General features: G+C 75.4%; 50 protein-coding genes, 1 other RNA gene and 1 pseudogene. 23 read left to right on the top strand and 29 right to left on the bottom strand.

The genetic code is table 11. The annotated features are described in order from the left end of the window. Nucleotides 1-37: 37 nt before the first annotated feature. Nucleotides 38-745: a membrane protein YczE gene (gene yczE / locus GYH36_RS05925; RefSeq protein WP_246209226.1), complete on the bottom strand. Its 708-nt coding sequence runs from the start codon at nt 743-745 to the stop codon at nt 38-40. Between the two features lie 62 nt (nt 746-807). Here yczE and yczR point away from each other — a divergent pair, with 62 nt between their 5' ends. Then, the gene (gene yczR / locus GYH36_RS05920; RefSeq protein ID WP_162289377.1) at nt 808-2,319 is read left to right on the top strand and encodes a MocR-like transcription factor YczR; all 1,512 of its coding nucleotides are present in this window, start codon (nt 808-810) and stop codon (nt 2,317-2,319) included. A gap of 6 nt (nt 2,320-2,325) precedes the next feature. On the opposite strand, the gene GYH36_RS05915 is transcribed toward yczR, so the two are convergent. From GYH36_RS05915 to GYH36_RS05900, 4 genes are read right to left on the bottom strand one after another with little or no spacing between them, the layout of a single operon-like run. Beyond that, nucleotides 2,326-2,535, bottom strand: coding sequence for a hypothetical protein (locus GYH36_RS05915; protein ID WP_034605180.1), 210 nt, complete (start codon nt 2,533-2,535; stop codon nt 2,326-2,328). Next, nucleotides 2,532-3,644: a quinone-dependent dihydroorotate dehydrogenase gene (locus GYH36_RS05910; protein WP_024841765.1), complete on the bottom strand. Its 1,113-nt coding sequence runs from the start codon at nt 3,642-3,644 to the stop codon at nt 2,532-2,534. The genes GYH36_RS05915 and GYH36_RS05910 overlap by 4 nt, the downstream gene beginning before the upstream one ends. Beyond that, nucleotides 3,641-4,159 (bottom strand): hypothetical protein, encoded by a 519-nt coding sequence (locus tag GYH36_RS05905; RefSeq protein WP_162289376.1) that lies wholly within the window; start codon nt 4,157-4,159, stop codon nt 3,641-3,643. The genes GYH36_RS05910 and GYH36_RS05905 overlap by 4 nt, the downstream gene beginning before the upstream one ends. Nucleotides 4,160-4,175: 16 nt before the next feature. Further along, entirely contained in the window at nt 4,176-4,532 is a 357-nt protein-coding gene (locus GYH36_RS05900) for a hypothetical protein (protein ID WP_024841763.1), read from the bottom strand. A gap of 99 nt (nt 4,533-4,631) precedes the next feature. Between GYH36_RS05900 and GYH36_RS05895 the strand changes: the two genes are divergently transcribed. Continuing rightward, nucleotides 4,632-6,137: a leucyl aminopeptidase gene (locus GYH36_RS05895; protein ID WP_162289375.1), complete on the top strand. Its 1,506-nt coding sequence runs from the start codon at nt 4,632-4,634 to the stop codon at nt 6,135-6,137. Nucleotides 6,138-6,222: 85 nt separating this feature from the next. Here the strand turns inward: GYH36_RS05895 and GYH36_RS05890 are convergent, their stop codons facing one another. Further along, entirely contained in the window at nt 6,223-6,576 is a 354-nt protein-coding gene (locus GYH36_RS05890; protein WP_034605179.1) for a hypothetical protein, read from the bottom strand. A 216-nt stretch (nt 6,577-6,792) separates the two neighbouring features. Here GYH36_RS05890 and lpdA point away from each other — a divergent pair, with 216 nt between their 5' ends. The 3 genes from lpdA (at nt 6,793) to GYH36_RS05875 (ending at nt 11,062) form a co-directional block, all read left to right on the top strand. After that, entirely contained in the window at nt 6,793-8,175 is a 1,383-nt protein-coding gene (gene lpdA, locus GYH36_RS05885) for a dihydrolipoyl dehydrogenase (RefSeq protein ID WP_024841760.1), read from the top strand. Nucleotides 8,176-8,205: 30 nt separating this feature from the next. Next, nucleotides 8,206-10,035: a 2-oxoglutarate dehydrogenase, E2 component, dihydrolipoamide succinyltransferase gene (sucB, locus tag GYH36_RS05880; RefSeq protein ID WP_162289374.1), complete on the top strand. Its 1,830-nt coding sequence runs from the start codon at nt 8,206-8,208 to the stop codon at nt 10,033-10,035. A 133-nt stretch (nt 10,036-10,168) separates the two neighbouring features. Beyond that, nucleotides 10,169-11,062: a TIGR01777 family oxidoreductase gene (locus tag GYH36_RS05875; RefSeq protein WP_155099989.1), complete on the top strand. Its 894-nt coding sequence runs from the start codon at nt 10,169-10,171 to the stop codon at nt 11,060-11,062. Between the two features lie 39 nt (nt 11,063-11,101). On the opposite strand, the gene GYH36_RS05870 is transcribed toward GYH36_RS05875, so the two are convergent. Both GYH36_RS05870 and GYH36_RS05865 read right to left on the bottom strand, forming a co-directional pair. After that, nucleotides 11,102-12,562, bottom strand: a complete 1,461-nt coding sequence (locus tag GYH36_RS05870; protein WP_162289373.1) for a hypothetical protein — start codon at nt 12,560-12,562, stop codon at nt 11,102-11,104. 94 nt (nt 12,563-12,656) lie between these two features. After that, nucleotides 12,657-13,697 carry a Gfo/Idh/MocA family protein gene (locus GYH36_RS05865; protein WP_155099419.1) on the bottom strand — a complete coding sequence of 347 codons (1,041 nt, stop codon included), beginning with the start codon at nt 13,695-13,697 and terminating at the stop codon, nt 12,657-12,659. A 162-nt stretch (nt 13,698-13,859) separates the two neighbouring features. On the opposite strand from GYH36_RS05865, the gene GYH36_RS05860 reads away from it, so the two are divergent. Beyond that, nucleotides 13,860-14,573, top strand: a complete 714-nt coding sequence (locus GYH36_RS05860; RefSeq protein ID WP_024841755.1) for an HNH endonuclease family protein — start codon at nt 13,860-13,862, stop codon at nt 14,571-14,573. Here the strand turns inward: GYH36_RS05860 and GYH36_RS05855 are convergent. Next, nucleotides 14,486-16,780, bottom strand: a complete 2,295-nt coding sequence (locus GYH36_RS05855) for an MMPL family transporter (protein WP_246209225.1) — start codon at nt 16,778-16,780, stop codon at nt 14,486-14,488. The genes GYH36_RS05860 and GYH36_RS05855 overlap by 88 nt on opposite strands. Before the next feature lie 104 nt (nt 16,781-16,884). Here GYH36_RS05855 and GYH36_RS05850 point away from each other — a divergent pair, with 104 nt between their 5' ends. The 5 genes from GYH36_RS05850 to GYH36_RS05830 all read left to right on the top strand — a co-directional run bounded on the left by GYH36_RS05850 (nt 16,885) and on the right by GYH36_RS05830 (nt 21,355). Next, complete coding sequence (locus GYH36_RS05850; protein WP_024841753.1) at nt 16,885-17,388, top strand: MarR family winged helix-turn-helix transcriptional regulator; 504 nt, start codon at nt 16,885-16,887, stop codon at nt 17,386-17,388. Between the two features lie 9 nt (nt 17,389-17,397). Next, the gene (gene lipB, locus GYH36_RS05845; RefSeq protein WP_024841752.1) at nt 17,398-18,084 is read left to right on the top strand and encodes a lipoyl(octanoyl) transferase LipB; all 687 of its coding nucleotides are present in this window, start codon (nt 17,398-17,400) and stop codon (nt 18,082-18,084) included. Between the two features lie 82 nt (nt 18,085-18,166). Beyond that, nucleotides 18,167-19,489 carry an MFS transporter gene (locus tag GYH36_RS05840; RefSeq protein WP_162289371.1) on the top strand — a complete coding sequence of 441 codons (1,323 nt, stop codon included), beginning with the start codon at nt 18,167-18,169 and terminating at the stop codon, nt 19,487-19,489. Between the two features lie 104 nt (nt 19,490-19,593). Beyond that, nucleotides 19,594-20,604: a lipoyl synthase gene (gene lipA / locus GYH36_RS05835; protein WP_162289370.1), complete on the top strand. Its 1,011-nt coding sequence runs from the start codon at nt 19,594-19,596 to the stop codon at nt 20,602-20,604. Nucleotides 20,605-20,614: 10 nt separating this feature from the next. Further along, nucleotides 20,615-21,355, top strand: a complete 741-nt coding sequence (locus GYH36_RS05830; RefSeq protein ID WP_162289369.1) for a DUF4191 domain-containing protein — start codon at nt 20,615-20,617, stop codon at nt 21,353-21,355. Between the two features lie 87 nt (nt 21,356-21,442). Here the strand turns inward: GYH36_RS05830 and GYH36_RS05825 are convergent, their stop codons facing one another. Next, a complete protein-coding gene (locus GYH36_RS05825) occupies nt 21,443-21,919 on the bottom strand; it encodes an RDD family protein (RefSeq protein WP_162289368.1) in 477 nt (158 codons plus the stop codon). A gap of 261 nt (nt 21,920-22,180) precedes the next feature. Between GYH36_RS05825 and glnA the strand changes: the two genes are divergently transcribed. Beyond that, a complete protein-coding gene (gene glnA / locus GYH36_RS05820; protein ID WP_024841747.1) occupies nt 22,181-23,605 on the top strand; it encodes a type I glutamate--ammonia ligase in 1,425 nt (474 codons plus the stop codon). A gap of 93 nt (nt 23,606-23,698) precedes the next feature. Here glnA and GYH36_RS05815 read toward each other — a convergent pair whose 3' ends face one another. The 5 genes from GYH36_RS05815 to GYH36_RS05795 all read right to left on the bottom strand — a co-directional run bounded on the left by GYH36_RS05815 (nt 23,699) and on the right by GYH36_RS05795 (nt 32,070). Beyond that, a complete protein-coding gene (locus GYH36_RS05815) occupies nt 23,699-25,387 on the bottom strand; it encodes a flavin-containing monooxygenase (protein WP_162289367.1) in 1,689 nt (562 codons plus the stop codon). A gap of 103 nt (nt 25,388-25,490) precedes the next feature. Continuing rightward, nucleotides 25,491-27,086, bottom strand: a complete 1,596-nt coding sequence (locus GYH36_RS05810; protein ID WP_155099425.1) for an SLC13 family permease — start codon at nt 27,084-27,086, stop codon at nt 25,491-25,493. Between the two features lie 101 nt (nt 27,087-27,187). Beyond that, nucleotides 27,188-27,571 (bottom strand): hypothetical protein, encoded by a 384-nt coding sequence (locus tag GYH36_RS05805; RefSeq protein ID WP_024841744.1) that lies wholly within the window; start codon nt 27,569-27,571, stop codon nt 27,188-27,190. A 3-nt stretch (nt 27,572-27,574) separates the two neighbouring features. Beyond that, nucleotides 27,575-30,736: a bifunctional [glutamine synthetase] adenylyltransferase/[glutamine synthetase]-adenylyl-L-tyrosine phosphorylase gene (locus GYH36_RS05800; RefSeq protein ID WP_162289366.1), complete on the bottom strand. Its 3,162-nt coding sequence runs from the start codon at nt 30,734-30,736 to the stop codon at nt 27,575-27,577. Further along, nucleotides 30,733-32,070, bottom strand: a complete 1,338-nt coding sequence (locus GYH36_RS05795; RefSeq protein ID WP_024841742.1) for a glutamine synthetase family protein — start codon at nt 32,068-32,070, stop codon at nt 30,733-30,735. The genes GYH36_RS05800 and GYH36_RS05795 overlap by 4 nt, the downstream gene beginning before the upstream one ends. 116 nt (nt 32,071-32,186) lie before the next feature. Here GYH36_RS05795 and GYH36_RS05790 point away from each other — a divergent pair, with 116 nt between their 5' ends. Beyond that, on the top strand, nt 32,187-33,890 hold the full coding sequence (locus GYH36_RS05790; RefSeq protein ID WP_024841741.1) for an NAD+ synthase: 1,704 nt from the start codon (nt 32,187-32,189) through the stop codon (nt 33,888-33,890). Between the two features lie 53 nt (nt 33,891-33,943). Beyond that, complete coding sequence (gene panB / locus GYH36_RS05785) at nt 33,944-34,792, top strand: 3-methyl-2-oxobutanoate hydroxymethyltransferase (RefSeq protein WP_162289365.1); 849 nt, start codon at nt 33,944-33,946, stop codon at nt 34,790-34,792. Between the two features lie 16 nt (nt 34,793-34,808). Here the strand turns inward: panB and GYH36_RS05780 are convergent, their stop codons facing one another. Both GYH36_RS05780 and GYH36_RS05775 read right to left on the bottom strand, forming a co-directional pair. Then, complete coding sequence (locus GYH36_RS05780; protein WP_162289364.1) at nt 34,809-35,714, bottom strand: N-acetylmuramoyl-L-alanine amidase; 906 nt, start codon at nt 35,712-35,714, stop codon at nt 34,809-34,811. After that, nucleotides 35,711-35,932: a hypothetical protein gene (locus GYH36_RS05775; RefSeq protein WP_024841738.1), complete on the bottom strand. Its 222-nt coding sequence runs from the start codon at nt 35,930-35,932 to the stop codon at nt 35,711-35,713. The genes GYH36_RS05780 and GYH36_RS05775 overlap by 4 nt, the downstream gene beginning before the upstream one ends. Before the next feature lie 68 nt (nt 35,933-36,000). On the opposite strand from GYH36_RS05775, the gene map reads away from it, so the two are divergent. Together map and ppgK are read left to right on the top strand one after the other, a co-directional pair. Continuing rightward, on the top strand, nt 36,001-36,912 hold the full coding sequence (gene map, locus GYH36_RS05770; protein ID WP_024841737.1) for a type I methionyl aminopeptidase: 912 nt from the start codon (nt 36,001-36,003) through the stop codon (nt 36,910-36,912). Continuing rightward, nucleotides 36,909-37,697 (top strand): polyphosphate--glucose phosphotransferase, encoded by a 789-nt coding sequence (gene ppgK / locus GYH36_RS05765; protein WP_162289363.1) that lies wholly within the window; start codon nt 36,909-36,911, stop codon nt 37,695-37,697. The genes map and ppgK overlap by 4 nt, the downstream gene beginning before the upstream one ends. Nucleotides 37,698-37,710: 13 nt before the next feature. Here the strand turns inward: ppgK and GYH36_RS05760 are convergent, their stop codons facing one another. From GYH36_RS05760 to GYH36_RS05740, 5 genes are all read right to left on the bottom strand, one after another. After that, a complete protein-coding gene (locus GYH36_RS05760; protein ID WP_024841735.1) occupies nt 37,711-38,070 on the bottom strand; it encodes an STAS domain-containing protein in 360 nt (119 codons plus the stop codon). 335 nt (nt 38,071-38,405) lie between these two features. Then, nucleotides 38,406-41,027: a phosphoenolpyruvate carboxylase gene (locus GYH36_RS05755; RefSeq protein ID WP_115943702.1), complete on the bottom strand. Its 2,622-nt coding sequence runs from the start codon at nt 41,025-41,027 to the stop codon at nt 38,406-38,408. 201 nt (nt 41,028-41,228) lie between these two features. Beyond that, nucleotides 41,229-42,047 (bottom strand): bifunctional hydroxymethylpyrimidine kinase/phosphomethylpyrimidine kinase, encoded by an 819-nt coding sequence (gene thiD, locus GYH36_RS05750; protein ID WP_024841733.1) that lies wholly within the window; start codon nt 42,045-42,047, stop codon nt 41,229-41,231. A 63-nt stretch (nt 42,048-42,110) separates the two neighbouring features. Beyond that, an RNA gene (gene rnpB / locus GYH36_RS05745) (RNase P RNA component class A) lies at nt 42,111-42,522 on the bottom strand. Nucleotides 42,523-42,573: 51 nt separating this feature from the next. Further along, nucleotides 42,574-42,957, bottom strand: a complete 384-nt coding sequence (locus tag GYH36_RS05740) for a tautomerase family protein (protein ID WP_162289362.1) — start codon at nt 42,955-42,957, stop codon at nt 42,574-42,576. A gap of 87 nt (nt 42,958-43,044) precedes the next feature. Between GYH36_RS05740 and GYH36_RS05735 the strand changes: the two genes are divergently transcribed. Beyond that, nucleotides 43,045-43,887: a YaaA family protein gene (locus GYH36_RS05735; protein WP_162289361.1), complete on the top strand. Its 843-nt coding sequence runs from the start codon at nt 43,045-43,047 to the stop codon at nt 43,885-43,887. Between the two features lie 73 nt (nt 43,888-43,960). Then, on the top strand, nt 43,961-44,308 hold the full coding sequence (locus GYH36_RS05730; RefSeq protein WP_024841730.1) for a TfoX/Sxy family protein: 348 nt from the start codon (nt 43,961-43,963) through the stop codon (nt 44,306-44,308). Nucleotides 44,309-44,431: 123 nt separating this feature from the next. On the opposite strand, the gene GYH36_RS05725 is transcribed toward GYH36_RS05730, so the two are convergent. From GYH36_RS05725 to GYH36_RS05715, 3 genes are all read right to left on the bottom strand, one after another. Further along, nucleotides 44,432-45,658 (bottom strand): bifunctional RNase H/acid phosphatase, encoded by a 1,227-nt coding sequence (locus GYH36_RS05725; protein WP_162289360.1) that lies wholly within the window; start codon nt 45,656-45,658, stop codon nt 44,432-44,434. Continuing rightward, nucleotides 45,655-46,398, bottom strand: a complete 744-nt coding sequence (locus GYH36_RS05720; protein ID WP_162289359.1) for a zinc ribbon domain-containing protein — start codon at nt 46,396-46,398, stop codon at nt 45,655-45,657. The genes GYH36_RS05725 and GYH36_RS05720 overlap by 4 nt, the downstream gene beginning before the upstream one ends. Nucleotides 46,399-46,482: 84 nt before the next feature. Continuing rightward, nucleotides 46,483-47,472: a Nif3-like dinuclear metal center hexameric protein gene (locus GYH36_RS05715; RefSeq protein ID WP_162289358.1), complete on the bottom strand. Its 990-nt coding sequence runs from the start codon at nt 47,470-47,472 to the stop codon at nt 46,483-46,485. Nucleotides 47,473-47,558: 86 nt separating this feature from the next. Here GYH36_RS05715 and GYH36_RS05710 point away from each other — a divergent pair, with 86 nt between their 5' ends. The 4 genes from GYH36_RS05710 to GYH36_RS05695 all read left to right on the top strand — a co-directional run bounded on the left by GYH36_RS05710 (nt 47,559) and on the right by GYH36_RS05695 (nt 51,111). Then, nucleotides 47,559-48,008, top strand: a complete 450-nt coding sequence (locus tag GYH36_RS05710; protein ID WP_231492890.1) for an ArsR/SmtB family transcription factor — start codon at nt 47,559-47,561, stop codon at nt 48,006-48,008. Continuing rightward, nucleotides 48,005-49,720 carry a SulP family inorganic anion transporter gene (locus GYH36_RS05705; RefSeq protein WP_162289357.1) on the top strand — a complete coding sequence of 572 codons (1,716 nt, stop codon included), beginning with the start codon at nt 48,005-48,007 and terminating at the stop codon, nt 49,718-49,720. The genes GYH36_RS05710 and GYH36_RS05705 overlap by 4 nt, the downstream gene beginning before the upstream one ends. A 64-nt stretch (nt 49,721-49,784) precedes the next feature. After that, on the top strand, nt 49,785-50,672 hold the full coding sequence (locus GYH36_RS05700) for an AraC family transcriptional regulator (RefSeq protein WP_115942744.1): 888 nt from the start codon (nt 49,785-49,787) through the stop codon (nt 50,670-50,672). Further along, the gene (locus GYH36_RS05695) at nt 50,638-51,111 is read left to right on the top strand and encodes a VOC family protein (protein ID WP_115942745.1); all 474 of its coding nucleotides are present in this window, start codon (nt 50,638-50,640) and stop codon (nt 51,109-51,111) included. The genes GYH36_RS05700 and GYH36_RS05695 overlap by 35 nt, the downstream gene beginning before the upstream one ends. Nucleotides 51,112-51,121: 10 nt before the next feature. On the opposite strand, the gene GYH36_RS19585 is transcribed toward GYH36_RS05695, so the two are convergent. Both GYH36_RS19585 and GYH36_RS19580 read right to left on the bottom strand, forming a co-directional pair. Beyond that, the gene (locus GYH36_RS19585; protein WP_312028521.1) at nt 51,122-52,780 is read right to left on the bottom strand and encodes a bifunctional 3'-5' exonuclease/DNA polymerase; all 1,659 of its coding nucleotides are present in this window, start codon (nt 52,778-52,780) and stop codon (nt 51,122-51,124) included. Between the two features lie 378 nt (nt 52,781-53,158). Next, nucleotides 53,159-54,202 (bottom strand): annotated as a pseudogene (locus tag GYH36_RS19580) (MFS transporter); the annotation flags it as partial. A 291-nt stretch (nt 54,203-54,493) separates the two neighbouring features. On the opposite strand from GYH36_RS19580, the gene GYH36_RS05685 reads away from it, so the two are divergent. Then, nucleotides 54,494-55,219 carry an alpha/beta fold hydrolase gene (locus tag GYH36_RS05685; protein ID WP_162289355.1) on the top strand — a complete coding sequence of 242 codons (726 nt, stop codon included), beginning with the start codon at nt 54,494-54,496 and terminating at the stop codon, nt 55,217-55,219. A gap of 39 nt (nt 55,220-55,258) precedes the next feature. Here GYH36_RS05685 and GYH36_RS05680 read toward each other — a convergent pair whose 3' ends face one another. Both GYH36_RS05680 and GYH36_RS05675 read right to left on the bottom strand, forming a co-directional pair. Beyond that, a complete protein-coding gene (locus GYH36_RS05680; protein ID WP_115942749.1) occupies nt 55,259-55,696 on the bottom strand; it encodes a GbsR/MarR family transcriptional regulator in 438 nt (145 codons plus the stop codon). Next, on the bottom strand, nt 55,693-56,523 hold the full coding sequence (locus GYH36_RS05675) for an alpha/beta fold hydrolase (protein ID WP_115942750.1): 831 nt from the start codon (nt 56,521-56,523) through the stop codon (nt 55,693-55,695). Before GYH36_RS05675 ends, GYH36_RS05680 begins: the two co-directional genes overlap by 4 nt. Between the last annotated feature and the right edge of the window lie 232 nt (nt 56,524-56,755).

The raw sequence follows: 56,755 nt of genomic DNA, 5'->3' as shown, positions 1-56,755 counted from the left end.
ACGGCTCCGGCGGTGCGCCGGGGCCGTCGTCGTCTCCTCACCGGCCGGGTGCGGGCATGCCTCCCTCGCTCGGCCGGGGGCCTGCGGCCGCAGCCACCGGCGCGTCCGGCGGTGCGGCGTCCGCGGCGCTCGCGCGGGCGCGCGGCGCGGCGACGAGCCCGCGCGGTGCGAACCAGCGCGCGGTGAGCTGGACGACCGGTCCGACGCCGAACGCGTAGGCGACCGTGGCCCAGCCGGGGGTCCCGCCGAGCGCCCAGCCCACGGCCACGACGACGACCTCGATCAGCGTGCGCACGAGCCGCACCGACCACCCGGTGCGGGCCACGAGCCCCGTCATGAGGCCGTCGCGCGGGCCGGGCCCGAGGCGCACGCCGAGGTACGCAGCCGTCGCGACGCCGTTGAGCACGATCCCGCCGAGCGCGAGCGCGACGCTCGCCGCGACGCCCGGGTCCGGCACGGCGCGCTCGACGAGCGCGATCGCGGGGTCGATCGTCAGGGTGATGACCACGACGTTGGCGACGGTCCCGACGCCGAGGCGCTGGCGCAGCGGGATCCACGCGAGGAGCGCGAGCACGCTGAGCGAGCCGACGACGACCCCGAACGGCAGGCCGGTGCGGCGCACGACGCCCTGGTGCAGGACGTCCCACGGCATGCCGCCCTGGCCCGCGTGGAGCAGCATCGCCATCGACAGCGCGTACGCGAGGAGGCCGAGGAGGAGCTGGGTCACGCGGCGGACGGGAGTCATGCGTGCCATCCTGGCGACCAAGTGGCATCGACATCCATAGCCAATCACGAGAGAGTGGCCCCATGAGCCTCGCCCCCTCCGGGACGGTCGACGTCCACCGGCACCTCTCCCCCGCCGCCGCGGCCCGGCTGCTCGGCCGCTGGCACGCCGGCGGTCGCGCGTACGTCGCGCTCGCCGACGCGCTGCGCGCCGCCGTGCTCGCCGGCACGCTCGCACCGCACACGCGCCTGCCGTCCGAGCGTGACCTCGCGGCCGCGCTCGGTGTCTCGCGCACGACGACGGCCGCGGCCTACGGGCGCCTGCGCGAGCTCGGCTTCGCCCGGTCGCGCACCGGCTCGGGCACCGTCGTCGTGCTCCCCCGCCCCTCCCGACCCCGGGCGGCGCACCGGGCCCCCGGCGGCGACGCGCCTCCCGCGCCCGCGCCGCACGCCGCACCGATCGACCTCGCGGACCTCTCCCAGGCGACCTCCGCCGCCCCCAGCGGCCTGCACGCCGCGTACTCGCGCGCGCTCGAGCGCCTCCCCGAGCACCTCGCCGGCGGCGGGTACGAGCCGTACGGCGTCGCGGCCCTGCGCGAGGCGCTCGCCGACCACCAAACGCGGCGCGGCACACCCACGACGCCCGACGAGATCCTCGTGACGACGGGCGCGCAGCACGCCATCACGACGCTCGCGACGACGCTCCTCGGGGCGGGCGACCGCGCCGTCGTGCAGTCCCCGACGTACTACCACGCCATGGAGGCGCTGCGGCGCGCCGGGGCACGGCTCGTGCCCGTGCCCGTCGGCCGCCGCGACCGCGACGCGCGCACGGGCCGCGACCAGGACGCCCCGGGATTCGACGTCGACCTCTACGGCTCGACGCTCCGCCAGGTCTCGCCGCGCCTCGTCTACCTCGTCCCGGACTTCCACAACCCCACGGCGTACACGCTCTCGGCCGCGGAGCGGGCCGGCGTGCGCGACGCCGCGCAGCGCCACCGCGTGACCGTCGTCGGCGACGAGACCCTCACGGACCTCGACCTCGACGGCGACCCGGACGCCGCCGGGCCCGTCGCCGAGCCGCTCGCGGGCGACGGCACCTCGCCGTACGTCGTCACGGTCGGCTCGGCGTCCAAGTCGTTCTGGGGAGGGCTGCGCGTCGGCTGGGTCCGCGCCCACCCCGACCTCGTCGCGCGCCTCGCCCGCACGAGGCAGTCGGCGGACATCGCGACCGCCGTCCTCGAGCAGCTCACCGTCGTCGAGCTGCTCGACGACGCGCCGTCCGTGCTCGCGGAGCGGCGCCGGATGCTGCGGGCGCAGCGCGACCTGCTGTGCGGGCTGCTCGGTGCCGCGCTGCCCGACTGGCGCGTCCACGTGCCGGAGGGCGGGCTGTCGCTGTGGGTCGACGTCGGCGCCCCCGTCGCGCAGGCGTTCGCCGCGGCGGCGGCCGCCGAGGGCGTCCTCGTCAACGCCGGGCCGACGTTCACGCCCGACGGGAGCGCGGCCGACCGGCTGCGCCTGACGTTCTCGCGGCCGCCCGACGAGCTCGAGCACGCGGTGCCACGGCTCGTCGCGGCGTGGGCGCGCGTGACGGGCTGACGGGCGTCAGGGGACGCGCAGCTCCACCGTCGCGGTCGCCTGGGTGCCGTCGTGCAGGAGTCGCGCGGCCGCCGCGCCCTCGGCGGCGAGCGACCGCCACGTCTCGCCGAGCCACTGCTCGGCGTCGTACTGCGTGGTGAAGACCGGGCTCACGGGCGTCGCGAGCGCGCGGCCCTCGGCGTCGTCGAGCTCCCAGACCCACTGCGGCCGGATCATCGTGCCTCCCTCGCCTCGGCGCCCCGCACGTGCTCGCCCGGCTCGGGGTGACGCACGAGCGAGCGGTTGATGCGCGCGGCCCAGAACGGCCCCTGGTAGAGGAAGCCGGTGTACCCCTGGACGAGGTCGGCCCCCGCGTGCAGGTAGTCGCGGGCGTCGTGCGCGGTCGTGACGCCCCCGACGCCGATGATCGCCCGGTCCGCGCCGAGGCGCTCGCGCAGGCGCGCCACGACGGAGAGCCCCCGGGCACGGACGGGCGGGCCGGACAGCCCGCCCGGCCCCCGGTCGTGACCGATCGTCGTGTTCACCGCGACGACCCCGTCGAGGTCGAGCTCGTCGACAAGGTCGGCGACGGCGTCGACGTCCTCGTCGGCGAGGTCGGGCGCGATCTTGACGAGCAGCGGGACGCGCACGACGCCCGCACGCGCGGTCGCGGCGTCCGCCGCCTCGCGCACGGCGACGAGGATCGGGCGCAGGGACTCGACCTCCTGGAGGTCGCGCAGGCCGGGCGTGTTGGGCGAGGAGACGTTGACCACGAGGTAGTCGGCGTACGGCGCGAGGAGTCCCGCGCTCGTCGCGTAGTCCGCGGCCGCCTCCTCCGCGGGCGTGACCTTCGTCTTGCCGATGTTCGCGCCCACCAGCACCGCGCGGCCCGACCGGGTCGACCGCAGCGCCGCGAGCCGGCGCGCCGCCGCCTGCGCGCCCTCGTTGTTGAAGCCCATGCGGTTGCGCACGCCGCTCACGTCGAGCTCGCGCCACAGGCGCGGCTTCTCGTTGCCGGGCTGCGCGTGCGCGGTGACCGTCCCGATCTCGACGAACGCGAACCCGAGGGCCGTGAGCCCGCGCACGGCGCGCGCGTCCTTGTCGAAGCCGCCCGCGAGCCCGAACGGCGCGGGGAAGACCTTGCCGAGCACCTCGACGCTGCCGCGACCGCCCGCCCGGCGGCCCAGGTAGGGCGCGAGCGCGCCCTGCACGACGTCGCGCAGCACGGGCACGCGGCCGAGGGCGCCGATGAGGTCGAACGCGACGTGGTGCGCGCGCTCGGGGTCCATCCGCCGGAAGACGGCGTCGAAGAGCAGGCCGTAGAGGAACGGGCGGCTGCGAGTCATGCGGCGTCCTCCGGGGCGTCGGCGGGGCGGGTCGTGACGGGGGTGCCCGCGCCGGGGCGCGGCCGGGTGCGCCAGAGCCACCAGACGCCCACGAACGGCAGCACGAGCGGGACGTAGCCGTAGCCCTGGCCGAACCCGGACCACACGGTCGCGCGCGGGAACGCCTCGGGGTCGGCGAGCGAGAACGCCCCGACGGTGAGGACGCCGACGAGCTCGACGCCCACCGCGGCCCACGCGACCGCGCGCCCGACGCGGCCGTCCCGGGCGAGCGCGACCGTCGCGACGACGTACACCACGGCCGCGAGACCGGACAGCGCGTACGCGAGCGGCGCCTCGTCCCAGTCGCGCAGGATCTGCACCGCGGCGCGCGCCGTGGCGGCGAGCGCGAAGACGCCGTACACCGCGACGAGGAACCGGCCGAAGCCGGCGTTGGTGCGGCGCGTCCGGCCCGGCCCGCCGCCCGGCGCGGGTGACGCGGACGGACCGGTGCCGTCCGGGGCGGCGGGTGCGCTCATGGCGAGGACCTCCAGGTCAGGCGTTCCAGATCTGCCACATGCGCACCTCGAGGAACGCGACCGTGAGCGCCGCGACGACGAGCACGACCGAGCTCCAGCGCGAGCGCTCGGCGAACGCCCACAGCGCGGCGACGGGCAGGATGACGAGCGTGGTCACGAGGTAGCCCCACAGGAGCACCGGGTCGCTCGGGGCGGTGCCGGTCGCGCCGAGGACGCCCAGCACGACGGCCTGCACGAGGACCAGCGCCTCGATCACGGCGGCGCCCCACAGCTGGCGCAGGATCACCGCACGGTCGCGGACGACGAACACGAGCGCCCAGCCCGCGAGCACGGCGCACGCCGCGACCACGAGCAGCACGAGGGGAAGGACCACGCGCCGAGCGTACCGGGGGCGGACGGCCGCCGAGGAATCGGTCCACCCGTCCCGACCCCTCGGGCGAGGGGCCGTGCGCGCAGGGATAGCATCGCGGGTGTGGCTGAACTGACCGTCTCCAGCAAGAGTCCCGCCGGTGCCAAGGTCGACGCTCTCGTCGTCGGCACCCACACGACGTCCGACGGCGTCGCGATCGTCGGGGGCGACCTGCCCCGACCGGTGGTCGCGGCCCTCGAGGACGTCGCCCCCGCGCTCGGCGTCACGGGCGCCGCCGACGAGGTGCGCAAGGTCCCCGCCGGTCCCGACCTCAAGGCCGGCGTGCTCGTCCTCGTGGGTCTCGGCGCCCGCCGCGCGGACGGCACCTTCAGCACCGAGGCGCTGCGCCGTGCCGCCGGGGCGGCCCTGCGCGCGCTCGCGGGGACGACGTCGGTCGCCGTCGCGCTCCCGGTCGACGACGAGGCCGAGCTCGGCGCGGTCGCCGAGGGCGCGCTGCTCGGCGCCTACGCGTTCTCCCGCTACCGCACGGGAGAGGCCGCGGCGTCCGACGCGAGCCGCCCGCCCGCGACCGTCGAGATCCTCGCGGCCGGCGCGCGAAGCTCCGCGGCCAAGGCGGCCGTCGAGCGCGCGAAGGTCGTCGCCGAGGCCGTCAACGCGACGCGCGACCTCGTCAACGCCGCGCCGAACGACCTCTACCCCGCCGCGTTCGCCGACGTCGCCAAGCAGGCCGTCAAGGACGCGGGCGCCAAGGGCCTCAAGGTCACGGTGCTCGACGACAAGGCGCTCGTCGCGGGCGGCTACGGCGGGCTCGTCGGCGTGGGCCAGGGCTCCGCGCGCGGGCCGCGGCTCGTCAAGGTGGCCTACGCGCCGTCGCGCCCGGCCGCGAAGGTCGCGCTCGTCGGCAAGGGCATCACGTTCGACTCGGGCGGCATCTCCATCAAGCCCGCCAAGGGCATGGAGGCGATGAAGTCCGACATGGCCGGCGCCGCCGCGGTGCTCCAGACGGTCGTGGCCGCCGCACGCCTCGGCCTGCCGGTCGCGGTCACGGGGTGGCTCTGCCTCGCCGAGAACATGCCGTCGGGCAGCGCGCAGCGCCCGTCCGACGTCATCACGATCCGCGGCGGCAAGACCGTCGAGGTGCTCAACACCGACGCCGAGGGCCGCCTCGTGATGGCCGACGGCCTCGTCGCCGCGGTCGAGGAGAAGCCCGACGTCGTGCTCGACGTCGCGACGCTCACCGGCGCCCAGATGATCGCGCTCGGCAACCGCGTCTCCGCGGTCATGGGCGCCGACGACGTGCGCGCGGAGGTCGTCGCGGCGGCCGAGGCCGCGGGCGAGCAGTTCTGGCCGATGCCGCTGCCCGAGGAGCTCGGCGCGTCGCTGAAGTCGAAGGTCGCGGACCTCGCCAACATCGGGGACCGGTTCGGCGGGATGCTCGTCGCCGGCCTGTTCCTCCAGGAGTTCGTCGGCGAGACGCCCTGGGCGCACCTGGACATCGCGGGCCCCGCGTTCAACGAGGGCTCGGCCCACGGGTACACCCCGGTCGGCGGGACGGGCGTCGCCGTGCGCACGCTCCTCGGACTCGTCGAGGGCCGCGCGCAGCGCTGACCCCGCGGCGAGCGGGTGGTCCTGGTGCGTCCGGTCGCCCGGACGGACCGGGACCGCCTGCTCGGCCCCGTCGAGGTGGCGGTGCTCAGCGCCGGCGCTGGCGCGAGTTCCAGTCCCGCATCCGCTGCGGGTAGCCCGTGAAGCGCACGTTGTAGACCGGCACGCCGAGCGAGCCGGCGACGTCGAACGCCGTCCGCTCGTCCGGGACGCGCCGGCGCGTCCACTCGCCCGTCGTCGCGATGAGCAGGAGCGTCGCGCCCGTGTCCGGCGTCGGCGGCTCGACGTACGCCTCGACCCCGACGCGCGTGCGCACGAAGTCCTGGAGGTGGGCGAGCGTCGCGCGGCGCGCATCGGACGACGCGGGCGCGACGCCCGTCGCGGTCGAGGTCGTCGCGGGGCGTCGGGAGAACAGGCTGGACAGCCTGGGCAGCCGGGGCACAGCGGCAGGGTACAGCGTGACCCTGGTCATACGGTGGGCGTCGCTGTCTCCATCGTCACAGCCGCGACGCCCGGGTTTCGATTGGGGTGGCCGTGGTCGAGGTGCCAAGATGGCACCCGGAGAACGTTCACGCACCGTGGGTCAGCGGATCCCCGTCCGGCCCGTCGACGTGCCGTGACGTCCGCCCCCGATCTCCCCTCGCTGAAGGAGTCGCACGTGGCCGAACCCGGCACACCATTCGACGTCGTCGTCCTGGGCGGAGGCAGCGCCGGCTACGCCACGGCGCTGCGTGCCGCCCAGCTCGGCCTCGACGTCGCGCTCGTCGAGTCGGGCAAGCTCGGCGGCACCTGCCTGCACAACGGGTGCATCCCCACCAAGGCCCTCCTGCACGCGGCCGAGCTGGCCGACGGCGCCCGCGAGGGCGCGCGGTTCGGCGTCCGCAGCACGTTCGAGGGCATCGACATGGCGGGCGTCAACTCCTACAAGGACGGCGTCGTCGCGGGCCTGTACAAGGGGCTGCAGGGCCTCGTCTCGTCGCGCGGCATCACGTTCGTGCAGGGGCACGGCCGCCTCGTGTCGCAGGACACCGTCGAGGTCGACGGGACCCGCTACACCGGCCGCCACGTCGTGCTCGCCACGGGCTCGTACTCGCGCTCGCTGCCCGGCCTCGAGATCGGCGGCCGCGTCATCACCTCCGACCAGGCGCTGCAGCTCGACCGCGTGCCGAAGTCCGTCGTGGTGCTCGGCGGCGGCGTGATCGGCGTCGAGTTCGCGAGCGTGTGGCGGTCGTTCGGCGCCGACGTGCAGATCGTCGAGGCGCTGCCCCACCTCGTGCCCAACGAGGACGAGGCGCTGTCGAAGGCGCTCGAGAGGGCGTTCCGCAAGCGCGGCATCGCGTTCTCGCTCGGCGACCGGTTCGCCGGCGTCAAGGAGACCGACTCCGGAGTGACCGTCACGCTCGAGTCCGGCACGACGTTCGACGCCGAGCTGCTGCTCGTGGCCGTCGGGCGCGGCCCGCGCACGGCCGACCTCGGGTACGAGGAGCAGGGCATCACGCTCGACCGCGGGTTCGTCGTCGTCGACGAGCGCCTGCACACGGGGGTCGGCAACGTCTGGGCCGCGGGCGACATCGTCCCCGGCCTCCAGCTCGCCCACCGCGGCTTCGCGCAGGGCATCTTCCTCGCGGAGCAGATCGCGGGTCTCGACCCGACGCCGGTCGTGGAGTCGTCGATCCCCCGCGTCACCTACAGCGAGCCCGAGATCGCGTCCGTGGGCGTGACCGAGGCCGCGGCGGCCGAGACGTGGGGCGCCGACCAGGTCGAGACCCTCGAGTACAACCTCGCCGGCAACGGCAAGAGCAAGATCCTCGCGACGAGCGGCTTCGTGAAGCTCGTGCGCCGCAAGGACGGGCCCGTCGTCGGCGTGCACATGGTCGGCGCACGCGTCGGCGAGCTCGTCGGCGAAGGACAGCTCATCGTGGGCTGGGAGGCGTACCCGGAGGACGTCGCCGCCCTGGTCCACGCCCACCCCACCCAGAACGAGGCACTCGGAGAGGCGCACCTGGCACTGGCCGGCAAGCCTCTGCACGCCCACAACTGACCCCAACGATCGAAGGAGACCAGGCAGGTCATGTCTGAGAACGTGCAGATGCCGGCCCTCGGCGAGTCCGTCACCGAAGGCACCGTCACCCGTTGGCTCAAGTCGGTCGGCGACACCGTCGCCGTCGACGAGCCGCTGCTCGAGGTCTCGACCGACAAGGTCGACACCGAGATCCCGTCGCCCGTCGCGGGCGTGCTCGAGCAGATCCTCGTCCAGGAGGACGAGACCGTGGAGGTCGGCGCCGACCTCGCCGTGATCGGCGACGGCTCCGGGGGTGGCGGCTCCGCGCCGGCGCCCGCCGAGGCCGAGGCTCCGGCCCCGCAGGCCGAGCCCGAGCCCGCGCAGCCCGCCGCCCAGGAGGAGCCGGCCGCCGAGCAGCCCGCCCCGGCCGAGCAGCCCGCGCCCTCGGGCGAGTCGTCCGGCGGCGAGGAGATCAAGCTCCCGGCGCTCGGCGAGTCCGTCACCGAGGGCACCGTGACGCGGTGGCTCAAGTCCGTCGGCGACACGGTCGAGGTCGACGAGCCGCTGCTCGAGGTCTCGACCGACAAGGTCGACACCGAGGTCCCGTCGCCCGTCGCGGGCACCGTCCAGCAGATCCTCGTCCAGGAGGACGAGACGGTCGAGGTCGGCACCGTGCTCGCGGTCGTCGGCTCGGGTGCCGCCCCGGCGGCGCAGCCCGCACCGGAGGCCCCGAAGCAGGAGGCCCCGAAGCAGGAGGCGCCGAAGCAGGAGGCGCCCCAGCAGGAGGCGCCCCAGCAGGAGGCCCCGAAGCAGGAGGAGCCGGCCCCGACCGAGGCGCGCACCCCGGCGAGCGAGGCGGCCGTCCCCGCGCAGGCCGCGCAGGAGGAGACCCCCGCGCCGGCCACGAGCGCCCCCGCCGCGGCGCCGTCCGCCCCCGGCGCGACGCCCGCCCCGGCGACGAAGTCCGGCGGCACCTACCTCACGCCGCTCGTGCGCAAGCTCGCCGCGGACAAGGGCGTCGACCTGTCGACCGTCACGGGCACCGGCGTCGGCGGGCGCATCCGCAAGGAGGACGTGCTCGAGGCCGCCCGCAAGGCGGAGGAGGCCAAGGCCGCCCCGGCCGCCGCAGCCCCCGCCGCCGGCGGTGCCCCGAAGAAGGCGACCGTCCCCGCGGTCTCGCCGCTGCGCGGCACGACCGAGAAGACGAGCCGCCTGCGCAAGCTCGTCGCCAGCCGCATGGTCGAGGCGCTGAGCACCCAGGCCCAGCTCACCACGGCCGTCGAGGTGGACGTCACGCGCGTCGCCGCGCTGCGCAACCGTGCCAAGGCCGACTTCAAGGCGCGCGAGGGCGCGAACCTCACGTTCCTGCCGTTCTTCACGCTCGCCGCGGTCGAGGCGCTCAAGGCCTACCCGAAGATCAACGCGACGTTCGCCGAGGACGAGATCACCTACCACGGCCAGGAGAACGTCGGCATCGCGGTCGACACCGAGCGCGGCCTCGTCGTGCCGGTCATCAAGGACGCGGGCGACCTCAACCTCGCCGGCATCGCGCGCAAGATCGCGGACCTCGGTGCGCGCACGCGCGCCAACAAGGTCGGCCCCGACGAGCTCGCGGGCGCGACGTTCACGATCACCAACACGGGCTCGGGCGGCGCGGTCTTCGACACGCCGATCGTCCCGGTCGGCCAGGTCGCGATCCTCGGCACGGGCACGATCACGAAGCGGCCGGTCGTCGTCACGGACGCGGACGGGAACGACACGATCGGCATCCGCTCGACGTGCTTCATCTTCCTGTCCTACGACCACCGCCTGGTCGACGGTGCGGACGCCGCGCGCTTCCTCACCGCGATCAAGAACCGCATCGAGGAGGGCGCGTTCGAGGCCGAGGTCGGTCTCTGACGCCCGTCGCTCCCTGACGCGTCCCGAGAGGCCCCGACCGTCGCGGTCGGGGCCTCTCGTGCGTCCTGCCCGGGCTGCGCGTGGCCGGCGTCCGCGGCTGTCGGCACGGGCCGCGGACCCGTAGCGTGAGCCCATGGACATCGTCGTGGCGGGCTCGCACGGGCTCATCGGCTCCGAGCTGCTCGAACGCCTGCGCGAGGACGGGCACCACGTGCGACGCCTCGTGCGGCGCGCCCCGCAGACCTCGGACGAGCACGAGTGGGACCCGGACGCGGGAGCCCTGGACCCCGCGGCGCTCGACGGGGCGGACGCCGTGGTCAACCTCGCGGGCGCGGGGATCGGCGACCACCGCTGGACCGCCGCGTACAAGCGCACGCTCCTCACCTCCCGGACGCGCACGACGGGACTCCTCGCGCGGACGCTCGCGAGCCTCGACGCGCCGCCACCCGTGTGGGTCCAGGGCTCGGCGATCGGCTACTACGGCGACCGCGGCGCGCAGGTGCTCACGGAGACGTCGGCGTCCGGCGACGGCTTCCTCGCCCGGCTGGTCCGCGAGTGGGAGGCGGCGACGGCGCCCGCGGAGCAGGCCGGCGTGCGCGTCGTCCACGCCCGCACCGGGATCGTCCTGTCCCCCGAGGGCGGCGCGCTCGGACGGCTCCTGCCGCTGCTGCGGCTCGGCGTCGGTGGCCGGCTCGGGCCCGGCACGCAGTACTGGAGCTGGATCACGCTGCGCGACCAGGTCGACGCCCTGCGGCACCTGCTCACGGCACCCGTGCACGGCGCGGTGAATCTCTGCTCCCCCCACCCCGCGACGAACGCCGAGGTGACGCGCGCGCTCGCCCGCGCGCTGCACCGCCCGGCGGTCGTCGCGGTTCCCTCGGTGGCGCTGCGCGTCGTGCTGGGCGAGCTCGCGTCCGACATCCTCGGCTCCCAGCGCGCCTTGCCGACGGTCCTCGAGGCGAGCGGCTTCACGTGGTCCGAGCCACACGTCGCCGACGCCGCACGCTGGGTCGCCGAGGGCCTCTGACACCGTGGGCCGCTCGGGCCCGAGCCCGCTCGTCGCGGCTCAGCGCACCTCGACGACCCGCCACCCGTCGTCGGTCCAGCGCAGCACGAGCACGACCGTGGTGCGCGGGGTCGCGGGGACCTGGATCTCGCCGTCCGGCGTGCGCTGCCGGTGCGCCCCGACCGCGTAGTCGACCTCGACCGTCGCGTCCGCCGGGCCGCCGTCCGCGTCGGCCGCGGGTGACGACCACGACCCGACGGGACGCGCGTCGAAGACCTCCGCGCGCGCGTCGAGCACGTCGACCCCGGCCAGCTCGGCGAGCAGCGCCTCGTCCTGCTCGTGCGCGGGCGATCCGGCGACGACGATCGACGCGAGGTCCCCGGTCCCGTCCGCGAGCAGGGCCAGCCGGCGCTCCGTGAGCACCCGGGCAGCGCCGAGAGGGTCCGCGGGGTCGCGCGTCGCCCCGTCGTGCGACAGTCCCGCCACGGCGGTGGGCGTCTCCGCGTCCGCGGCGCCCGGGGTCGCGCGCCCCGGGCCGAGGACCGCGAGGACGGCCACGAGGACCGCCGCCCCGACGACGATCGCGACGCTCGTCCCCACGGCCCGCGCGGTCGACGGCCGCGGCGCCGTGGCGCGACGACCGGGGGCCGGCGCCGTGGCGGCCACTCGCCGCCCGGTGCGCATCCGTCGTCCCGGCCTCGCCGGTCTCGCCACCCGCCGCGCCCGGCGCGTCGCGGGGGCGGCGGCGTCGGCCCGACGCGCACCCGGGTCGCGGCGCGCGCCCAGGGCGCCCGCCACGAGGCGAGCGGCCTCGGGCATCGTCACGGGTCGCGGCTCGACGGCGTCGTAGCAGCGCGCCGCGAACGTCCCGGCGGCGGGCCGGGCCTCGGGGTCCTCGCGCAGCGCGGCCGCGAGCTCGGCGTGCAGGGCGGCGAGGTCGCGCGCCTCGGCCGGGTCCTCCGGCCCGGCGTAGGACGGGTGGCTCGACGCGGGCGGCGGCACGAGACCGAGCACGAGACGCGCGAGGTCGCGCACGTCGTCGGCGCTCGTGCCGGTCGCGGGCGCCAGCGGTGGCCGCAGGACGGCACGACCGGCCGGGGTCACGCGCACGCACGCGGCGTCGAGGCCGCCGTGCACGCGCGCGTCGCGGTGCAGCGCGGCGAGCCCCTGCGCGACGGGCACGAGGACGGTGACGGCCTCGGCCGCACGGAACGGCTCGCGCGCGCCCGCGAGCTCGTCGAGCGGCAGTCCGTCGACGTGGTCGACGAGCACCACGAGCGACGACTCCCCGGCCTGGAGCACGCCCCGCACGCCCGCGAGGTGCTCGTGGTCCTGCGACAGCGCGTCCAGGTGCTCGACGAGCGCGGCGCGCGCACCGGGCTCGGCCGGGACCTCGACGCGTGCGACCTCGCACACCGCACCCGTCGCGTCGGTCGCCACGACGCCCCCGGGCGCTCCGGGCTCGCGGCGCGGCGTCCACCCGGACGCCACGAGCACCGGGACGACGTCGGCGGGCTCCACGGGTGGTCGGGGACGGCGGGGGTGCGGCGACGGCATGCCCCCATCTCACCGTGCGCCGGGGGCGTGCGAGCCGTCGTCCACAGGACGGATCGGGTCAGACGTCGAGCAGGCGACCCTCGCGCGCGCTGCGGCGGGCGGCGTCGAGCACCTCGGCGGTCCGGACGGCGTCGTGCGGGTCCACGGGGACCGGGCCCCCGTCGAGGAGCCACGCCGCGACCGCGCGGTAGAAGTCCGCGTGGCCGCCCGGAGCCTGCGGCACGGGCTCGCGCTCGCGCCCGTGGGTCAGCCAGCCGAGCGTGCCCGCGGGGGCGACGTCGTCGAACACCTCGAACGGCGAGGCGTCGTTCTCGAACGTCGTGACGACGTACGCGCCGGCCGTCCCGAGCACGCGCGTCCGAGGGCCGGGCGCGCCGACGACGGAGCCGGCCCACAGCCGGCTCACGACCGTGTGCCCGTCGGCGTCCGGGGCGTGGTGGAGCACGAGGAAGACGTCGTCCTCGGTCGGGGTCGTGTGCGAGCGCAGCTCCGCGCCGACCCGCGTGACGCGCCCGAAGAGCTGGGTCGCCGAGTCCACGAGGTGCGGCCCCAGGTCGAGGAGGAGGCCGCCGCCGACGGGGTCGTTCTCCTTCCAGCGCTGCTGCGGCACCGGGCGCCAGCGCTCCCAGCGCCGCTCGAACGTGTGCACGCGACCGAGGTCGCCGCGCTCCAGCACGGCCTCCAGCGTGAGCTGCTCGGGGTCCCAGCGGCGGTTCTGGAACACCGTGAGCGGCGTGCCCGCCTCCTCGGCCGCCGCGACGACCGCGCGGGCCTCCGCCGCGCCGAGCGCGAGCGGCTTGTCCACGACGACGGGCACGCCCGCGCGCGCGAGCGTGGTCGTGTGGTCGGCGTGCAGGGCGGACGGGCTCGCGACCACGACGACGTCGTACGCGTCGCGGTCGGCGACGAGGCCCGCGAGGTCGTCGTGGAGACCCGCGCCGGGCCAGTCCTCGACGGCGGCCTCGCGGCGCTCGGGCGAGCGGACCACGACGGCCGTGACCTCGTGCCCGGCCTCGCGCACGAGGCGCGCGTGGATCCCGCGCCCCGCTCCCCCGTACCCGACGATCCCGACCCTGAGCGTGCGTGCGGCGCTGTCCATGGCGACCAATCTAGCCGCGCGTCGCGCCGGCGCCGGGAGGCTCCGCGACGTGGTCGGAGCACTCTCTCGGACCTGGCAGAATGTCGGCGTTGGTCCGGTATGGATCGCTGCGTACCGTCTCGCACGGGTCGGGCCGAGAATCGGTTTCGGGAAGGTCGTCCCTTGAGCACCACGAGCCGCCGAGTCCCTCGTCGGAGTGTCCTGCGCTACGTCCTCATCGCGCTCGCGTTCGCGATCGTCGTCGCGAACGTCGTCAACCAGCAGTCGGTCGCCGCGGACGACGCGCCCGACCCCTCCCCCGGCAGCGCGCTCGAGGCGCTCTCCCGGCTGGAGGTCAAGGGCCCGGGCCCCGACACCGGCTACGAGCGCGCGCTGTTCGGGCCCGCGTGGGCGGACGTCGACGGCAACGGGTGCGACACGCGCAACGACATCCTCACGCGCGACCTCACCGACATCACGTACTCGACGCGCGGCGACGTGTGCGAGGTGCGCACCGGGACCTTCCAGGACCCGTACACCGGCGAGACGATCGACTTCCGCCGGGGCAACGCGACGAGCATGGCCGTCCAGATCGACCACGTCGTCCCGCTGCTCGACGCATGGCGCAAGGGCGCCCGGACCTGGGACGACGAGACGCGTCGGCAGTTCGCGAACGACCCGCTCAACCTGCTCGCGTCCGACGGCCCGGCCAACCAGTCCAAGGGGGCGCGGGACGCGTCGGCGTGGCTCCCCCCGAACCACGCCTTCCGCTGCCCGTACGTCGCGCGCCAGATCGCGGTGAAGACCGCCTACGAGCTCGCGGTCACCCCGTCGGAGTCGGAGGCGATGGCGCGGGTGCTCGAGGACTGCCCGGCCGAGCCGCTCCCCGCGGGCTGATCGGGGGCTCCCGGCCCGCGGTCGAGCCGACCGAGCGCGCTCGGCCACCACGCGCGCCGCCCGACGTCGTGCACGAGGGCGGGCACGAGCAGCGACCGCACGACGAGCGTGTCGACGAGGACGCCGAACGCCACGATGAAGGCGAGCTGCGCGAGGAACAGCAGCGGGATGATGCCCAGCGCGGCGAACGTCGCGGCCAGCACGACGCCCGCCGACGTGATGACGGACCCCGTGACCGCAAGACCCCGCAGCACGCCCCGGCGCGTCCCGACCCGCAGGCTCTCCTCCCGCACGCGCGTCATGAGGAAGATCGAGTAGTCGACCCCGAGCGCGACGAGGAAGCAGAAGGCGTAGAGCGGCACGGCCGGGTCGGCGCCCGGGAAGTCGAGCACGTGGTTGAACACGAGCGCGGCGACGCCCAGCGCGGCCCCGAACGACAGCACGTTCGCGAGCATGAGCAGCACCGGCGCGAGCACGGACCGCAGGAGCAGGACGAGGATCAGCAGGATCACGACGAGCACGACGGGCACGATCACCCGCAGGTCGCGCTGCCCGGCGAGCTGCGTGTCGAGCCGCTCGGCGGCCGCGCCGCCGACCAGCGCGTCGGGCGACACGTCGTGCACGGCGTCGCGGAGCGCGGAGACGGTCTCCACCGCCTCCTGGCTGTCCGACGGCGCGTCGGTCGTGACGTCGACCCGCACCTGCCCGTCGACGACGAGCGGGTCGCCCTGGGCGGGCGCTCCGGGCGCGACCGCGGGCTGGTCGATGACGGGCGTCGCGGCCGCGACGCCGTCGGTGCCCTCGGCGGCCGCCACGACCGCGTCGAGGTCCGCCTCGGGCGCGATCACGGTGGCGGGCTGCGCGGACACGCCCTCGAAGTGAGCGGTGAGCGCCTCCTCGCCCGCGACGGAGTCGACGTCCGCGAGGAAGACCTCCGAGTCGCCCGTCCCGTCGGCGTCGAGCGTCGGGACGAACGCGGCGCACGCGGCGAGCACGACGGCCGTCGCGATCCACACGCGACGGTCGTGCCGGCCGACGAAGCTCGCGACGCGCGACCACACGCCGTGACCCTCGATGCTCACGCTGTTCTCGCTCTCGGGCGTCGCGGCGGTGGCCGCGTCGTCGTGCGCGGCGTGGTCGCCGTCGTACCGGGGCATGCGCGGCCAGAACAGTGCGCGGGACCGCTGCCCGGCGACGAGCAGGAGCGCGGGCAGGAGCGTGAGCGCCGCGACGAACGCGGCGCCGATGCCGATCGCCGCGACGGGCCCGAGGCTGCGGTTGGACGACAGGTCGGACAGGAGCAGGCAGAGCAGGCCCGCGATGACCGTGCCCGCGCTCGCGGCGACCGGCTCGACCGAGGCCCGCACGGCGCGGCGCAGCGCCGTGGTCGTCGACCGGACGAGGCGCAGCTCCTCGCGGTAGCGCGCCACCACGAGCAACGAGTAGTCGACCGCGGCCCCGACGACGAGGATCGACAGGATGCCCTGGGACTGCCCGTTGAGCGTCAGCACGTCCGCCGCGGCGAGCTCGTAGACGACGAGGCCGGCGAGGGTGAGCGCGAGCACGGCCGTGAGGATGACGATGAACGGCAGGATCGGCGAGCGGTAGACGACCGCCAGGATGACGAGCACCGCGCCGAGCGCGACGAGCAGGAGCACGGTGTCGATCCCGCCGAACGCGGTGACGAGGTCGGCCACGAACCCGGCGGGCCCGGTGACCCGGACGTCGAGCGCGGTGTCCGCGAGACCACCTTCGGACGACCCCTCGGCGGCGAGGTCGCGCAGCGCGCCGACGGCGAGCTCGCTCACGCTGTCCTCGTCGGCGCCGATCCGGTCGGACGCGACGGACGCGTCGAGCGACACGACGACGAGCGCCGCCTCCCCGTCCTCCGACGGCACGAGCACGGGGTCGGCGACGGAGACGTCGCCCACGGTCGCGGGCTCGTCGCCCGACGTGCCCTCGAGCGGGGCGCCGGGGAGGGCCTGCGCATAGGCGTCGAGCGCGGCGAGGTCGTCGGGCGTGAGCGCGCCACCGTCCTGGGAGGTCGCGACGACGAGCGCCGGCAGGGTCTCGGAGTCCGTGAACTCCTGCGCGACCTCCGCGGCCCGCGTGGACTCGGCGCTCGCGGGCAGGAACGCCGCGGCGTCGTTGGTCTGGACGCTGCTCAGCCGGCCCTGCGCCTGGCCGCCCAGGGCGCCGATGGCCATCCAGAGACCGATGACTGCGACAATGACCAGTCCGCGGAGGAACCCGCTCGTCCTATTGCTCAGCATGCTGAGGAATGGTGCCATGGTGCTGGGAGGTTTGCACGTTGGAGTACTCACCGAGCGACAGCACCGGGCCGTACGCCGGCCCGGACGTCGGCGACCCCGCGCCCTCGGACCCCCGGGAGTGGGCGACCGGTCGCCTGCTGTTCGCCGTCGCGCGCCGGATCGAGCGGGAGTGGAACGCCCACCTCGGCCGGTGGGACCTCAACCACGCCGGGTTCCCCGTGCTCATGCACCTGCTCGGCGGGCCGCAGTCGCAGCGCGCCCTCGCCGACGAGTCGGGTGTGACCGAGCAGACGATGAGCCGGATCGTGGCGCGGCTCGAGCGCGCCGGGTACGTGACGCGCACCGACGACCCGACCGACCGCCGTCGTCGCCTCGTCGCGATCACGACGGACGGGCGCGAGGCAGGGCTCGCCGCGGCGCGCCGTCGTCCCGCCGAGGAGCTCGCGACGCGCGGTCTCGGCGACGAGCAGGTCGCCGCGCTGCGCGAGGCGCTGCTCACACTTCTCGAGACCCTGCCCCGCTCCCCCCACGACGAGGACTAGCCTGTCCGGATGGACCTGCTCGCGCTGCCGGGGATCACGGACTACCACGCGGCCTGGGAGCTGCAGCGGACGGTGCACGACGACGTCGTCTCGGCCGCTCGGCCCGACACCCTGATCCTCGTCGAGCACCCCGACGTCTACACCGCGGGGCGCCGGACCAACCGCTCCGAGCGGCCCGACGACGGCACGCCCGTCGTCGACGTCGACCGCGGCGGGAAGATCACGTGGCACGGGCCCGGCCAGCAGGTCGTCTACCCGATCGTCCGGCTCGTCGAGCCCGTCGACGTCGTCGCGTACGTGCGCGCGCTCGAGGAGGCCGTCATGGCCGTCTGCGCGCGCCTCGGGCTCGCGACGATGCGCGTCGAGGGGCGCAGCGGCGTGTGGGTCGCCGCGGACGAGACGCGCCGCGAGCGCAAGGTCTGCGCGATCGGCGTGCGCGTCGCGCGCGGCGTGACGATGCACGGGCTCGCGCTCAACTGCGACCCGGACCTGTCGCGCTTCGACCGGATCGTCCCGTGCGGCATCGAGGACGCCGACGTGACGTCCCTCACGGCCGAGCTCGGGCGCGACGTCACGCTCGCCGAGGTCGCCCCGCTGCTCGTGGCGGCCCTGGAGGACGCGCTCGCTCCGCTGCTCGCCGCGAGCGCCGCCCCGGCGCCCGCCCCCGACGCCCCGCAGGACGCGCTCGCGGGCTAGGCTGGTCGCACCAGGGAACGTTCGCGCGCCGGAGTACGGGTGGGTCGGCGCGCGGTAGGACGTACCCCGAGGACCGCACCGCATGACCACCACCCCCGCGCGCCCCGCGTCGCGCGACGGCGCCGCCGCGCCGTCCCCCCTTCCGCCGCCGCCCGCGGCCCCTCTCCCCGCAGCCCCGGCCCGCGCCGGCTACGCGCGCCTGCCGCAGCTCGCGGGGCGCGCGTTCCTCCCGGTCGCCTTCCTCGCCCGGCTCCCGTTCTCGATGCTCACGATCGGGACGCTGCTGCTCGTGACGTCGACCACGTCGTCCGTCGCGCTGGGCGGGCTCGCGTCGGCCGCGACGGCGCTCGGGACCGCGGTCGGGGGCCCGGCCCAGGGCGTCCTCGCCGACCGCGTCGGCCAGCGTCGCGTCCTGCTCGTGTGCGTGCCCCTCGCGACGCTCGCCGTGCTCGGCCTCGTGCTCGCGGCCTCGGCTCCCGGCGCGAGCGCCCCGCAGGTCGGCCCGCTCGCGCGCGTCCGCTGGCTGCGGCTCGCCCACGCCGAGCCGCGGACCGTGGGCGCCGCGATGAGCTACGAGAGCACGGCGGACGAGGTGAGCTTCGTGCTCGGCCCCGCGCTCGTCGGCGTGCTCGCGTCCGCGGGCTCGCCCCAGGCCGCGGTCCTCGCGGCCGCCGGCGGCATCGCTGTCTTCGGCACGGCGTTCGCGCTCCACCCCACGGCGCGTGCCGCCGCACCGCACGCGCCAGACGCCGAGCCGGCACCCGGGACGACGGACGCACCGGTGGGCGCGACGCCCGCGCCCGCGACGCCCCGGGTGGGCACGGCGGCGCTCGTGCGGCGCGAGGGCGTCGCGCTCGTCGGCATGCTCGCGATGGGTCTGCTCTTCGGCGGGACGCAGGCCGCGCTCACCGCGCTGACCCGCGACGCGGGCGTGCCCGGCAGCGCCGGCCTCGTGTACGCCGTGATGGGCGTCGGCTCGGCCGTGACGGCGCTCGCCGTCGTCGCGCTCCCCCGCCGCTGGGGCCTGCGCGGCCGCTGGGTCACGTTCGCCGCCGGGCTGCTCGCCGGGACGCTCGCCCTCGTGCTCGCGGCCGCCGGCGGCTCGCTCGCCGCGGTCGTCGTCGCCGTCGCCGCGACGGGCCTGTTCGTCGGGCCGGTCATGGTCACGGTGTTCACGGTCGCCGGCGAGCGCGCGCCCGCCGGGCGGACCGCGGCGGCGATGACGCTCGTCGCGAGCGCGAACGTCGTCGGCGTCGCGACGGGCGCGTCGGGCGGCGGCGCCCTCGCGGACGGGGTCGCGACGACCGCCGCGTTCGCCCTGCCCGTCGTCGCGGCGGCCCTGCTCGTCGTCACCGGGGTGTCGTTGACGTCACGTCCACAGGTCGACCGCGACCGCGTAGTCTGACCGGAGTCCGGCGTCGTACCCGGGCGCGCGCACCCACCGTGCGCCGCCCACCCGCCTGCTCGGCGACGTCGGCTCTCACTCGCCACGACGACCGGGAGACACCCGTGACGATCGCACCAGAAGGACGGCGCATGCTGCGGGTCGAGGCCCGCAACGCCGCGACGCCGATCGAGAAGAAGCCCGAGTGGATCAAGACTCGCGCGACCATGGGCCCGGAGTACTCCGAGCTCAAGGGACTCGTGAAGCGCGAGGGTCTGCACACGGTCTGCGAGGAGGCGGGCTGTCCCAACATCTTCGAGTGCTGGGAGGACCGCGAGGCGACGTTCCTCATCGGTGGCGACCAGTGCACGCGGCGGTGCGACTTCTGCCAGATCGACACGGGCAAGCCGGCCGACTTCGACGCCGACGAGCCGCGCCGCGTCGCGGAGTCCGTCCAGGCGATGGGCCTGCGCTACTCCACCGTCACGGGCGTCGCGCGCGACGACCTGCCCGACGGCGGCGCCTGGCTCTACGCGGAGACGGTCCGCCAGATCCACGCGCTCAACCCGGGCACGGGCGTCGAGCTGCTCATCCCGGACTTCAACGCCATCCCCGAGCTCCTCGACGAGGTGAACGACTCGCGCCCGGAGGTGCTCGCGCACAACCTCGAGACCGTGCCGCGCATCTTCAAGCAGATCCGCCCCGGCTTCCGGTACGAGCGCTCGCTGTCGGTGCTCACGCGGGCTCGCGAGGCCGGCCTCGTCACGAAGTCGAACATCATCCTCGGCATGGGCGAGACGATGGACGAGGCGAAGGAGGCGCTGCAGGACCTGCACGACGCCGGCTGCGACCTCGTGACCATCACCCAGTACCTGCGTCCGTCGCTGCGCCACCACCCGGTCGACCGGTGGGTCAAGCCCGAGGAGTTCGTCGAGCTCTCCGACGCGGCCGAGGAGATCGGCTTCCTGGGCGTCATGTCGGGTCCCCTCGTGCGCTCGTCGTACCGCGCGGGCCGGCTGTGGGGCCAGGCGATGACGCGTCGCGGCATGCAGATCCCCGAGGCGCTCGCGCACCTCGCGGAGCCGACGACGTCGCGCCAGGAGGCCGCGAGCCTGCTGGCCCGCGCGCCCCACTAGACTGATCGGCATGGCCCGCAAGAACTCGGACAGCACCGGCGCGCCCGCCGGCGAGCAGGTCGCGAAGCAGAAGAAGCCCAAGAAGCAGCGCTGGTACCACCAGGTGTGGGCCGCGTACCAGATGACGCGCAAGCAGGACCCCGCGGTCACGTGGGTCATGCTCGCGGTGTTCGTCGGGATCCTCGTGGTCGCCCTCGGGATCGGGCTGTGGTGGGGACAGTGGGTCTACACGCTCATCGTCGGCCTGCCGTTCGCGGCGCTCGGCGCGATGTTCGTCCTGACCCGTCGCGCCGAGCGTGCGGCGTACCAGCAGATCGAGGGCCAGCCGGGCGCGTCACGCGCCGCGCTCGGGACGATCCGTCGCGGCTGGACCTTCGACGAGGAGCCCGTCGCGATCGACCCGCGCACGCAGGACCTCGTGTTCCGTGGGGTCGGCCGCGCGGGCGTCGTGCTCGTCAGCGAGGGCCCCGCGCACCGCGCCAGGCGCCAGCTCGAGGCGGAGCGCAAGCGCGTCGCGCGCGTGCTGCCCAACGTGCCCATCACGCTCATCCAGGTGGGCGACGACGAGGGCCAGGTCGCGCTGCCCAAGCTGCCGCGCACGGTGCAGAAGCTCAAGCCGACGCTCACCAAGCCGGAGACGGCCGAGGTGTCCAAGCGTCTGCGGGCGCTCGGCGTCTCGCGCCTGCCGATCCCCAAGGGCATCGACCCGACGCGCGCCCGCCCCGACCGCAAGGGCCTCAAGGGTCGCTGACCCGCACCGCACGCACGACGACGCCCGGCCGGGCGAGGTCTTCCCTCACCGGCCGGGCGTCGTCGTCTGCGGGCGACGCCGCCACGGTCAGGTGCGGACGAGGACCGTCCCGGCGGCGCGGTCGTGCAGGCCGCGGCCGTCGGAGTCCCACACGACGGCCGGGATGACGAGGCACAGGAGCACCGTGCGCAGCACGCCGCGGCCGATGCCGACCATGCGCGCGGGCTCGGCGAGCCGCCGCACCCGCATGCCCATGAGCCGGTGGCCGACGGTGAAGCCGAGCGTGCTCACGAGCAGGACGTTCTCGATCGCGAAGACCAGCGGCTGCGCCCACACGGGCAGCGCGGAGATCCCCTCGAAGAAGCCCGGCACGGCCGGACGGAAGAAGAGGAAGGCGACGAGGGTGGCGAGCACCCAGTCCACGAGCAGCGCGACGACGCGCCGCCCGAGCGTCGCGAGCGACCCCGGGCCCTCGGGCGGGAGGCCGAGCCTCGCGCCGCGTCCGCCCTGCTGACCGCCCGGGGCGCCCTCGAGCCACGAACCCATGTCCTCGCGTGAAACCACGGGACAAGGGTACGTGTCGCGGGGTGGACGACCCCGACGGCCCCGGTCCGGGCAGCGGTATCGTGCCGAACGGCACACCGCCAGCCGACGGCTGCCGCACGCCCTCGCGTAGCACGACCGTCACACGGGGACGCGGGACGTAACACGACCGAAACAATGGGTACACGGCGGGGAAACCGCCTCGGCCTAGGTTCGTGGGCGCCACGACAGCGGCAGGTTCGCCGCGCAGCCCGACGGCACCACCCGATCAAGGAGCAACGGATGTTCAACAACGCGGAGGAGGCAATCGCCTTCACGCGGAACGAGGGCGTCGAGTTCGTCGACGTCCGGTTCTGCGACCTGCCCGGCATCATGCAGCACTTCAACATCCCCGTCTCGCAGTTCGACGAGTCGGCGTTCGAGGACGGCCTGATGTTCGACGGCTCGTCGATCCGCGGCTTCCAGGCGATCCACGAGTCCGACATGAAGCTCGTGCCGGACGTCAAGACCGCGTTCGTGGACCCGTTCCGCAAGCGCAAGACGCTCGTCGTGAACTTCTCCATCGTCGACCCGTTCACGGGTGAGCCGTACTCGCGCGACCCCCGCAACATCGCGGCGAAGGCCGAGGCGTACCTGCGCTCGACGGGCATCGCGGACACCGCGTTCTTCGCGCCCGAGGCCGAGTTCTACGTCTTCGACGAGGCCCGCTTCGCGACGAACCAGCACTCGAGCTTCTACCACCTCGACTCGGTCGAGGCGGCGTGGAACACCGGTCGCGAGGAGGAGGGTGGCAACCTCGCGTACAAGACGCGCTACAAGGGCGGCTACTTCCCCGTCTCCCCGTCGGACCGCTTCGCGGACCTGCGCGACGACATGGTCGCGTCCCTCGAGACGGTGGGCCTGTCCGTCGAGCGCGCGCACCACGAGGTGGGCACCGCCGGCCAGCAGGAGATCAACTACCGCTTCAACACGCTGCTCCACGCGGCCGACGACCTGATGAAGTTCAAGTACGTCATCCGCAACGTGGGCTTCGAGGCCGGCAAGTCGGTCACGTTCATGCCGAAGCCGATCTTCGGCGACAACGGCTCGGGCATGCACTCGCACCAGTCCCTCTGGAAGGACGGCGAGCCGCTGTTCTTCGACGAGAAGGGCTACGGCGGTCTCTCGGACATCGCCCGCTGGTACATCGGCGGTCTGCTCAAGCACGCGCCGGCGCTGCTCGCCTTCACCAACCCGTCGGTGAACTCGTACCACCGCCTCGTGCCGGGCTACGAGGCCCCGGTCAACCTCGTCTACTCCGCGCGCAACCGCTCCGCGTGCATCCGCATCCCCGTCACGGGCTCGTCGCCCAAGGCGAAGCGCGTGGAGTTCCGCGTGCCGGACCCGTCGAGCAACCCGTACCTCGCGTTCGCCGCGATGCTGCTCGCCGGCATCGACGGCATCAAGAACCGCATCGAGCCGCCGGAGCCGATCGACAAGGACCTCTACGAGCTGCCGCCGGAGGAGCACGCGCAGATCGCGCAGGTCCCCGCCTCGCTCGGTGAGGCGCTGGACGCGCTCGAGGCCGACCACGAGTTCCTCACGCAGGGCGACGTGTTCACGCCGGACCTCATCCAGACGTGGATCGACTACAAGCGCACCAACGAGATCGACCCGATCCGCCTGCGCCCGCACCCGCACGAGTTCGAGCTCTACTACGACATCTGACCGGTCGGCCCCAGGGCCCTGCCGAGGATGACCGGGAACGGCGTCCGACCGCACGCACCGCGTGCCGGTCGGGCGCCGTTCGTCGTGCTGCGGTCAGACCGCCGGGCGCACGGCCTCGGGTGCGGCGTCCGCGGCCGGCACGTGGGCCGACGGCAGCCCCGACCCCGGGCGGAGCCCGGCGTAGTGCTCGACCTCGGCGCGCGCGCACTCGTCCTGGTAGACGTGCCCGCCGCCGAGGTACACCGCCATCTCCTGGCGCTTGCCCGGGACGTTGCCGCCGAGGAACCACGCGCCGGCCTTGCGGCCCTCCTCGTACATGACGGTGGCCCGGGCGGCGCGGTCGACCTCGGCGCGCCACCACTCCTCCGCCTCGCGCGTCGCCTCCAGCTGGGCGACGTCGTTCTCGCGCGCGTACGCGATCGCGCGCTGCAGCCACTGCGCCCCGCGCTGCACCGGGACCGTGAGGTTGGACAGCGGCGTCTGGGGGCCGAGCGACATGAAGAAGTTGGGGAACCCGTGGACGGAGATGCCGAGATAGGTCCGCAGGCCGTCGCGCTCCCACCGCTCGCGCAGCGTGACGCCGTCGCGCCCGACGATGTCGAACGCCGTGAGCGCACCCGTCATGGCATCGAACCCGGTGGCGAGGACGAGCATGTCGAGCTCGTGCTCGTCGTCCCCGACGACGACGCCGCGGGGCGTGACACGCGTGATCGGCGTCCTGAGCACGTCGACGAGCTCGACGTTCTCGCGGTTGAACGCGGCGTAGTACCCGTGGCCGGTGGGCGGCCGCTTGCCCATGAAGGTGTACGTGGTGGGGCTGAGGAGCTCGGCGGTCCGGGGGTCGTCGACGATCTCGCGGATCTTGCCGCGCAGGAACTCGGAGGCGAGGGCGCTCGCCTCGGGGCTCGAGACGAGGTCGGTGAAGCACTCGTTGGCGAACCGGAAGCCGCCCGCCTCCCAGCGCGACTCGAACACGCGGAGGCGCTCGTCGTCGTCGACCTCGAGCGCCGACCGCGTCGGGATCTCCATGGGCACCCCGAACGGGTGGCGGCACGCGCGCTCGAAGACCTCGTCGTAGCGCGCGCGCAGCGCCGCGAGCTCGTCCTGCGTGACGGGCGGGCTCGTCGTCTCCAGGACGTAGTTGGGGGTGCGCTGGAAGACGGTGACGTGCGCGGCCTCGGCGGCGAGCTCGGGCAGCATCTGGATGCCGGACGCCCCGACCCCGACGAGGCCGACCCGCTTGCCCGCGAGCGACACGCCCTCGTGGGGCCACCGCGCGGAGTGGTACGTCGGCCCGGCGAACGTCTCGAGCCCGGGGATGCGAGGGATCACGGGCCGCGACAGCAGCCCGGTCGCGGACACGAGGTACGTCGCGTGCAGCCGTGATCCGTCGTCGAGGGTGACGGTCCACCGGTTCGTCGCGCCGTCGTGGTCGGCGCGCTCGACGCGGGTGCCGAGACGGATGTCGCGGCGCAGGTCGAGCCGGTCGGCGACGAACTCGAGGTACGCGCGGATCTCCCCGCCGCGCGGGTACCGCTCGCTCCAGTCCCACTCCTCGCGCACCTCGCGGGAGAACGAGAACGCGTAGGCGAGGTACTCGGAGTCGGTCCGCACACCGGGGTACCGGTTGGCCCACCACGTGCCACCGATCCCGGCGGCGGCGTCGACCACGAGCACGCGCAGCCCGATCTCGCGCAGGTGGTGCAGCATCGCGAGCCCTGAGTACCCGGCCCCGATCACGACCGCGTCGTACGTCTCGCCGTCGCCTGTGGTGGTGGTCATGCGGGACTCCCCGTGTCGGTCCGTCAGGACGCCGCGGGCGTCCGCCCGGCGACGCGACATACCGTGCCACGGGCGGGCGCGTCGTGCGCGCCGGACGGCGCGCTCAGAACGGCCAGACGACCGGCACGTACAGGACCGCGGCGACGAGGAACAGCAGGGCGAGGGGCAGGCCGAGCCGCCAGTAGTCGCCGAACCGGTACCCCCCGGGCTGCAGCACCATGAGGTTGACGGGCGTGGCGATCGGCGTGAGGAACGCGGCCGCGCCCGCGACGGTGAGCGCCATCATGAACGGCTGCGGGCTGGTTCCGAGGCTCTGCGCGAACGACAGCGCGACCGGCGCCATGACGAGGACGGTCGCGACGTTCGAGATGAACTGGCCGAGCACGATCGTCAGGACGCACACCACGAGGAGCGCGAGCCGCGGCGACCCGTCGCCGACGACCGCGAGCACCGCGTCCGCGATCTCCTCCGCCGCCCCGGACGACACGAACGCCCCGGAGAGCGGGATGAGGGCCGCGATGAGCACCACGGTGTCCCACGAGATCGCGCGGAACGCCTGCGGGACGGTGACGACGCGCGCGAGGACGAGGGCCCCGGCCGCGAGCAGGCCCGCGATCACCGGCGGGACGACGCCCGTCGCGAGCAGGACGATCGTCACGACGAGCACCGCGAGGCAGCGCCGCCAGCCGCGCCCGAGCGGCACACCGCGCTGAAGGCTGCGCGACGAGTCGACGGCGATGACGTCGGGCGACTGCGTGTACCGGTGGAGCGCGTCCCACGGGCCGCGCACCAGCACGGCGTCGCCGGGCTGGAGCGTCATCGCGCCCGACGGCTCGTCCGAGCTCGGGTCGGTCGACCGGCCGTCGCCGCGGCGGAGCGCGACGACGACGAGGTTCTCGTCGCGCGTGGTCATCCCGGGGCTGACGATGCGCCCGCTGAGGGTCGAGCGCGGCGCGATGACCACCTCGACGACCCCGACGCCCCCGGTGAACAGGCGCCGGGGGTCGAGGTCCGCACCGTAGTTCTCGCGCCACGTGCGCACCCGCTCGCGCGGGTCCGCCGCGGGCTCGGCGAGGCGCTCCGGCACGCGCTCGGGCAGCAGCCGGTCCCCCAGCGTCACGACGAGCACCGCGGTGACGAGGACAAGCGGCAGCCCGACGAGCGCGAACTCGAAGTACCCGAACTCGCGACCGCCCGCCTCGGCGGCCGCCTCCGAGACGATGATGTTCACGGGCGTGCCCGTGAGGGTGAGCAGCGACCCGGCCCCGGCGGCGAACGCGAGCGGGACGAGCATGCGCGACGGCACGATGCCGGCGCGCGCCGCCGCGACGACGGCGACGGGCAGGAGCGCCGCCACGGCCCCGTTGATGCTGATCACGGCCGCGAGCAGAGCGGTGACCCCGACCATGAGCGCGAGGAGCCCGGCCCGTCCGAGCGACGCGCGCCGTTCGAGCCACTGCCCGATCCACGCCGTCACCCCTGTGGAGTCGAGGGCCTCGCTGAGCACGAACAGCGTCGCGATGAACAGCACGATCGGGTCGCTGAACCCTGCGAGCGCCTCGTCGAGCGGGAGCACGCCCGTGGCCCACAGCGCCACGGGCACGAACAGCGCGACGACGACGAGCGGCAGACGGTTGGTCATGAAGCCGACGACCGCCAGCGCCAGGACGACGAACGTCGCGACCGTCGGATCGATCATGCGCACTCCCGGACGTCTCGGCCGTCGCCACCCCGCGACGTCACGATGCCACATCCCGCGCGCGGCCGGCGCGCCCCCAACGGCCGTGGCCCCCTGCGCGGTCAGGCACGCTCGCCCCGCGCGACGAACGCCGCCCCCACGAGCAGCAGGACGAGCGCCGCGACCACGAGGCCGAGGAGCGCGAGCGCGCGGGTCCCGCGCACGGGACCCGCGTCCACGAGGCGCGCGCACGCGGCGCACGCGAGCGCCGCCAGCGCCCACGCCGCCGTGCCCCCGAGGGGCTCGGGTCGGCGCCAGACGACCGCCAGCACGACGGCGAACACCGCGAGCGCCGCCGCGACCCACGCCGCCCCGCGCAGCCGCCACGCGAAGAACGACCCGCCGCGCGCGGCACGGCCCGCGGACGGCGCGGCGGGGGTGCGGAGCGCACGCGGCTCGTGCCGCGCGTGGAGCCCGGGGCCGGGTGGCTCGCGGCGGCGGGCCACCGGTCAGTCCTCGCCGTAGAAGAGGCGCTCCATGACGGCGCGCGCCCGCCGGGCCGTGCGCAGGTAGTGGTCCTCGAGCTCGGCGCCCGTGTCGACGTCCGGGAGGTCGAGCACGCGCGCGAGGCCGGTGAGCGCGAACCGGTCGTGCGGCAGCACGTCGACCGTCGTGCCGGTCGTGCGCCCCGACCACAGCACGAGCGCGCTGCGCAGCCGCGAGGCGAGGAGCCACGCCTCGCCGAGGACCGCGGCGTCGTCCTCGGCGACGAGGTCGGCGGCCACGGCCGCGTCGAGCGCCTCGACCGTCGACGTGGTGCGCAGCGCCTCGACCTCGTGGGCGTGCTGGAGCTGGAGCAGCTGGACGGTCCACTCGACGTCGGACACTCCCCCGCGCCCCAGCTTGAGGTGCCGCGACGCCTCGACGCCGCGCGGCAGCCGCTCGGACTCGACGCGCGCCTTGATGCGGCGGACCTCGCGGAGCTGCGCGAGGTCGAGCCCGCCCGCGGGGTACCGGCGCCGGTCCACGACGGCGGCGAACCGCTCGCCGAGCCCGGCGAGGTCACCCGCGACGGGGCGGGCGCGCAGGAGCGCCTGGGCCTCCCACACGCTCGACCACCGCTCGTAGTACTCGGCGTACGAGGCGAGCGAGCGCGCGAGCGGGCCGTTGCGCCCCTCGGGGCGCAGGTCGGCGTCGACGGGCAGCGCGGGCTCGGGCCCGACGGCGGACAGGAGCTGGCGCAGCCGGGTCGCCACCGCGAGCGCGTACGCCTGCGCGTCGCGCTCCGCGGCGCCGGGCACCGGGTCGTGCACGAACATCACGTCGGCGTCCGAGCCGTAGCCCATCTCGCGTCCCCCGAGCCGGCCCATCGCGACGACGAGCATGCGCGCGGGCGCGGAGCCGACGTCCTGCGCGTCGTGGCCGAGCTCGTCGCGCGCGACGAACTCCGCGATCCGCAGCGCGCCCGCGAGGACGACGTCGGCGGCGTCGGAGATGCTGCGCGCGGCCTGCACCGCGTCGACGACGCCGAGCAGCTCGGCCGCCCCGGTGCGCGCGAGCTCGCGGCGCCGGACGGCGCGCAGGCTCACGGTAGCGGGGTCGACCTGGTCCGCGCGCGTGAGGATCGCGTCGGTCTCGGCGGCGAGGCGCGCGATGCCGCGCGGGGCGAGGTCGGCGTCGGACGCGAGCCAGCGCACGGACTCCGGCGAGCGCGCGAGCGCGTCGGCCATGTACCGCGAGTTCGACAGCAGGTGCGCGAGGCGCTGGGCGGCGGACCCGGAGTCGCGCAGGAGCTTGAGGTACCAGTGCGTCGTGCCCAGCGTCTCCGACAGCGTCCGGAACGCGAGCAGGCCCGCGTCGGGGTCGGCGCCCTCCGCGAACCAGCCGAGCATGACGGGCAGGAGCTGGCGCTGGATCGCCGCGCGCCGGCTGACGCCCTCGGTGAGCGCCGTGACGTGCCGCATGGCGCCCGCCGGGTCGCGGTAGCCGATCGCGGCGAAGCGCGCCTTCGCGGCCTCGGGTGCGAGGCTCACCTCGTCCGGGGAGAGCTGCGCGACCGCGGGCAGGAGCGGCCGGTAGAAAATCCCCTCGTGCAGGCCGCGCACCTCCCGGCGCGTCGCGCGCCAGCGCTCGCTCAGCCCGGACGCGCCCTCGGCGCGCATCCCGAGCGAGCGCGCGAGGCGCCGCAGCTCGTCCTCGGCGGTCGGGACGAGGTGGGTGCGGCGGAGCCGGAAGAGCTGGATGCGGTGCTCGAGCGAGCGCAGGAACCGGTAGCAGACCCCGAGCCGGGCCGCGTGCTCGCGACCCACGTACCCGCCGGCGGCGAGCTCGCCGAGCGCGGTGAGCGTGCTGCGGCTGCGGATCGACTCGTCGGCGCGACCGTGCACGAGCTGGAGGAGCTGGACCGTGAACTCGACGTCGCGCAGGCCGCCCTTGCCCAGCTTGAGCTGGCGGTCCGCCTCCGCAGCGGGCACGTGGTCCTCGACGCGGCGGCGCATCGCCTGCGAGTCCTCGACGAAGTTCTCCCGGCCCGCCGCGGACCACACGAACGGCGCGATCGCGTCCTCGTACGCACGCCCCAGGTCTCGGTCCCCCGCGACCGTGCGCGCCTTGAGCAGCGCCTGGAACTCCCACGTCTTGGCCCAGCGCTCGTAGTACGCGACGTGGCTCGCGAGCGTGCGCACGAGCGGGCCCTGCTTGCCCTCGGGCCGCAGCGCCGCGTCGACCTGCCACAGCGCGGGCTCCCCGGACGTGCCGGAGCACACGCGCGCGAGGCTCGTCGCGAGCCGTGCGCCGACCGTCGTCGCGTGCTCCTCGTCCTGGCCGTCCGCCGGCTCGACGACGTAGATCACGTCGACGTCCGAGACGTAGTTGAGCTCGCGCGCCCCGCACTTGCCCATGCCGATGACGGCGAGGCGCACCCCTGCGCCGTGGTCGTCGAGCTCAGCGCGCGCCACCGCGAGCGCGCCCTCGAGCGCGGCGGCCGCGAGGTCGGCGAGCGCCGCCCCGACGGCCGGCATCCGCGTGAGGGGGTCGGGCACGGTGAGGTCGGTCGCCGCGATCCGCAGGATCCGCTCGCGGTAGGCGCGGCGGAGCGCGTCGACGCGCTCGGGGCCGGGCGCGTCCGCGACGGGCACGGCCGCGTCGGGGTCCGCGCCCACGGCGCGCAGCAGCTCGGCGCGCACGTCGCGCGCGTCCACCCCGGTCCCGGGGGTGGGGTCGGCGACGACCCGCAGCAGCTCCGGGCGCCGGACCACGTCGTCGCCGAGCGCCACGGAGGCGCCGAGCACGGCGAGCAGGCGCTCGCGCGCGGGTCCGGGGCGCAGGCACGTGCGCGCGAGGTCGGCGAGCGGGCCGCGCGCCTCGACCTCGGGGCGCAGCGCGCCCGCGAGACGCACCACCTGCAGGAGCGCGAGGTCGGGGTCCGCGGCGGACCCGAACGCGGTGAGCAGCTCGTCGTCGACGGCCTGTCCCGCGTCCGCGGCACCCCCGCCGTCCGCGCCCTGCGCGTCCGGCCGCGCGCCACCGTCGAGCAGCAGCGCGAGGTCCGCGTCGGCGAGCAGGCTCGCGGAGCGGGAGATGTCGGCGAAGCCGACGCGCGCGAGGCGACCCGTGAGCGTCGGCCGGCGGGACCCGCCGGACCGACCTGACGTCGTCGTGGACCCGCTCACAGGACCTGGAGGAACCGCTTCAGCTCGAACGGCGTCACCTGGGCGCGGTAGCCGTCCCACTCCTGCCGCTTGTTGCGCAGCACGAAGTCGAAGACGTGCTCGCCGAGCGTCTCGGCGACGAGCTCGGACCTCTCCATGACGGAGATCGCCTCGTCGAGCGACTGCGGGAGCGGCTTGATGCCGAGCGCGCGACGCTCCGCGTCGGTGAGCTCCCACACGTCGTCCTCGGTCTCCTCGGGCAGCTCGTAGCCCTCCTCGATGCCCTTGAGCCCCGCGGCCAGCATGACCGCGAACGCGAGGTACGGGTTGGCGGCCGAGTCGAGCGCGCGGTACTCGACGCGGCTCGAGTTGCCCTTGCCCGGCTTGTACATGGGTACGCGCACGAGCGCGGAGCGGTTGTTGTGGCCCCAGCACACGTAGCTCGGCGCCTCCGCGCCGCCCCACAGGCGCTTGTACGAGTTGACGTACTGGTTCGTGATCGCGGTGATCTCCGCCGCGTGCACCAGCAGGCCCGCGATGAACTGGCGCGCCGTCTTCGACAGCTCGAACTGGGCGCCGGGCTCGTGGAACGCGTTGCGGTCGCCCTCGAACAGCGACAGGTGCGTGTGCATGCCCGAGCCGGGGTGGTCCGCCATCGGCTTCGGCATGAACGACGCGAACACGCCCTGCTCGAGCGCCACCTCCTTGACGACCGTGCGGAACGTCATGAGGTTGTCGGCCGTGGTGAGCGCGTCGGCGTAGCGCAGGTCGATCTCGTTCTGGCCCGGACCGGCCTCGTGGTGGGAGAACTCCACCGAGATGCCCATCGACTCGAGCATCGTGATCGCGGCGCGACGGAAGTCGTGCGTGCTGCCGCGCGCGAGGTGGTCGAAGTACCCGCCCTGGTCGACCGGGACGAGCGGCGACTCGGCGTCGGCCGGCTGGTTGAACAGGTAGAACTCGACCTCGGGGTGCGTGTAGAACGTGAACCCCTTGTCGCTCGCCTTCGCGAGGGCGCGCTTGAGCACGTTGCGGCTGTCCGCGAGCGACGGCTCGCCGTCCGGCGTGAGGATGTCGCAGAACATCCGCGCGGTGCCGTGGCGCTCGCCGCGCCACGGGAGCACCTGGAACGTCGTCGGGTCGGGCCGCGCGATCATGTCGGCCTCGTACACGCGCGTGAGGCCCTCGATCGAGCTGCCGTCGAACCCGATGCCCTCGGCGAACGCCGACTCGAGCTCCGCCGGCGCGACCGCGACCGACTTGAGCATGCCGAGCACGTCGGTGAACCAGAGCCGGATGAAGCGGATGTCGCGCTCCTCGACCGTGCGGAGCACGAACTCCTGCTGCCTGTCCATGCGGTACATCCTGCCTGATCCGTGTGACGAACGGGTGACACGGTCGTGTGGCGGACGTCGCGCGCCGCGACGCCCCCGCGCACGAGCCGCGCGCGCCGCTCGTCTAGGGTGGACGCATGGCTGATCTGCGCGTCGCGCTGGCACAGGTCGACACGTGCGTGGGGGACCTCGACGGCAACGCCGCGCTCGTCCTCGAGCGCACCCGCGAGGCGGCGACGGCGGGCGCGCAGCTCGTCGCGTTCCCCGAGATGACCCTCACCGGGTACCCGATCGAGGACCTCGCCCTGCGCGCGTCGTTCCGTCGCGCCGCGTGGGACGCCGCCGCGGACATCGCGGCGCGCCTGGGCGCCGAGGGGCTGGGCGGGATCACGGTCGTGCTGGGCACGGTCGGGACGTCGGGCGCCCCGCGCGGCGCGGGCGCCGCCGAGCGCGAGGCGTCGGGCTCGCCCGCGGACCTCCCGACGAACCGCGCGGTCGTGCTGCGCGACGGCGTGGTGCAGGCCGCGTACGACAAGCACCACCTGCCGAACTACGGCGTGTTCGACGAGTTCCGCATCTTCGCGCCCGGCGAGACCACCACGGTCGTCGAGGTCGAGGGCCGACGCGTGGGCGTCGCGATCTGCGAGGACATCTGGCAGGAGGGCGGCCCGGTCGCCGAGATGGCGACGCTCGACGAGGCGGGGAACGGGCTCGACCTGCTGCTCGTGCTCAACGGCTCCCCGTACGAGGAGGGCAAGGGCCACGTCCGCACCGACCTCGCCGCGCGGCGCGCGCGCGAGGTGAGCGCGCCCGTCGCGTACGTCAACCTCGTCGGCGGCCAGGACGACCTCGTGTTCGACGGCGGCTCGTTCGTCACCGACGCGACGGGCGCCGTCGTCGCGACCTCCCCGCAGTTCGTCGAGGACCTGCTCGTGTGGGACCTGCCGGCCGACGGTGCGCCGCGCGGCCCGCGCGCGCCCGAGCTGCACCCCGACGAGGAGGTCTACCGCGCGTGCGTCACGGGCCTCGCCGGGTACGTGCGCAAGAACGGCTTCCGGTCCGTCGTCCTCGGCGTCTCGGGCGGCATCGACTCCGCGCTCACCGCGGCGATCGCCGCCGACGCGATCGGGGGCGAGAACGTCGTCGGCGTCTCCATGCCGTCGCGCTACTCCTCGGAGCACAGCAAGGACGACGCCGCGGACCTCATGAAGCGGCTCGGCGGGGACTACCGCGTCCAGCCCATCGCGCCCATGGTCGAGGCGTTCCAGGGCGAGCTCGAGCTCGAGGGCGTCGCGGAGGAGAACCTCCAGGCGCGCGTGCGCGGCGTCGTCGTCATGGCGATCTCGAACCGCGAGGGACACCTCGTCATCGCGCCCGGCAACAAGTCCGAGCTCGCCACGGGCTACGCGACGATCTACGACGCGGGCAGCATCGGCGGGTTCGCGCCGCTCAAGGACGTCGACAAGTCGCGCGTGTGGCAGCTCGCGCGGTGGCGCAACAACCTCGCGGTCGACCGCGGCGAGATCCCGCCGATCCCCGAGTCGTCCATCACCAAGCCCCCGTCGGCGGAGCTGCGGCCCGGCCAGACCGACCAGGACTCGCTGCCGCCGTACGACCTGCTCGACGAGGTGCTCGACGCGTACATCGAGCACGCCGAGGGCCGCGCGGAGCTCCTCGCGCGCGGGTTCGACCCGGAGGTCGTCGACAAGGTCGTCACGCTCGTCGACCGCGCCGAGTGGAAGCGCCGCCAGTACCCGCCGGGCCCCAAGGTCACCGCTCTCGCGTTCGGCCGCGACCGCCGCCTGCCCATCACCAACCGCTGGCGCGAGCCCGTCGACTGACGCCGCCACCCCGCGCGTCGCCCGACCCGTCCCCGTACCCAGGAAAGGCCGTCATGTCTGCTCACACCGCCCCCGAGCCCGCCCCGACCGGCGGCACGGGACAGCGCCGCTTCCGCGTGCACCACCTCGCCGAGGCGAAGTCGCGCGGCGAGAGGATCACGATGCTCACCGCGTACGACGCGGTGACGGCACGGATCTTCGACGACGCGGGGATCGACCTGCTGCTCGTCGGGGACTCGATCGGCAACACGATGCACGGCCACGCGACGACGCTGCCCGTCACGGTCGACGACCTCATCCCGGCGGCGCGCGCCGTCGCGCGCGCGGCCCGGCGTGCGTTCACCGTCGTCGACCTGCCGTTCGGCTCGTACGAGGCCGGCCCGGAGCAGGCGCTCGCCACGGGCGTGCGCTTCCTCAAGGAGGCGGGCGTGAGCGGCGTCAAGCTCGAGGGCGGTCGCCGCGTCGCGCCGCAGATCCGCGCGCTCACCGACGCGGGCATCCCCGTCGTCGGGCACCTCGGCTTCACGCCCCAGTCGGAGAACCTGCTCGGCGGCCCGCGCGTGCAGGGCCGCGGTGACGACGCGGCCGAGCGCCTGAGCGAGGACGCGCTGGCCGTCGCGGAGGCCGGCGCCGTCGCGGTCGTGCTGGAGATGGTCCCCGTCGAGGTCGCGGCGCGCATCACCGAGATCCTGCGCGTCCCGACGATCGGCATCGGCGCGGGCGCCGCGTGCGACGGCCAGGTGCTCGTGTGGACGGACATGGCGGGCATGACCGACTGGTCGCCGCGGTTCGCCAAGCGGTACGCGGAGATCGGTGCCGCGCTCGGGCAGGCCGCCGCCGACTACGCCGCGGACGTGCGCGCCGGGACGTTCCCCGACGAGGCGCACAGCTTCACGCGCTGACCGGGTGCGGGCGGCGTCAGCCGTCCGCACCCGCCCACGCGGTGATCCCCGCCGCGACGGCGTCGGCGTAGCGCTGGCGGCCCTCCTCGGACTCCATGACGGCCGCCTCGTCGGGGTTGCGCATCTCCCCGAGCTCGAGCATGACCGCGGGGCGCTCGGCGTGGTTGAGCGTCGCGAGGTCGGCGCGCCGCTGGAGCGGCCCGTCGTCGGCGGCGACCGTCGACGACGGCGCGAACCCGGCAGCGCCGAGCGCGGCCACGAGGTCGTGCGCGAGCGCGACGCTCGGCTGCCCCTGCGCCTCGTGCACGGGCGGGTCCGCCACGATCGCGAAGAACCCGTGCGCGCGGCGGTCCGGCGTGCCGTTCGCGTGGAGCGACACGAGCAGGTCCGCGCCCTCCTCCTGGGGGAGACGCCCGCGCGCGTCGACGCACGGGCCCACGCCCGCGTCGTCGGGCCGCGTGAGCACGACGACCGCGCCGAGCTCGGCGAGCCGCGCCGCGAGCCGCCCGGCCACGTCCCACGTGAACGCGTGCTCGGGGTAGCCGGCGTCGGTGGACGCGCCCACGGTGTTGCACGCCTTGGTGCCGCCGCGACCGTCGGGGACGGGCGCGTTGACCGTGAGCGGGTTCGCGCCGTTGCCGCCGTTGTGCCCGGGGTCGACGGCGACGGTGAGCCCTGCGAGCGGGGGCGGCGGCGCCGTCTCGGTGACCTCCGGCTCCGGGGCGGCCGTCGTGGGGTCGGGCGCGGGCGCCGAGGCCACGGCGTCCCCCGAGGGCGCGACCGTCGTCGTGCCGTCCCCGGAGCCCGCCCGGACCTGCAGCGCGAGCAGGAACGTCAGCCCGCCCACGGCGAGCCCCGCGAGGAGCAGGCCGAGGCGTCCCGACCACACGCGCGCGCGGCCGGGAGGCGGGGCGTGCGTCACTCGCCGCGCTCGCGGCGCTCTTCCTCGTCCCAGGCCTCCGACCGCTCGCGCGCGGTCTGCAGGGCCCGCTCGGCGGCCTCGCGCGTCGGGTACGGCCCCATGCGGTGCGACCACGAGCCGCTCGGGCCCCGGTGCACCTCGCCGGTGCGGGTGTCGTAGTAGTACTCGCCCTCGACCGCGGGCTCGCCGCCGTCGGTGAAACGTGATCCGGTGCTCATGCCCCGATCCTCCCCCATCCGCGCCCGCGCGGCCGTCCGCGACGCCCCGCCTTCGTAGACTGGCCGGCATGAGCCCGAGCCCGTCCCCCGTCCCGCCCGACGCCGCCGCTCCCCCGCGCGCACGACGCCGCGGACCGCTCGTGCCGGGCGTCGTCGGCCCGCGGCGCGAGGTCCCGGCGTCGATCGAGCGCCCGGAGTACGTGGGGCGGCCCGGCCCGCGCCCGTTCACCGGGAGCGAGGTCAACGACCCCGAGACCGTGGAGCGGATCCGCGTCGCGTCGCGGCTCGCCGCGCGGGCGCTCGTCGAGGTCGGCCGGCACGTCGCCCCCGGCGTCACGACCGACGAGCTCGACCGCGTCGGGCACGAGTTCCTGCTCGACCACGGCGCGTACCCGTCCACGCTCGGCTACCGCGGGTTCCCCAAGTCGCTGTGCACCTCGATCAACGAGGTCGTGTGCCACGGCATCCCGGACTCCACGGAGCTCGTCGAGGGCGACATCGTCAACGTCGACATCACCGCGTACGTCGGCGGCGTGCACGGCGACACCAACGCGACGTTCACGGTGGGCGAGGTCGACGAGGAGTCGGCGCTGCTCGTGGAGCGCACGCGCGAGGCTCTCGCCCGGGGCGTCAAGGCCGTCGCGCCCGGGCGCCAGATCAACGTCGTCGGGCGCGTGATCGAGCGGTACGCGGCCCGCTTCGGCTACGGCGTGGTGCGCGAGTACACGGGCCACGGCGTGGGGCGCGCGTTCCACTCGGGGCTCGTCGTGCCGCACTACGACGCGGCTCCCGACCACGCGACGGTCATCGAGCCGGGCATGGTCTTCACGATCGAGCCCATGCTCACGCTGGGCACGTCCGAGTGGCGGATGTGGGACGACGGGTGGACGGTAGTCACCGCGGACGCGTCGCGGACCGCGCAGTTCGAGCACACGCTGCTCGTGACCGACGACGGAGCGGAGATCCTCACACTGCCATGAACGCTCACCACGACTCGTCCGACCGCTCCGCCGACCGCCCCCGCCTCGCCTTCGGCATCGACGTCGGCGGCAGCGGCATCAAGGGCGCCCCCGTGGACCTCGCCACCGGCGAGTTCGCGCAGGAGCGGCGCCGCATCCCGACGCCCCAGCCCTCGACCCCGCAGGCCGTCGCGGAGGTGATCGCCGAGCTCGTGGGCGCCTACGACCTCCCGCAGGACGTCCCCATCGGCGTCGCGTTCCCGGCCCCGCTCCAGCACGGCGTCGTCCGATTCATCGCGAACCTCGACAAGTCGTGGACCGGCGTGGACCTGCCCGCGCTCGTCGCGCGCGAGACCGGGCGCCACGTCGTCGCGGTCAACGACGCCGACGCCGCCGGGGTCGGCGAGGTGCGGTACGGCGCCGCGCGCGACGCGGACGGCGTCGTCCTCGTGGCCACGCTCGGCACGGGGATCGGCAGCGCGATCGTCGTGGAGGGTCACCTGCTGCCCAACACCGAGCTCGGACACCTCGAGATCGACGGGTACGACGCCGAGACGCGCGCGTCCGACGCCGCGCGCGACCGCGAGGACCTGGACTGGGCGCAGTGGGCCGAGCGGCTGCAGCGCTACTTCGGCGTGGTCGAGGACCTGCTCTCGCCCGACCTCATCGTGGTCGGCGGCGGCGTGAGCAAGAAGCACGAGCACTTCCTGCCGCTGCTGCACCTGCGCGCGCCGATCGTACCCGCGCAGCTGCGCAACGCGGCCGGGATCGTGGGCGCGGCGTCGCTCGCGGCCGACGCGCACTGAGGGGCGACGCCCGTCAGCTCGTGGTGACCTCGTGCCGGTCGGTGCCGAAGATGTCGATGACGCCCAGCATCTCGAGGACGTCGGTCACGACGGTGGGCGGGTTGCGCAGCGTCACCGACAGGCCCTCCTCGGAGCCGATCGTGTAGAACTGCACGAGGAACGCGATGCCCGTGGAGTCCATGAACGTCACCTTCGACGTGTCGATGACCACGGGCACGTCCCGTTCGAGAGCGTTCGCGAGCGCTGCGCTCGCCTCGCTGCGGAGGGCGACGTCGATCTCGCCCCACATGTCCACGACGCTCGCCTCGGGCTCCTCGAGCAGCCGGATGCCGCCCGTCCCCGACTCGGTGTCGTTCCGCTCCAGCTCTTGCACCAACACTGCCCCGCCCTTCGTCCCGCCCTGCCCTCGCCCACCCCGACGAGTCCCGCGCCTCCTGCATGACGCACCGACCGGTCGGCTCCTGCCCTCGTACGTCGTCGGGCGAGAACGGGTGCCGGCGTGATCGGTCGTCGCCAGCGTACCCCACTGATGCCGCTGGCTGGTAGGCCTCTGGCGAAGACTTTACCCTCGGCCTCAGGGAGACCGTTCCCCAAGGCGATCGTTGAGGTTTCATTCAACAGTTGGACGGGTGTCCAGACGACGACGGCCGCCGCGCACCCGGGGTCCGGGTCGGCGCGGCGGCCGTCGTCTCGGGCGTCCTCGCGCGCTCAGCCCGTGTTCTGCAGACCGGCCGCGACGCCGTTCACGGTGAGCAGCAGGAGGTGCTGGAGCTCGTCCTTCACGGGACCCTCGGCCCCCGCGCGCAGCCCGCGCAGGGCGCGGACCTGGAGCAGCGACAGCGCGTCGACGTAGGGGCTGCGCAGCTGGACCGCGCGCCCCAGGACCCGGCGGCCGGCGAGCGGCCAGGCGTTGCCCGTCACGGCGAGCACCTGCTCGCGCGTCAGGCGCAGCTCGTCGAGGACCGCCTGCGCGAGGTCGTCGCGCCCGCCGAGCGCGAGGTAGCGCTCCGCGATGCGCTCGTCCGACTTCGCGAGCGACATCTCGACGTTGTCGAGGAGCGTCGCGAACAGCGGCCACTCGCGGTGCGCCTCGCGCAGCAGCGCGAGGTCGCCGAACTCCTTCAGCGCCGTGCCGAGGCCGTACCAGCCCGCGAGGTTGATCCGGGCCTGCGACCACGAGAACACCCACGGGATCGCGCGCAGGTCGTCGAGCGAGGAGACCGACAGGCCGCGGCGCGCCGGGCGCGAGCCGATCGGTAGGAGGCCGACCTCCTCCAGCGGCGTCACCTGGGCGAACCACTGGGGGAAGCCGTCCGCGCGCACGAGCTCGTGGAACCGGCGGCGCGAGGACTCGTCGAGCGCTGCCGCCAGCTCGCGGTAGCGGTCGGTCGCGCCCGCGTTGCGACGCTCCGTCGAGGGCGCCGACGCGAGCAGCGTCGCCGCCGCGACCTGCTCGATGTGGCGCGACGCGATCGTCGGGTCGCCGTAGCGCGCGAGGATCACCTCGCCCTGCTCCGTGAGCTTGAACCGGCCGTCCACCGAGCCCGGGGGCTGCGCGAGCACGGCACGGTTCGCCGGGCCGCCACCGCGGCCGAGCGCGCCGCCGCGCCCGTGGAACAGCGTGAGCGTGATGTCGTGGCGCTCGGCCCACTGCGCGATCCGGCTCTGCGCGTCGTGCAGGGCGAGCGTCGCGGACACGGGCCCGACGTCCTTGGAGGAGTCGGAGTAGCCGAGCATGACCTCGACCCGGCGGCCGTTCTCCGCGAGCCGGCGCTGCACCTGCGGCAGCGTGAGCATCGACTCGAGGATGTCCACGCTCGCACGCAGGTCGGCGAAGGTCTCGAACAGCGGGATCGCGTCGACGACGGGCACCTCGTCGGAGCCGGCGAACGCGAGCTCCGCGAGCTCGTACACGGCCGCGAGGTGCTCGGGCTTCTGCGTGAAGGACACGATGTAGCGGCGCGCGGCGCGGATGCCGTAGCGCTCCTGGACCGCGCCGAGCGCGCGGAACGTGTCGAGCACCTCGCGCGTGCGGTCGGACAGGTCGCCGTGCAGGCCCTTCTCCGCGATCTCCGCGAGCGCCGCCTCGTGGACCTGGGAGTGCTGGCGCACCTCGAGCTCGGCGAGGTGGAACCCGAACGTCTCGACCTGCCACACCAGCTGCTGCAGGTCCCCGTACGCGGCGCGCGGGGCGCCCGCCGCGACGAGCGACTCCTGCACGACGCGCAGGTCGGACTCGAGCTGCTCGGCCGTCGCGTACGCGAGGTCCGCGTTGCGGGCGCGCGTCGCGGCGATGCGGTCCGCCACGACGAGCATGACGGCGCGGTGCGGCTCGCGCGGCGACGCCTCCGCGGCCGCCGACGTCACGGCCTCCGAGAGCCGGCGCTGGCGCTCCCACAGCGTGCGCAGACCGTCCGACGGCGGCGTGCCGTCCTGGTCGAGCGTGAGCTTGCGGCCGACGAGGCGAGCGCGCTGCTCGAGCGCCGCGAGCGCGTGGTCGGCCGCGATCGCGGCGGCCTGGCGCGTGACCTCGGACGTCACGTTGGGGTTGCCGTCGCGGTCGCCGCCGATCCACGTCCCGAGGCTCACGAACGGGCGGACCAGGGGCTCCTCGCGGCCGGCCTCGTCGCCGAGCAGCCAGTCGTCGAGGCGGCGGTAGACCGTGGGGAACGTGTCGAACATCGTGGCGTCGAAGACCCCGAGGGCCGTCTTCACCTCGTCGAGCACGGACGGCTTGTGCTCGCGGATCGGCGCCGTGCGCCACATCGTGTCGATCTCCGCGAGCAGGCGGCGCTCGTTCTCCGCGAGCGACGTGCCGCCGAGCCGCTGCGCGTCGCGCTCGTCGAGCAGCGTCGCGATGCGGCGGACGGCGCCGGAGACCGCGCGCCGGCGCGCCTCCGTCGGGTGCGCGGTGAGCACGGGGCGGAACTCGAGCCGGCGCAGGCGGCGCAGCGCCTCCTCGCGGCCCACCTCGGCGACGAGCTGCTCGAACGCCTCGGGCAGCGAGTCGTCGGGCGTCGTGGCGCGCGTCGCGAACTCGGCCTCGCGCTCGCGCAGCACGCGCACGCGGTGGTACTCCTCCGCGAGGTTCGCGAGGTGGAAGTAGCACGTGAAGGCGCGCGCGACCTGCTCGGCGCGCTGCATCGACAGGCCCTCGACGAGGGCCTCGGCCTCGGCCAGCACCTCGCCCGTGGGGTCGTCGTACGCGCGGATCGCGAGCTCGCGCAGGCGCTCGACGTCGTCGAGCAGGTCCTGGCCGCCCGTCTCGCGCAGCACGGTGCCGAGCAGACCGCCGAGGAGGCGGACGTCGTCGCGCAGCGGGGCGGGCACGTCGTGGCGCGCGAGCCCGCGCCCGGCGCCGTGCCCGGAGACGTCGGCAGCACCCGGCGACGGGGACAGTTCCGAGGGAGAGAGGTCGTTCACGGTGACGAGAGTATTCCTTGACCGTCAGGGGACGCGGAGGCGTCCGAGGGGTGATCGTCGGTCGAGCACCGGTCGGCGGGGAGTCGCGTCGCGCGTGCCCGCCGGGCGTCAGCGGCGCGCGCCGACGCGCACGGCGTCGAACGGCGCGTTCGAGGCCACGCGGTCCTCGATCGCGGCGGTGACGACGTCCTTGGCGACGCGCGTCGCGTCGAGCACCGACGCGCCCTTGGCGAGCTCGGCGGTGATCGCGGCCGCGAACGTGCAGCCGGCGCCGCTCACCCGCTCCTCGCCGATCTTGGGGGTGCGCAGCACGTGCACGTCGTCGCCGTCGACGAGGACGTCGACCGCGTCGGGCCCGGGCAGCTCGACGCCGCCCTTCGCGACGACGGCGCGCGGCCCGAGCGCCTGGACCGCGCGGGCCGCCTCGACGAGCTCGTCGACCGTCTCGATCGACTCGACGCCCGCGAGCGTGCGCGTCTCGAAGAGGTTGGGCGTCACGACGGTCGCGAGCGGGAGCACCTGCGCGCGCAGCGCCGTGTCGGTGTCGAGCGCGGCGCCCGGCTCCTGGCCCTTGCAGATGAGCACCGGGTCGAGCACGACGTGCTCCCAGGTGCGCGAGCGCAGCGACGCCGCGACGACGTCGATCGTCGCGGGCGTGCCGAGCATGCCGATCTTCACGACCGAGGGCTCGTGCGTCACGGTCGCCGCCTCGAACTGGTCGGCGATGACCTGCGGGTCCACGGGGACGAACCGGTGGCCCCAGTCGTTCCTCGGGTCGAACGAGACGATGCACGTCAGCGTCCCGACGCCGTAGGCGCCGAGCTCCTGGAACGTCTTGAGGTCGGCCTGGATGCCGGCGCCGCCGGTCGCCTCGGACCCGGCGATGACGTAGGCGAGCGGAGGCGTGTGGGGGCCGTGGTGCGGCATGGTTCTCCTCGGCACGAGCAGGGCGGACGGTCCCGTCCTCCCGGTGGTGCCGGGAGAGGCGGGCGGACGAGCCGGTCTGTACGCCGGGTTCTGTTCCCGCGCGCGGTCACCCCCGCGCGGGCGACGGTCATCCATCTAGGACGTGCGTTGCCGCACGCCTCGAGCGGTCTACCCGACTGTGCTTCTCCGTGGAGAATCGGGCGGGCAGCCCTCAGGCACAGTCTGTCTGACCTTGCTCCAGGTGGGGTTTACCGAGCCGGACCGGTCACCCGGCCCGCTGGTGGTCTCTTACACCACCGTTTCACCCTTACCGCGCGGGCCGGGCCGGAGCCCGTCCTGCGCGGCGGTCTGTTCTCTGTGGCACTGTCCCGCGGGTCACCCCGGGTGGGCGTTACCCACCACCTTGCCCTTCGGAGCCCGGACGTTCCTCGGCGAGGGGCACGAGGCCTCTCGACGCGACCGTCCGACCGACTCGTCCGCACCGGCAAGGGTACCGCCCGCCCGGGCGGCTCCGGGACGGGTGCGCTCAGACGTCGACGCGGTAGGGCAGCGCGAGCTCGTCGCCGCTGACCCCGCGGATGCCCCAGCTCTCGCGCGGGCTCTCGAGGATCACGAGCTCCACGTCGTCCGCGGTCAGGCCGAGGGCGGGCGCGACGTCGTCGTACAGGGCCGCGACCAGCGCGCGCTTGGCCTCGCGCGTGCGGCCCGTGAAGCACACGACCTCGACGACGAGGTACGCGTCCGAGCGCGGGGCGACCATGTCGTCGTCGTCGAGGAGCAGGAACCGGTGGAACCGCTTGTCCGGCGGCAGCTGCCACGTGCGCACGAGCGCGTCGTGCAGCGCGTCGGACACCTCCGCCCGCCGCTGCCCCCACACGCTGCGCCGTCCGTAGATCTTCACCTGGGCCATCGGGCGAGCGTAACCGTGACGCACCCCACGGCCGTCGGCCCCGGTCACCCGCGGCGGCGACGCCGACCGCGCTCGTAGAGTGACCCGGTGCTCGTGCTCCTCCCCCCGTCCGAGGGCAAGACCCCCGCGCCCGACGGCGCCGCACCGGTCGACCTCGACGCGCTCACCTCCCCCGTCCTCACCGCGCACCGCGCGACGGTCCTCGACGCGCTCGCCGCCGCGAGCGCGCGGCCCGACGCGCACGAGGTGCTCGGCACGACGCCGGGGCTCGCCGACGAGGTGCGGCGCAACACGACGCTGCGCTCGGCCCCGGCCGGTCCCGCGGCCGACGTCTACACCGGCGTGCTGTACGGCGCGGCGGACCTCGCGGGCGCGCTCGCGGCGGGCGGTGAGCCCGCACGGCGCGCGCGGGAGGACGTGCGCGTGGTCTCCGGCCTGTGGGGCGCGCTCTCCCCCGCCGACCGCGTGCCCGCATACCGGCTGTCCATGGCCGTCGACCTCCCCGGTGTCGGGAGGCTCGCCACGGCCTGGCGCCCGCACCTCGCCCCGGTGCTCGACGAGCGCGCGGCGGGCGACGTCGTCGTCGACTGCCGGTCGGCCACGTACGTGGGCGCGTGGAAGCCCGCGACGACGGGACCGCGGTCGGCCGACTGGGTGGCCGTGCGCGTCGTGCGCGAGCACGCCGGGAAGCGCACCGTCGTCTCGCACAACGCCAAGCACACGCGCGGCGTGCTCGCGGGGCACCTGCTGCGCCGGGCCGCCGCGGCGCCGACGTCGGCCGACGGCCTGCTCGACGCCGCCCGCGAGCTCGTCGGCACGGTGATCGGCACCGAGGTCGGCTCCGGGCTGAGCTACCGGCTCCTCGAGGCCTGGCTGCACGACGCCACGACGCGCACCGGGCCGCGCACGCTCGAGCTCGTCATCGCCTGAACGACTGCCGGGCGGCCGAGGCCGCGGGCTCGCCCGCGCTGCGGTCCGGCGGGTCGAGGTCCACAGTGGACCCATGGTCTACAGCGAGGACCTCGCCGAGCGGATCCGCGCCGCCCTGGGGCCGCGCGCCCCGTTCGACGAGCGGAAGATGTTCGGCGGGATCGCGTTCCTCGTCAACACGCACATGGCCCTCGGCGTCACCGGGGACGACCTCATGGTGCGGGTCGGCAGGGACGGCACGGACGCGGCGCTCGAACGCGGCGGCGCCGTCATGGAGATGGGCGGTCGCGCGATGACGGGGATGATCGTCGTCGACGGCGGACGCGTCGCCGACCCCGACGAGCTCGACGCGTGGGTCGTGACGGCCGTCGAGCACGCCCTCGCGGAGCCCGCCAAGGCGGCGAAGCCCCGCACGAGGTGAACCCGTCCCGGCGAGCCGGACTCCGGCCGCGAGTCAGGACCTGCCGCCCCGTGGGAGAGCGCGCGGAGCTCGACCCCGCGACCGGCGGTCCGACCTCGCGGGGGACGGACGCCCGCAGCAGGCTCAGAGGTCGGTCGGGACGCCCTGCGCGGTGAGCTCGCTCGTGCCGTCCGCCCACAGGCGCAGGATGCTCACCGACGCGGGCGGCACGCGCACGCGCGACCACTGGGCGGGCGGCGCTCCGACCGCGGTGCCGATCGCCGCGCGCACCTGCACGGCGTGACCGACGACGACGACCGTGCGGCCCGCCGGCCCCGCCGACGGCAGGAGCGTGGCGACGAGGTCCTGCAGGCCCTGCCAGACGCGCGCGCCCACGTCCGCGGCGGACTCGCCGCCCGGCGCGGCGGTCGTGCCGGTCGTGTACCAGGCGTGCCGGCGACCGGGCCACGCGTCGTCGATCTCCGCGGCCGTGAGACCCTCCCACTCGCCGAAGTGCACCTCGGCGAACCGCTCGTCGGTCGTGACGGCGACCCCGAGCCGGCGGCTGATCGCGCGCGCCGTCTCCTGCGCCCGGACCATCGGCGAGCTGACGATCGCCGTCGGCCGCGGCACGTCCGGCCACGCCTGGCGCCCGATCCGGAACACGAGGTCGGCGGCCTGCGCCGCCTGCGTCCGGCCGCGCGGCGTGAGCGAGGGCCCGGGCACCGACGAGCCGCTGAAGGCCCCGGCGACGGTGAGCGGCGTCTGCCCGTGGCGCACGAGCACGACCGTGAGGGCGGGCGCGTCGTCGAACCGGACCGCCACGCCCGACGGGCGGGACGGCGTGTCGAACGCGTCCCCGTCCGTGGCCTCGTCCGGCGCGTCGGACGCGACCTGCTCCGCGGGCTCGGCCGGCACGTCGTCCGCGGGACCGTCCGGGTAGTCCCGCGCGACGGTCCCGGCGGTGTCCATCGCCTCGTTCGCGAGCGCGTCCGCGGCGGCGTTCTGCGCGCGCGGCACCCACTCGTACGTCACCCGGTCCGCGGGCAGCACGGCCGCGGCCTCGGCCGCGAGGCGACGCATGTCGTCGTGCTTGATCTGCCAGCGCCCCGACATCTGCTCGACGACGAGCCGCGAGTCCATGCGGACCGTGACGCGCGCGTCCGGGTCGACCTCGGCCGCGGCGCGCAGGCCCGCGACGAGACCCGAGTACTCCGCGACGTTGTTCGTCGTCGTACCGAGGAACGCGGCCCGCTCCGCGAGCACCCGGCCGCTCGCGGCGTCGCGCACGAGCGCCCCGAAGCCCGCGGGCCCGGGGTTCCCCCGCGACCCGCCGTCCGCCTCGACGACGAGGTGCCGCGCGCCGCTCACGCGCCGACGCCCTCCGGCCGCACCACGATGTGGCCGTAGTCCTCGAGCCGCACCACCTGGTCCGGGGCGGCGGACGTGATCGTCGCGAGCTCGGCCGGGCTCAGCGTGACGTTGAGGCCCTCGACGAGCTGCCCGCGCAGCGCGACCACGCCGCGCCCGCCGTTCTGGTCGCGCACGCGCTCGTACAGCGCGAGGAGCCCCGCGTCGAGGCCCGCGACGGCGTCGGCACGACGCCCCGCGACCTGGGCCGCCTCCGCGTCGAGCTCGGCGTAGCGCGCGTCGCGCGCCGCCACGACCTCGGCCTTCGCCGACTCGAGCTCGGCGCTCGCGGCCTCGAGCTTCGCGAGGGCCTCCTCGTGCGCCTCGAGCCGCTCCATGACGTCGAGCTCGACCTCCTCGAGCACGCCCTGGCGGCGCGCGAGGGACTCGAGCTCGGCCACGAGCGCCTGCGCGTCCTTGGCGCCCACCTGGCCGGAGTCGAGCCGCGACTGGTCGCGGGCCGCGCGCGTGCGCACCTGCTCGACGTCGGCCTCGGCCTTGGCGAGCTCGCGCTTGAGGTCGCTCACCGCGGTCCGCGACTCGACGAGCTTGCCGTGCAGGTCGGCGAGCTGGGCGTCGAGCTCGGCGATGCGCGCGTGCTCGGGCAGGTTCTTGCGCTGGTGCGCGAGCTGCTGGGCACGCGTGTCGAGCTCCTGGACGTCGAGCAGGCGGAGCTGGTCGGCGGGCGGTGCAGTGGCCACGGAGGGATCCTTTCGTGGGCCCCGGTGCGGGGCCGGCGTGCGTGTCGGCGAGGGTCGGGTGGTCGACGGCGGGCGGCGGACCGGTCAGGGGGCCGCGGGTCCGGGGTCGCGGCCCGGGGACGCGATCCGCGCGGTCCACGGGTCGGTGACGAGCGTGCTCACGCGCGTCTCGACGGCCGCGCCCGACCGCGCGAGCTCGCGCTCGAGGTCCTCGGCAGCGTAGCGGAGCCAGGGCCACTCGGACGCGTAGTGGGGCACGTCGACGAGGTACGGCGTCCCGGCGTCGCCGCCGCCCTCGAGCCGCGCGCGCTCGCGCAGCTCGGAGACCGGGTGGTGGCGCAGGTCGGACGTGAGGTAGACGTCGGCGGCGCTCGCGCGGACGGCGTCGAACAGCGAGTCGCCCGAGCCGCCGACGACCGCGACGGACTCGACGCGCGCGTCGAGGTCTCCCGCGACGCGCACGCCCTGCACCGTCGGTGGCAGGACCTCGGCGACGCGCTGCGCGAAGCCGCGCAGCGTCGTCGGCTCCGCGAGCCGGCCGACCCGGCCGGTCCCGGTCCGCGGCGGCTCGTGCGGCGACGACGGCGCGTGCGGCACGAGGGGCACGCGGTGCAGCAGGTCGAGCGCGTCGGCGAGCGCGTCCGCGACCCCGCGCTCCGCGGCGTCGGCGTTCGTGTGCGCGACGTAGAGCGCGCACCCGCCCCGGATGAGCCGGTGCACGAGCGAGCCCTTGAACGTCGTCGCGGCGACCGAGTGGACGGGCCGCAGGAAGAGCGGGTGGTGGGTCACGAGCAGGTCCGCGCCCCACGCGAGCGCCTCGTCCGCGACCTCCTCGACGGGGTCGACGGCGAGGAGCACCTTGCGCACGGGCGCAGCCGGGTCGCCCGCGACGAGGCCGACGGCGTCCCAGTCCTCCGCCGTCGAGGGCGGGTAGAGCTCGTCGAGGGTGCGGACGACGCGCGCGAGCGTCGCGGGCGCGCTCCCCGCGGGCTCGGTGGGGTCGGGGCTCGTCACGTCGGGGCTCGGCGCACCGGGGCGTGTCGGGTCGGTCCGCGGGTCGGGCTCGGCGCTCATGGCGGCAGGCTATCCCGCGCGGCGCACGGCGGCGCCCAGGTGTGGTTTGATGGATTGCGCAATCCATCAGCCGAGGAGGACGTCCCGTGCCCGGCACGCACCGACCCGACGGCGCGCAGGACGCCGGCCTGCCCGCCGACGCGACCGCGCCGCTCTACCGCATCAAGGCGGAGCTCTTCCGCTGCCTCGCGCACCCCACGCGCATCCAGGTGCTCGAGGTCCTCGCGGCCGACGCCGACCACACGGCACCCGTGTCCCACCTGCTCGAGGTCACCGGGTGCGAGCCCTCCCAGCTCTCCCAGCACCTCGCCGTGCTGCGCCGCGCCGGGGTCGTCACCTCGACCCGCAGCGGCAACGCCGTCGAGTACCGCCTCGCCGAGCCCCTCGTCGCCGAGCTGCTCGTCGTCGCGCGCGCGTTCCTCCTGTCGAGCCTCGCCGGGGCGTCCGACCGGCTCGAGGCCGCACGGCGGCTCCCCGCGCTGCCCGGCGCGTCGGCGCGCGCCGTGCTCGACGCGACCGCCCCGGCACGGGCATGAGCCCCCGCACCGCGGCCCTGCGCGACCTGCTCCCCCGCCGCTCCGACTACGACCTGCGCCCCCGCACCCTGCGCGCCGACCTCCTCGCGGGCGTCACGGTCGGCGTCGTCGCGCTCCCGCTCGCGCTCGCGTTCGGCGTCAGCTCCGGGATCGGGGCCGCCGCCGGTCTCGTCACCGCCGTCGTCGCGGGAGTCGTCGCCGCCGTGCTCGGCGGGTCGCACCACCAGGTCTCGGGACCCACGGGCGCGATGGCCGTGGTGCTCGCGCCGGTCGTCGCGACGCACGGGCCGGGCTCCGTCGCGCTCGTCACCGTGCTCGCGGGCGTCGTCGTGCTCGTCGCGGGCGTCGCGCGCCTCGGCCGCGTCGTCACGTACGTCCCGTGGCCCGTCGTCGAGGGCTTCACGCTCGGGATCGCGTGCATCATCTTCCTCCAGCAGGTCCCGGCCGCCGTCGGCGTGCCCGCCGACCCCGGTCACAACACGCTCGTCACCGCGCTCGCGGCGCTGGGCACCGCCGCGAGCGCCGGCACGCTCGCCCCCGCCCTGTGGGCGCTGGGCTGCGTCGCGCTCGTCGCCGTCACGATGCTCCTGCTCCCGCGCCTGCACCCCGGGATCCCCGCGTCGCTCGTCGCCGTCGTCCTCGTGACGGCCCTCGTCGAGGCCGTAGGCGCACCGGTCGCGCGCATCGGGGCGCTGCCCGCGTCGCTGCCCGCGCCCGTGCTGCCGTCGGTCACGCCCGGCGCGCTGCGCGAGCTCGGCGGCGCCGCGCTCGCGATCGCCGCGCTCGCCGCGATCGAGTCGCTCCTTTCCGCGCGGGTCGCCGCGTCGATGGCCCAGGCCGGGTCCCCCGGCGGGTCCGTGTACCAGCCCGACCGCGAGCTCGTCGGGCAGGGGCTCGCGTCCGTCGCGAGCGGGCTCTTCGGCGGCATGCCGGCGACCGGCGCGATCGCCCGGACCGCCGTCAACGTGCGCTCGGGAGCGCGCACGCGCCTCGCCGCCGTGGTGCACGCGCTCGTGATCCTCGCCGTCATCTACCTCGCGACCGGCCCGGTGTCGCGGATCCCGCTCGCCGCGCTCGCGGGCGTGCTCATGGTGACGAGCCTGCGCATGACGAGCGCCCGGACCGCGCGCGCCGTGCTGGGCGCCGGGCGCTCGAGCGCCGCGACGTTCGCCGTCACCGCGTTCGTCACCGTCGCGTTCGACCTCGTGCAGGCGATCGAGATCGGCGTGGTCGTCGCCGCGTTCTTCGCGCTGCGGGCCGTCGCCCGGGCGTCGGGCGTGCACCGGGACCCGCTCCCGGGGCCCGCGCAGCCCGGCGACGAGCACGTCGCGCTGTTCCGCCTCGAGGGGTCGATGTTCTTCGGGGCCGCGGAGCGCGTGCTCACCGAGGTCACCGACGCCTCGGTGCACGACGACGTCGTGGTCGTCGTGCTGCGCCTGTCCCAGCTCCGGATGGTCGACGCGACCGGCGCGAAGGCGCTCGGCGAGCTCGTCGAGGGGCTCGAGGCGCGCGGCGTGACCGTGCTGGTCAAGGGCGTGCAGGAGCGGCACCGGGCGCTGCTGACGAACGTCGGGGCGCTCGCCGAGCTGCGGCACGAGAACCACCTCTTCGACTCGCTCGACGCGGCGGTCGAGCACGCGCGCTCGCACGTGCGGCGTGCCGCACAGGGCACCGACGTCCCTCAGGTGCGCGGGCTGCGGCCCTCCGCCTGAGCGGGTCGTCGGCCTCGGGGCGGCTCGGGCTGTGAGGGGTGCGCACGGCGTCTAGCGTGGTCGGATGCACGAGTTCGTGCGGGCACGGCCCGGCGCGCTGCCGCCCGGCGTGGTGTCGATGGTCGGGTACCGCCTGCGGACCGCGGCGACGGACGGCACGCCGCCCGTCCACCGCGGCCTGCCGTCGCCGTGGCTCACGCTCGTCGTGAGCACCGCGGGCGCCGTGCCGACCGCGGTCGGGCCGGACGAGGCCCCGGTGGGCTACGCGTCGCTCGTCGGCGGTCTGCACACGCGGCCCGCGTACATCCACCAGCCGCCCGAGCAGGCGGGCGTGCAGCTCGCCCTCGACCCGCTCGCGTGCCGCGACCTGCTCGGCGTCCGCGCCGGCGAGCTGGGCCTCGTCGAGGACGCGGACGCGGTGCTCGGGCGCGTGGCGGAGCGGTTGCGCGAGCGGGTGGCCGAGGCGCACTCGTGGCCCGCGGCGTTCGACGTCGTGCGCGCGACGTTCGCGCGCGACAGCTCCTGCGCCCGGCGCGACGGCGTGCGTCCCGAGGTCGCGGAGGCGTGGCGCGTGCTCGTGCGCACGCGCGGCCGGGCCCGGGTCCGGGACGTCGCGCGCCACGTGACCCTGGGCGAGCGCCGCCTGGAGACTCTGTTCCGGGCGGAGCTCGGGGTGTCGCCCCGCGCCGCGCGCGGGCTCGCGCGGTTCGACGCCGCGCGTCGCGCGGTGCAGCGACTCGCCCTCGGCCGCGGACCCCGCACGCTCGCGGACGTCGCCGCGGACGCCGGGTACGCCGACCACTCCCACCTCGTGCGCGACTTCCGGCGGTTCGCCGGCACGACCCCGACCGGCTGGGTCCGCGAGGAGGTCGGGAACATCCAAGCCGGGGGCCACACCGACGGCCCAGGCTGGGACCATGAGCACCCACGAGAGCACCCGGAACACCGCTGACACGACCGCGACGACCGCCACGGCGACGCCTCCGGCCCAGCACGTCTGGCCCACGCTCCAGGCGCACGACGCGCGCGCCCTCGTCGCGTTCCTCACCGACGTCGTCGGGTTCGTCCCGACCGCCGTCATGGCGGGCGACGGCCGCGACGTCGCGCACGCGCAGCTGGACTGGCCGCACGGGGGCGGCATCATGCTCGGCAGCCACTCGCCCGAGCGCGAGTGGTCGCGCGAGCCGGGGACGTGCGGCACGTACGTCGTCGTGCCCGAGGACGAGATCGACGCGCTGCACGCCCGGCTGCAGGAGCGGGCGGCCGCGGCGGGCGGCCGCGTCGTCGTGCCGCTGCGCGACACCGACTACGGCTCGCGCGAGCTCGTGCTGCGCGACCCCGAGGGCAACCTCTGGTCGTTCGGCACCTACCGCGGCGAGCCGCGGCGCTGAGCCGTCCGCGTCACTTCGCCTCGGCGTAGTGGTCGACGACCGCGACCGTGAGCGGGAAGTCGACCGGGAAGGCGCCGAACAGGAGCCGGCCCGCCTCCTCGGCCGCGGCGCGCACCTCGGCGGCCACGGCGTCGGCGAGCTCGGCGGGCGCGTGCACGACGACCTCGTCGTGGAGGAAGAACACGAGGTGCGTACGCGCCGCGAACGGCTCGGGCGCGGCGCCCGGCGTCGCTGCGACGGGGAGGTCCCACAGGCGGCGCCGGATCGAGGCGAGCCAGCACAGCGCCCACTCGGCCGCCGTGCCCTGCACGACGAAGTTCCGCGTGAACCGGCCCCAGGCCCGGGTGTACGAGCGCGCCCGGGCCTGGGCGTCGGGTCCGCGGCCCGACGGGTCGGCGACGTCCCCGTCTCCCGGCACGGCGTCGTCCGCGGCGTACGCGCCGTCCTGCGCGGCGTGCCACGACTCCCCGGGGCGCGGCGAGCTGCGGCCCAGGAGGGTCGTCACGACCTCGCCGCGCTCCCCCGCCTGCGCGGCGCGCTCGACGAGGCCGATCGCGTCGGGGAACGCCCGGGCCAGGCGCGGCAGGACCACGGCGCTGTCGCCCGTCGTGCCCCCGTACATCGCGCCGAGCATCCCGACCTTCGCGTGCTCGCGCGTCGCGACCGCACCCGACGCGACGATGCCCGCGTACAGGTCGCCGCCGCGCCCCGCCGCGGCCATGCGCTCGTCGTGCGCGAGGCCCGCCAGCACGCGCGGCTCCAGCTGGGCCGCGTCGGCGACGACGAGCCGCCAGCCCGGGTCCGCCACGACCGCGCGGCGCACCTGGCGCGGCAGCTGCAGCGCCCCGCCGCCGCTCGACGCCCACCGGCCCGTGACGACCCCGCCCACCACGTACTCCGTGCGGAACCGGCCGTCGCGCACCCAGGTGTCGAGCCAGGACCAGCCGTTCGCGGTGAGCAGCCGCGAGAGCCTCTTGTACTCGAGCAGCGGCGCGACGACGGGGTGGTCCGTGCGCTCGAGCTCCCCCTTGCGCAGCGACCGGACGCCGACGCCCGCGTACTGCAACGCCTTGAGCAGGTCCGGGTGCGAGTCGGGGTTGAGCGACGGCGGCGCGTCGAGCGCCGCGCGGACGGCCGCCGCGAGCTCCTCCATGCGCGCCGGCCGCTCGCCCGGGCGCGGCCGCGGGCCGAGCGCGTCGCGCAGGATCCGGTCGTGCACGTCCGCGCGCCACGGGACGCCCGCGTGGTGCATCTCGGCCGCGACGAGCGCCCCGGCGGACTCGGCGGCGAGCAGCGTCCGCAGCCGGCCCGGGCCGTCTGGCCCCTCGGCGCCCGCGACCGCGGCGAGCTGCGCGCGCAGCTCCGCGACGACGTCGAGCGCGGGCGCTGCCGCCGATCCGCTCGACGGCGAGAGCTCGAACAGGCCGACGGGGCGCGGGTGCGCGAGCGGGTCGGGACCGGCCGGGACGGGCTCGAGCGCGTCCCACGGGCCCGCCGCGGCCCGCGCGAGCGCCGTCCCGGCGACCAGGCGCGAGCGCCGCAGCACGACGTGCGCCAGGCGGAGGTCGTGCGACCGCTCCACGCGGCCGCCCTGGGCGAGGAGGGCCGGGTACCAGCGGTTCGTGTCGTCCCACGTCTCGCGGACGGGCTCGGGCGTGCCGTCGACCACGTGCTCGACCCGGCCCTGCCCGGGCTGCCCGACGTGCACGGCGTACGTGCTCACGGTCGTGGCCCGTCGCGACCGAGCGACACCACGTCCGTCCCGCGCACCGTCTCCCTCACCGCCCCGTTCCGACCGACGCACCGATGCTAGGGCGCGGCGCCCACACCGGCGGGAGCCGGCTCCGCGGGCGACGGGACCCGCGCCCGCACGAGCACGCCGACGCCGACCGCCACCGCGCACGCCGCCGCCGCGAGCGCCACCGCCGCGCGACCGCCGAGCTCCTGGCCGACCCAGCCGACGACGAGTGCGCCGACCGGCGTCGTCCCGAGGAACGCCGTCGTCCACAGCGACGTCACGCGGCCCCGCATCCCCGGGGGTGCGTACAGCTGCCACGGTGGCGTTGCCCGTCGTGAGGAAGCCGATGCTGCACGCCCCGACGAGCACGATCGTCACGTTCGCGAACCGCGTGCCGGGCGCGGCAGCGGTCACCGCGAGCGCCAGCGCGTAGCCCACGGTGACGACGATCATCCGGGACAGCCCCGTCCAGGGCCGGAACAGCAGCACGACGCCCGCGGCGATCGAGCCGACGCCGAACCCGGCCGTGAGCCACGCGTACTCGTCCGGCCCTCCGGCGAGCGAGTGCTCGCCGAAGACGGGCAGGCTCACCTCGTACTCGTACGCGAGCGTGCCCACCACGGCCATCATGGCGAGCGGCCCGAGGAGCTGGGCGTTGCCGCGGACGACGCGCAGGGCCGCACGCAGCTGGCCCCGCTGGCGCGGGATCCGCCCGTCGGACCGGATGTCCGCGGTCCGCATCGAGAGCAGGAGCGCGATGACGAGCACGAAGCTCCCGGCGTTCGCGACGAAGCACCACCCGATGCCCACGCTCCCGATGAGCGCCGCCGCCACCACGGGGCCCACGCCGCGACCCACGTTCGCGAGGATGCTGTTGAGCGTCACGGCGCTGTGGAGCGCCTCGCGCCCGACGAGCTCCGGGATCAGCGCCATGCGCGCGGGGTTGTCCACGGCCGTGAGCACGCCGAACGCGACCGCGACGGCCATCGCGAGCGGCAGCGACTGGTGGCCGGTAAGCACGACGACCCCGAACGCGAGCGCCAGGCACGCGAGCGACGACTGCGTCACGAGCAGGGTGCGACGGCGGTCGTGCCGGTCGACGAGGACCCCGGCGTAGGGGGCGAGGAGCAGGACCGGGAGGTACCGGGCCGCGGCGACGATCCCCAGGTCGACCGGCGACCCCGTCATGCCCAGGACGAGCACCCCCTGGGCCACCGTCTCGGTCCACGACCCGACCAGGCTCACGCCCTGCCCCGCGATGAAGCGGCGGTAGTTCGGGACGTCGAGCGCGGCGAACCGGGCGGGCGGCGACGGCCGGCCGCCCGGAGACTCCGTGACCGGTCGGGGACCCATCCTCGACCCCTCCCCTCCGGGCACGCGCGACGGCCCGGCCGCCGACGCTCGGAGCACGAGCCAACACGACCACCCTCCCGTGCCGGTAGCGACGAATGACTCACGAACCCCGAGTCGTCGCGCACCGACGAGTCGAGTCGTCTGACCGTTCCCCCGCACCGGCCGGCAGCACCAGGGTGGGAGAGGTGGGGGTGATCCGGTCGGCTGTCGTCCGCGGCCCGACGTCCGCGACGCCGTCGTCCGCGACACCGCCCCGAACGTCCCGACCCGGATCGACGAGAGGCCGCCCCCATGTCCGACGCGCAGACCTCGGCCACGGCGCCGACCGCCGACAACGTGGTGCTCGTGCACGGCGCCTACGCCGACGGCTCGTCGTGGGCCGCGGTCGTCGACCTGCTGCAGGAGGCAGGACTCACGGTCACCGCGGTCCAGAACCCGCTCACGTCGCTCGCGGACGACGCGGCCGCCACGCGGCGCGCCCTCGACCGCCAGGACGGGCCGACGGTCCTCGCCGGGCACTCCTGGGCGGGGACCGTGATCAGCGAGGTCGGCGACCACGAGACGGTGTCGAGCCTCGTCTACGTCGCGGCCCGCGCGCCCGACGCGGGCGAGGACTACGCGGCGCTCGCGGCCACCTTCCCGACGCCGCCGGCGAACGCCGGGCTGGTCCGGTCCGACGACGGGTTCGCCCAGCTCTCCGAGGCGGCCTTCCTCGACGACTTCGCCAACGGCGTCGACCCGGCCCGCGCCCGGGTGCTGCACGCCGTCCAGGGGCCGGTCTCGGGCACCCTGTTCGCGTCCCGGACCACGCGGGCGGCGTGGCACGGCAAGCCGTGCTGGTACGCGGTCTCCCGCGACGACCGGACGACGTCTCCGGAGCTCGAGCGGTTCCTCGCCGACCGCATGGGCGCCACGACGATCGAGCTCGACAGCGGACACCTCTCGATCGTCACGCACCCGCGCGAGATCGCGAGCCTCGTCCTCGACGCCGCGGGGCGACCGCCGCTCGCGCCCTGACCTCCCGCCGGGTCCGCGAGGGCACGCCCCGCCGGTGCGTCACGGCTCCCGGTGCCGGTGCAGGACGTCCGCGCCCGCGTCGACGTAGGCGGCGAACAGGTCGGTCACGTCGCGCAGCCGCGCGGCCGCCTGCGCCGTCTCCGTGAGCTCCTCGGCGCTCTGGAGCGCGCGGATGAACGTGCGCGCGCGCTCGATGCTCGCGGCGAGGAGCTGCTCGAGGCCGCCCGCCGCCTCGACGAGGAGTCGCCTGCTGCCGGGCTGGGCGATCGTCCGCGCCAGCCCCCACGACACGAGCTCCCGGGTCGCCGTGCTGACCGCCCCCGCGCTGAGCCCCAGCGCGGCGCGCAGGTCGTCGGAGCTGGACGGCGCCCCCTGGAGGAGGAGGAACCCGTACGTGCGACCCGTGGCGCGCGGAAGGTTCCACGCCGCCATCGTGTCGCCCATCGTGCTGACGAACCGTTCCTGCTCGGGGGTCATCGCGCAGGCTCCCCTGCTCCCGGCCCGCCCGTCCAGCGGTCGAGGACGTCGACGAGCAGGCGCGACGTCTCCGCGGGGGCGTCCAGGGTGACCATGTGCCCGGCTCCCGGGACGACGTGCTCGGCGATGCCCTCGGCCCGCGCCCACCGGGGCGTCGCCGTGGCGATGTTGCCGGTACGGTCCTCGGCGCCGCGCACGAGCGCGAGCGGCACCGGGGTCCGGCTGCCGGGCTCCGGCACGACGAACGACACCGTCGCACGCCACACGTCCAGGAACGTGCGCCGGGGCATCCGGGCGAACAGCGCCTCCGTCCTCGCCCTCGCGCCCGGGGTCGCCGCCGAGGCCCGGGCCATGACGCGCGGGAGCCTGCGGGCCGGGATCACCGCGAGCGCGGGAGCGGCGAGCCGCAGGGCGAGTCGTTCGAGCACGGACAGCGGTCCGGCGTTCCACGTGGAGTCGAGCACGATCAGCCCGCCCACGTGTCGCGGACGCTCCCGGACGAACGCCTGCGCGAGGTTGCCTCCGAGCGAGTGCCCGACGAGCACGGGCACGTCCGCACCGCACGCGGCGAGCAGCGCGCCGAGGTCGTCGAGCGCGTCGGCCGCCGTGAACCGCTCTCCCGGCGCGAGCGGCGACTGCCCGTGCCCCCGCAGGTCCCCCACGACCACGCGGTACCCGCGCCCTGCCAGCACCGGGACCTGCTCGTCGAACATCGAGTGGTCGACCCCCGCGCCGTGGATCAGCACGACGACCGGGCCGTCCCCGCCCGAGTCCGCGAACGCGATCTCGGCGCCGGGGCGCACGAGCCGACGATCTAGATTCACCATTCTCTGAATATAGATGATCTACGCGGCAGCCGCCCGCCGCGGTCGGGTCGCGTGCGGGAGAGGACTCGCGCAGCCGACGCCGCGCGTCCTCCTTCACTCCAGGTGGACCCGGCTGGACCCAAACCGAACACCCAACGTCGGCTCGAACGGCTGAGTGAATCGCCCTGGGTTTGTTGGAGGTTCCTGACCTTGGAAACGAGGATGGAGCCATGCCGAAGGAGCAGACGCCGGG

The sequence above is a fragment of the Cellulosimicrobium composti genome, assembly GCF_010287905.1.
Classification (GTDB): Bacteria; Actinomycetota; Actinomycetes; order Actinomycetales; family Cellulomonadaceae; genus Cellulosimicrobium; species Cellulosimicrobium composti.
Note: the sequence above shows the minus strand (reverse complement) of the source record. Positions and strands in the feature narration are given on the sequence as shown.

Coding starts and splice junctions, on each gene's coding strand:
- lipB (WP_024841752.1), top strand. CDS start 17,398: ATGGACCTGCTCGCGCTGCCGGGGATCACGGACTACCACGCGGCCTGG.
- GYH36_RS05865 (WP_155099419.1), bottom strand. CDS start 13,697: ATGGACAGCGCCGCACGCACGCTCAGGGTCGGGATCGTCGGGTACGGG.
- GYH36_RS05675 (WP_115942750.1), bottom strand. CDS start 56,523: ATGGTGAATCTAGATCGTCGGCTCGTGCGCCCCGGCGCCGAGATCGCG.
- thiD (WP_024841733.1), bottom strand. CDS start 42,047: ATGCCGCACCACGGCCCCCACACGCCTCCGCTCGCCTACGTCATCGCC.
- GYH36_RS05910 (WP_024841765.1), bottom strand. CDS start 3,644: ATGACTCGCAGCCGCCCGTTCCTCTACGGCCTGCTCTTCGACGCCGTC.
- GYH36_RS05740 (WP_162289362.1), bottom strand. CDS start 42,957: ATGGCCCAGGTGAAGATCTACGGACGGCGCAGCGTGTGGGGGCAGCGG.
- glnA (WP_024841747.1), top strand. CDS start 22,181: ATGTTCAACAACGCGGAGGAGGCAATCGCCTTCACGCGGAACGAGGGC.
- GYH36_RS05795 (WP_024841742.1), bottom strand. CDS start 32,070: ATGGACAGGCAGCAGGAGTTCGTGCTCCGCACGGTCGAGGAGCGCGAC.
- panB (WP_162289365.1), top strand. CDS start 33,944: ATGTCTGCTCACACCGCCCCCGAGCCCGCCCCGACCGGCGGCACGGGA.
- ppgK (WP_162289363.1), top strand. CDS start 36,909: ATGAACGCTCACCACGACTCGTCCGACCGCTCCGCCGACCGCCCCCGC.
- GYH36_RS05905 (WP_162289376.1), bottom strand. CDS start 4,159: ATGAGCGCACCCGCCGCCCCGGACGGCACCGGTCCGTCCGCGTCACCC.
- GYH36_RS05855 (WP_246209225.1), bottom strand. CDS start 16,780: ATGGCCATCGGCGCCCTGGGCGGCCAGGCGCAGGGCCGGCTGAGCAGC.
- map (WP_024841737.1), top strand. CDS start 36,001: ATGAGCCCGAGCCCGTCCCCCGTCCCGCCCGACGCCGCCGCTCCCCCG.
- GYH36_RS05790 (WP_024841741.1), top strand. CDS start 32,187: ATGGCTGATCTGCGCGTCGCGCTGGCACAGGTCGACACGTGCGTGGGG.
- GYH36_RS05815 (WP_162289367.1), bottom strand. CDS start 25,387: ATGACCACCACCACAGGCGACGGCGAGACGTACGACGCGGTCGTGATC.
- GYH36_RS05775 (WP_024841738.1), bottom strand. CDS start 35,932: ATGAGCACCGGATCACGTTTCACCGACGGCGGCGAGCCCGCGGTCGAG.
- GYH36_RS05830 (WP_162289369.1), top strand. CDS start 20,615: ATGGCCCGCAAGAACTCGGACAGCACCGGCGCGCCCGCCGGCGAGCAG.
- GYH36_RS05840 (WP_162289371.1), top strand. CDS start 18,167: ATGACCACCACCCCCGCGCGCCCCGCGTCGCGCGACGGCGCCGCCGCG.
- GYH36_RS05685 (WP_162289355.1), top strand. CDS start 54,494: ATGTCCGACGCGCAGACCTCGGCCACGGCGCCGACCGCCGACAACGTG.
- GYH36_RS05700 (WP_115942744.1), top strand. CDS start 49,785: ATGCACGAGTTCGTGCGGGCACGGCCCGGCGCGCTGCCGCCCGGCGTG.
- GYH36_RS05695 (WP_115942745.1), top strand. CDS start 50,638: ATGAGCACCCACGAGAGCACCCGGAACACCGCTGACACGACCGCGACG.
- GYH36_RS05715 (WP_162289358.1), bottom strand. CDS start 47,472: ATGAGCGCCGAGCCCGACCCGCGGACCGACCCGACACGCCCCGGTGCG.
- sucB (WP_162289374.1), top strand. CDS start 8,206: ATGTCTGAGAACGTGCAGATGCCGGCCCTCGGCGAGTCCGTCACCGAA.
- yczR (WP_162289377.1), top strand. CDS start 808: ATGAGCCTCGCCCCCTCCGGGACGGTCGACGTCCACCGGCACCTCTCC.
- GYH36_RS05875 (WP_155099989.1), top strand. CDS start 10,169: ATGGACATCGTCGTGGCGGGCTCGCACGGGCTCATCGGCTCCGAGCTG.
- GYH36_RS05810 (WP_155099425.1), bottom strand. CDS start 27,086: ATGATCGATCCGACGGTCGCGACGTTCGTCGTCCTGGCGCTGGCGGTC.
- GYH36_RS05705 (WP_162289357.1), top strand. CDS start 48,005: ATGAGCCCCCGCACCGCGGCCCTGCGCGACCTGCTCCCCCGCCGCTCC.
- GYH36_RS05680 (WP_115942749.1), bottom strand. CDS start 55,696: ATGACCCCCGAGCAGGAACGGTTCGTCAGCACGATGGGCGACACGATG.
- GYH36_RS05730 (WP_024841730.1), top strand. CDS start 43,961: ATGGTCTACAGCGAGGACCTCGCCGAGCGGATCCGCGCCGCCCTGGGG.
- yczE (WP_246209226.1), bottom strand. CDS start 745: ATGACTCCCGTCCGCCGCGTGACCCAGCTCCTCCTCGGCCTCCTCGCG.
- GYH36_RS05915 (WP_034605180.1), bottom strand. CDS start 2,535: ATGATCCGGCCGCAGTGGGTCTGGGAGCTCGACGACGCCGAGGGCCGC.